56 protein-coding genes, 1 tRNA gene and 2 pseudogenes are annotated in these 49,824 nt (G+C 41.3%); 50 read left to right on the top strand and 9 right to left on the bottom strand.

Features of this window, described 5'->3' with window-relative positions; genetic code table 11:
- From TY03_RS22730 to TY03_RS18510, 29 genes are all read left to right on the top strand, one after another.
- Positions 1 to 399 (top strand): hypothetical protein (locus TY03_RS22730; protein WP_195892828.1); only part of this gene is annotated, 399 nt, incomplete at its 5' end.
- A 22-nt stretch (positions 400 to 421) separates the two neighbouring features.
- Complete coding sequence (locus tag TY03_RS18380) at positions 422 to 736, top strand: DUF551 domain-containing protein (RefSeq protein WP_052332487.1); 315 nt, start codon at positions 422 to 424, stop codon at positions 734 to 736.
- Between the two features lie 3 nt (positions 737 to 739).
- Positions 740 to 1,135 (top strand): hypothetical protein, encoded by a 396-nt coding sequence (locus TY03_RS18385; RefSeq protein ID WP_042372621.1) that lies wholly within the window; start codon positions 740 to 742, stop codon positions 1,133 to 1,135.
- Positions 1,136 to 1,194: 59 nt separating this feature from the next.
- Entirely contained in the window at positions 1,195 to 1,515 is a 321-nt protein-coding gene (locus TY03_RS18390; protein WP_042372622.1) for a hypothetical protein, read from the top strand.
- A 70-nt stretch (positions 1,516 to 1,585) separates the two neighbouring features.
- Positions 1,586 to 1,771, top strand: a complete 186-nt coding sequence (locus TY03_RS18395; RefSeq protein WP_042372624.1) for a hypothetical protein — start codon at positions 1,586 to 1,588, stop codon at positions 1,769 to 1,771.
- The gene (locus TY03_RS18400) at positions 1,746 to 2,051 is read left to right on the top strand and encodes a hypothetical protein (RefSeq protein WP_042372626.1); all 306 of its coding nucleotides are present in this window, start codon (positions 1,746 to 1,748) and stop codon (positions 2,049 to 2,051) included. Before TY03_RS18395 ends, TY03_RS18400 begins: the two co-directional genes overlap by 26 nt.
- Complete coding sequence (locus TY03_RS22075) at positions 2,026 to 2,334, top strand: HNH endonuclease signature motif containing protein (RefSeq protein ID WP_074434207.1); 309 nt, start codon at positions 2,026 to 2,028, stop codon at positions 2,332 to 2,334. The genes TY03_RS18400 and TY03_RS22075 overlap by 26 nt, the downstream gene beginning before the upstream one ends.
- Positions 2,335 to 2,548: 214 nt before the next feature.
- The gene (locus TY03_RS18405) at positions 2,549 to 2,938 is read left to right on the top strand and encodes a phage terminase small subunit P27 family (protein ID WP_042372628.1); all 390 of its coding nucleotides are present in this window, start codon (positions 2,549 to 2,551) and stop codon (positions 2,936 to 2,938) included.
- A complete protein-coding gene (locus TY03_RS18410; RefSeq protein ID WP_042372630.1) occupies positions 2,935 to 4,551 on the top strand; it encodes a terminase large subunit in 1,617 nt (538 codons plus the stop codon). The genes TY03_RS18405 and TY03_RS18410 overlap by 4 nt, the downstream gene beginning before the upstream one ends.
- Positions 4,552 to 4,650: 99 nt before the next feature.
- Positions 4,651 to 5,832, top strand: coding sequence for a phage portal protein (locus tag TY03_RS18415; protein ID WP_394330898.1), 1,182 nt, complete (start codon positions 4,651 to 4,653; stop codon positions 5,830 to 5,832).
- Positions 5,833 to 5,878: 46 nt separating this feature from the next.
- On the top strand, positions 5,879 to 6,460 hold the full coding sequence (locus TY03_RS18420; RefSeq protein WP_042372634.1) for an HK97 family phage prohead protease: 582 nt from the start codon (positions 5,879 to 5,881) through the stop codon (positions 6,458 to 6,460).
- 20 nt (positions 6,461 to 6,480) lie between these two features.
- Positions 6,481 to 7,689: a phage major capsid protein gene (locus TY03_RS18425; RefSeq protein ID WP_042372636.1), complete on the top strand. Its 1,209-nt coding sequence runs from the start codon at positions 6,481 to 6,483 to the stop codon at positions 7,687 to 7,689.
- A gap of 7 nt (positions 7,690 to 7,696) precedes the next feature.
- Complete coding sequence (locus tag TY03_RS18430) at positions 7,697 to 8,002, top strand: head-tail connector protein (protein WP_042372638.1); 306 nt, start codon at positions 7,697 to 7,699, stop codon at positions 8,000 to 8,002.
- Entirely contained in the window at positions 7,999 to 8,322 is a 324-nt protein-coding gene (locus TY03_RS18435; protein WP_042372640.1) for a phage head closure protein, read from the top strand. Before TY03_RS18430 ends, TY03_RS18435 begins: the two co-directional genes overlap by 4 nt.
- Positions 8,322 to 8,828, top strand: coding sequence for a hypothetical protein (locus TY03_RS18440; protein WP_052332556.1), 507 nt, complete (start codon positions 8,322 to 8,324; stop codon positions 8,826 to 8,828). Before TY03_RS18435 ends, TY03_RS18440 begins: the two co-directional genes overlap by 1 nt.
- A gap of 2 nt (positions 8,829 to 8,830) precedes the next feature.
- Positions 8,831 to 9,199 (top strand): hypothetical protein, encoded by a 369-nt coding sequence (locus tag TY03_RS18445; RefSeq protein WP_042372641.1) that lies wholly within the window; start codon positions 8,831 to 8,833, stop codon positions 9,197 to 9,199.
- Positions 9,200 to 9,237: 38 nt separating this feature from the next.
- The gene (locus tag TY03_RS18450; protein ID WP_042372737.1) at positions 9,238 to 9,720 is read left to right on the top strand and encodes a phage tail protein; all 483 of its coding nucleotides are present in this window, start codon (positions 9,238 to 9,240) and stop codon (positions 9,718 to 9,720) included.
- Between the two features lie 226 nt (positions 9,721 to 9,946).
- A complete protein-coding gene (locus TY03_RS18455) occupies positions 9,947 to 10,573 on the top strand; it encodes a hypothetical protein (RefSeq protein ID WP_148335715.1) in 627 nt (208 codons plus the stop codon).
- Entirely contained in the window at positions 10,563 to 13,655 is a 3,093-nt protein-coding gene (locus tag TY03_RS18460; protein WP_042372642.1) for a tape measure protein, read from the top strand. The genes TY03_RS18455 and TY03_RS18460 overlap by 11 nt, the downstream gene beginning before the upstream one ends.
- Positions 13,652 to 15,790, top strand: a complete 2,139-nt coding sequence (locus TY03_RS18465) for a hypothetical protein (protein WP_042372643.1) — start codon at positions 13,652 to 13,654, stop codon at positions 15,788 to 15,790. Before TY03_RS18460 ends, TY03_RS18465 begins: the two co-directional genes overlap by 4 nt.
- Position 15,791: 1 nt before the next feature.
- Positions 15,792 to 19,823 (top strand): pyocin knob domain-containing protein, encoded by a 4,032-nt coding sequence (locus tag TY03_RS18470; protein ID WP_042372645.1) that lies wholly within the window; start codon positions 15,792 to 15,794, stop codon positions 19,821 to 19,823.
- A gap of 2 nt (positions 19,824 to 19,825) precedes the next feature.
- Complete coding sequence (locus tag TY03_RS18475; RefSeq protein WP_042372647.1) at positions 19,826 to 21,007, top strand: hypothetical protein; 1,182 nt, start codon at positions 19,826 to 19,828, stop codon at positions 21,005 to 21,007.
- A 24-nt stretch (positions 21,008 to 21,031) separates the two neighbouring features.
- Positions 21,032 to 21,373, top strand: coding sequence for a hypothetical protein (locus TY03_RS18480; RefSeq protein WP_042372649.1), 342 nt, complete (start codon positions 21,032 to 21,034; stop codon positions 21,371 to 21,373).
- 18 nt (positions 21,374 to 21,391) lie between these two features.
- Positions 21,392 to 21,880, top strand: coding sequence for a hypothetical protein (locus TY03_RS18485; RefSeq protein ID WP_042372651.1), 489 nt, complete (start codon positions 21,392 to 21,394; stop codon positions 21,878 to 21,880).
- A 191-nt stretch (positions 21,881 to 22,071) separates the two neighbouring features.
- The gene (locus TY03_RS18490; protein WP_042371471.1) at positions 22,072 to 22,506 is read left to right on the top strand and encodes a hypothetical protein; all 435 of its coding nucleotides are present in this window, start codon (positions 22,072 to 22,074) and stop codon (positions 22,504 to 22,506) included.
- Positions 22,503 to 22,898, top strand: a complete 396-nt coding sequence (locus TY03_RS18495; RefSeq protein WP_042372653.1) for a D-Ala-D-Ala carboxypeptidase family metallohydrolase — start codon at positions 22,503 to 22,505, stop codon at positions 22,896 to 22,898. The genes TY03_RS18490 and TY03_RS18495 overlap by 4 nt, the downstream gene beginning before the upstream one ends.
- Positions 22,895 to 23,434: a hypothetical protein gene (locus TY03_RS18500; protein ID WP_042372656.1), complete on the top strand. Its 540-nt coding sequence runs from the start codon at positions 22,895 to 22,897 to the stop codon at positions 23,432 to 23,434. Before TY03_RS18495 ends, TY03_RS18500 begins: the two co-directional genes overlap by 4 nt.
- 463 nt (positions 23,435 to 23,897) lie before the next feature.
- The gene (locus TY03_RS18505; protein WP_042372657.1) at positions 23,898 to 24,587 is read left to right on the top strand and encodes a KilA-N domain-containing protein; all 690 of its coding nucleotides are present in this window, start codon (positions 23,898 to 23,900) and stop codon (positions 24,585 to 24,587) included.
- On the top strand, positions 24,588 to 25,229 hold the full coding sequence (locus TY03_RS18510; protein WP_042372659.1) for a hypothetical protein: 642 nt from the start codon (positions 24,588 to 24,590) through the stop codon (positions 25,227 to 25,229).
- 365 nt (positions 25,230 to 25,594) lie between these two features.
- Here TY03_RS18510 and TY03_RS18515 read toward each other — a convergent pair whose 3' ends face one another.
- The 4 genes and pseudogenes from TY03_RS18515 to TY03_RS18530 form a co-directional block, all read right to left on the bottom strand.
- Positions 25,595 to 26,737, bottom strand: coding sequence for a site-specific integrase (locus TY03_RS18515; RefSeq protein WP_052332558.1), 1,143 nt, complete (start codon positions 26,735 to 26,737; stop codon positions 25,595 to 25,597).
- 199 nt (positions 26,738 to 26,936) lie between these two features.
- Positions 26,937 to 27,009 (bottom strand) — tRNA-Lys (locus tag TY03_RS18520).
- Positions 27,010 to 27,121: 112 nt separating this feature from the next.
- Positions 27,122 to 27,574 (bottom strand): DUF2231 domain-containing protein, encoded by a 453-nt coding sequence (locus tag TY03_RS18525; protein ID WP_148335716.1) that lies wholly within the window; start codon positions 27,572 to 27,574, stop codon positions 27,122 to 27,124.
- 26 nt (positions 27,575 to 27,600) lie between these two features.
- Positions 27,601 to 28,578 (bottom strand): annotated as a pseudogene (locus TY03_RS18530) (potassium/proton antiporter); the annotation flags it as partial.
- Between the two features lie 120 nt (positions 28,579 to 28,698).
- On the opposite strand from TY03_RS18530, the gene TY03_RS18535 reads away from it, so the two are divergent.
- Complete coding sequence (locus tag TY03_RS18535) at positions 28,699 to 30,138, top strand: IS4 family transposase (RefSeq protein ID WP_042366734.1); 1,440 nt, start codon at positions 28,699 to 28,701, stop codon at positions 30,136 to 30,138.
- A 22-nt stretch (positions 30,139 to 30,160) separates the two neighbouring features.
- Here the strand turns inward: TY03_RS18535 and TY03_RS18540 are convergent.
- From TY03_RS18540 to TY03_RS18550, 3 genes and pseudogenes are all read right to left on the bottom strand, one after another.
- Positions 30,161 to 30,712, bottom strand: a pseudogene (locus TY03_RS18540) (cation:proton antiporter domain-containing protein); the annotation flags it as partial.
- A 549-nt stretch (positions 30,713 to 31,261) separates the two neighbouring features.
- On the bottom strand, positions 31,262 to 33,496 hold the full coding sequence (locus TY03_RS18545; protein WP_222860409.1) for a nitric-oxide reductase large subunit: 2,235 nt from the start codon (positions 33,494 to 33,496) through the stop codon (positions 31,262 to 31,264).
- A 35-nt stretch (positions 33,497 to 33,531) separates the two neighbouring features.
- Complete coding sequence (locus TY03_RS18550) at positions 33,532 to 35,121, bottom strand: PepSY domain-containing protein (protein WP_042372663.1); 1,590 nt, start codon at positions 35,119 to 35,121, stop codon at positions 33,532 to 33,534.
- 366 nt (positions 35,122 to 35,487) lie between these two features.
- Here TY03_RS18550 and TY03_RS18555 point away from each other — a divergent pair, with 366 nt between their 5' ends.
- The 3 genes from TY03_RS18555 to ric all read left to right on the top strand — a co-directional run bounded on the left by TY03_RS18555 (position 35,488) and on the right by ric (position 37,722).
- A complete protein-coding gene (locus tag TY03_RS18555; RefSeq protein ID WP_187374012.1) occupies positions 35,488 to 36,078 on the top strand; it encodes a flavin reductase in 591 nt (196 codons plus the stop codon).
- A 256-nt stretch (positions 36,079 to 36,334) separates the two neighbouring features.
- Positions 36,335 to 36,976: a Crp/Fnr family transcriptional regulator gene (locus tag TY03_RS18560; RefSeq protein ID WP_042372667.1), complete on the top strand. Its 642-nt coding sequence runs from the start codon at positions 36,335 to 36,337 to the stop codon at positions 36,974 to 36,976.
- Between the two features lie 20 nt (positions 36,977 to 36,996).
- A complete protein-coding gene (gene ric / locus TY03_RS18565; protein WP_042372669.1) occupies positions 36,997 to 37,722 on the top strand; it encodes an iron-sulfur cluster repair di-iron protein in 726 nt (241 codons plus the stop codon).
- Positions 37,723 to 38,654: 932 nt separating this feature from the next.
- On the opposite strand, the gene TY03_RS18570 is transcribed toward ric, so the two are convergent.
- Complete coding sequence (locus tag TY03_RS18570) at positions 38,655 to 39,146, bottom strand: hypothetical protein (protein WP_148335717.1); 492 nt, start codon at positions 39,144 to 39,146, stop codon at positions 38,655 to 38,657.
- Between the two features lie 64 nt (positions 39,147 to 39,210).
- Positions 39,211 to 39,726, bottom strand: coding sequence for a helix-turn-helix domain-containing protein (locus TY03_RS21630; RefSeq protein WP_052332559.1), 516 nt, complete (start codon positions 39,724 to 39,726; stop codon positions 39,211 to 39,213).
- A 118-nt stretch (positions 39,727 to 39,844) separates the two neighbouring features.
- On the opposite strand from TY03_RS21630, the gene TY03_RS18580 reads away from it, so the two are divergent.
- From TY03_RS18580 to TY03_RS18660, 17 genes are all read left to right on the top strand, one after another.
- Positions 39,845 to 40,075, top strand: coding sequence for a hypothetical protein (locus tag TY03_RS18580; protein WP_042372673.1), 231 nt, complete (start codon positions 39,845 to 39,847; stop codon positions 40,073 to 40,075).
- Between the two features lie 12 nt (positions 40,076 to 40,087).
- Positions 40,088 to 40,522: a hypothetical protein gene (locus TY03_RS18585; RefSeq protein WP_052332560.1), complete on the top strand. Its 435-nt coding sequence runs from the start codon at positions 40,088 to 40,090 to the stop codon at positions 40,520 to 40,522.
- A 4-nt stretch (positions 40,523 to 40,526) separates the two neighbouring features.
- On the top strand, positions 40,527 to 40,706 hold the full coding sequence (locus tag TY03_RS18590) for a hypothetical protein (RefSeq protein ID WP_042369758.1): 180 nt from the start codon (positions 40,527 to 40,529) through the stop codon (positions 40,704 to 40,706).
- Positions 40,706 to 41,107 (top strand): hypothetical protein, encoded by a 402-nt coding sequence (locus tag TY03_RS21635; RefSeq protein WP_052332488.1) that lies wholly within the window; start codon positions 40,706 to 40,708, stop codon positions 41,105 to 41,107. Before TY03_RS18590 ends, TY03_RS21635 begins: the two co-directional genes overlap by 1 nt.
- Positions 41,108 to 41,292: 185 nt before the next feature.
- Positions 41,293 to 43,356, top strand: coding sequence for a hypothetical protein (locus TY03_RS18600; RefSeq protein ID WP_042370597.1), 2,064 nt, complete (start codon positions 41,293 to 41,295; stop codon positions 43,354 to 43,356).
- Between the two features lie 35 nt (positions 43,357 to 43,391).
- Complete coding sequence (locus TY03_RS18605) at positions 43,392 to 44,285, top strand: AAA family ATPase (protein ID WP_042370595.1); 894 nt, start codon at positions 43,392 to 43,394, stop codon at positions 44,283 to 44,285.
- Entirely contained in the window at positions 44,285 to 44,914 is a 630-nt protein-coding gene (locus tag TY03_RS18610) for a P-loop NTPase family protein (RefSeq protein WP_042372674.1), read from the top strand. Before TY03_RS18605 ends, TY03_RS18610 begins: the two co-directional genes overlap by 1 nt.
- 4 nt (positions 44,915 to 44,918) lie before the next feature.
- The gene (locus TY03_RS18615; RefSeq protein WP_042370591.1) at positions 44,919 to 45,365 is read left to right on the top strand and encodes a hypothetical protein; all 447 of its coding nucleotides are present in this window, start codon (positions 44,919 to 44,921) and stop codon (positions 45,363 to 45,365) included.
- A 20-nt stretch (positions 45,366 to 45,385) separates the two neighbouring features.
- Positions 45,386 to 45,997 carry a hypothetical protein gene (locus tag TY03_RS18620; RefSeq protein ID WP_042370589.1) on the top strand — a complete coding sequence of 204 codons (612 nt, stop codon included), beginning with the start codon at positions 45,386 to 45,388 and terminating at the stop codon, positions 45,995 to 45,997.
- 1 nt (position 45,998) lies between these two features.
- Positions 45,999 to 46,292 carry a hypothetical protein gene (locus TY03_RS18625; RefSeq protein ID WP_042370587.1) on the top strand — a complete coding sequence of 98 codons (294 nt, stop codon included), beginning with the start codon at positions 45,999 to 46,001 and terminating at the stop codon, positions 46,290 to 46,292.
- A 13-nt stretch (positions 46,293 to 46,305) separates the two neighbouring features.
- Positions 46,306 to 46,686, top strand: coding sequence for a hypothetical protein (locus TY03_RS18630; protein ID WP_042370586.1), 381 nt, complete (start codon positions 46,306 to 46,308; stop codon positions 46,684 to 46,686).
- A gap of 13 nt (positions 46,687 to 46,699) precedes the next feature.
- Positions 46,700 to 47,116 carry a hypothetical protein gene (locus TY03_RS18635; RefSeq protein WP_042372676.1) on the top strand — a complete coding sequence of 139 codons (417 nt, stop codon included), beginning with the start codon at positions 46,700 to 46,702 and terminating at the stop codon, positions 47,114 to 47,116.
- A gap of 231 nt (positions 47,117 to 47,347) precedes the next feature.
- Positions 47,348 to 47,728, top strand: a complete 381-nt coding sequence (locus TY03_RS18640) for a hypothetical protein (protein ID WP_042372679.1) — start codon at positions 47,348 to 47,350, stop codon at positions 47,726 to 47,728.
- A 63-nt stretch (positions 47,729 to 47,791) separates the two neighbouring features.
- Entirely contained in the window at positions 47,792 to 47,977 is a 186-nt protein-coding gene (locus TY03_RS18645; protein ID WP_042372681.1) for a hypothetical protein, read from the top strand.
- Positions 47,978 to 48,309: 332 nt separating this feature from the next.
- A complete protein-coding gene (locus TY03_RS18650; RefSeq protein ID WP_042372747.1) occupies positions 48,310 to 48,960 on the top strand; it encodes a DUF3164 family protein in 651 nt (216 codons plus the stop codon).
- Positions 48,957 to 49,244, top strand: a complete 288-nt coding sequence (locus tag TY03_RS18655; RefSeq protein ID WP_042372683.1) for a hypothetical protein — start codon at positions 48,957 to 48,959, stop codon at positions 49,242 to 49,244. Before TY03_RS18650 ends, TY03_RS18655 begins: the two co-directional genes overlap by 4 nt.
- Positions 49,237 to 49,824 (top strand): DUF7168 domain-containing protein (locus TY03_RS18660; protein ID WP_042372685.1); only part of this gene is annotated, 588 nt, incomplete at its 3' end. The genes TY03_RS18655 and TY03_RS18660, both read left to right, overlap by 8 nt.

Consider the following 49,824-nt stretch of genomic DNA (forward strand, 5'->3'; position numbering starts at 1 on the left):
CGAATCACAGATAAGTACGATGTAAACTGTGGCAAAGAGTTTCCGGGATGGCTAGCATACCATGACCTTTATCACAGGGGTGGCACAAATCAACCTATTGAAGACCTCTATCTTGTAACCATTGACGGGAATGAGAGAAGATATGTAAGTTCTCAAATTGATGTAGAACACTATCGGGAGCAAATACTAAAAGAGGAAATAAAAAACCTCGGTGCCAAAGTAGGCGATAAGGTAAGGGTTCTTAAAGAAACCAGTGGTAGTTATGGGAAGCAGTATTATGATCGTAAAAGCAAAAATGGCTTTCATACTATTACAAAAATAGAATGCTATGGGCATGTGACATTTGACAACGGAGAGGCTGAAATGTTCAGACCGACAGTTGAAGTAATTAACGAATAACTAGAAGTAAAAGAGGTAAACCATGAATGAATTAGAAAAAGCAGCAGCAAGTATATGTGGCGTGCATCCCGACTGGAGTAAGTTAGAATGTTTCAGAATAGGGTTCAAAGAGGGTGCCCAGTGGCAAGCCAAGCAATCCCCGTGGATCAGCGTAGATGAACGGTTACCAGATGAAAATCAAATGGTGCTCTGCCAAATGAAGTCAAACAATGCAATTGTTAGTGCATATATCTACAAGAATGGGGAAGGCAATCCTCAAACAGCTACTTCCCCATTATTTGAGTTTGAGGATTATCAAGGCTATGAACCGATCCGATGGATGTCAATACCCGAATAGCCTATGTCTACATTAACACGTGACGAGCAGCAACTTAGAAAGATGATAAAGGATGCTACAGGAATGAAGGTTTACAAAGCATCGTTCAAGCCATTAGTATTCAATATCTATTACAGTATTGTCCAGGAGTACAAGAATCAATCCGCATCACACATTACCGTTGCGCAAGGTGGCTGGCATGCAACTGATGGTGGAGAATATAAAATCTCAATCTATACACCAACGATAATAGTAGGTCATAAACGATTGATTAACATTCAGTATGTTAGAGATATTGCAACAAAAATAACAAATGCTTTAGATGATAGATTTGCTAGCGATTGTTGGAATACTTGCAATGAAGAAAGCAGTATTTGGCTTCCACTATCTCGCACTTCTTTCTATTTACAAAATACCTAATTTTAAAGAATAATTATAATCTAGAACCTTACGGTGTATAGGTGAACCGTACAAATACGATGAGTAAAAGCAATAATTCAACAGGTGGTGGCATCGGCTTTTTAGGGATTCTCACAATCGTTTTTATAGTACTGAAGCTAACAAATTATATTGATTGGTCCTGGTGGTGGGTGTTATCACCTGTATGGGCACCCATCATTCTTGCGGTCTTGATTCTATTAATTGTATATCTTACAGGTTTTTTGTTATCAAAAACAGATAAATACAAGTCGCATGGGCAGCACGTCCAGAAAAAGAAAACTGGTTTTGCAGCTCGCTTAGAATCCATGCAGAAGCAAAATAAAGAATTACTCCAAAGGAATAACGAGGTAAGCCAATAAAAAAGGCAGTACAGTTCCCCATACCACCGATTTGTATATTATTCTTGGCGGAACAAATATACAAAAAGATATGGGAAATAAAAAAAGATCAATAAGATTTGATGAACGAACATGGATGTTGCTTAATGAATTATCTGATAAAACTGACAGTAACATATCAATCGTGGTTCGCAGCCTTGTTAAGAAAGGCCTCAACGAATTAATTGATGATTCCGGAAACATAATATTAAATGAGAGACAGGTACAAAAAGAGTAAATTCTATCCCATGGTAGCCGAAAGCATCGGGCGCAATTACAATCGCCTTCATGCTTTATGCTGCCATGGGAAACATGGATATTTCGACGCACGCAGTCCGGAAGATATATTCCAAGATACAGTTGTGTTTGTAATTCAAGACGCGAAGGCGCAGAATAAATCTAACAATGATTTTATAGAACATTTTCTGTTCCGATTCCGCATGATTGAATTTCAGGCGCAGCAAGACGCTAAACAGCTTAAATCAATGCCTTATGCCAACTATAAACAAACTACCTAGCAAACAGACCAAGACTGGTAATCAATACGACGCTGCACGAAGGAAGATATACAACTCAGAGCGTTGGCGACGATTGAGGGCATGGAAGTTCACGAACAGCCCTTTGTGTGAGATATGCCTACAAAATGGCATAGTAACTCCATCTGAGGATATACATCATATCGTATCATTCATGAGTACAGAGGATCAATCACAGCGTGTGTTCTTAGCTTATGACTATGACAATCTACAGAGTCTCTGTAAGAAGTGCCACCAATCAGTGCACAACTCAAAGGCTCTGTAGATGCTCTCTGAAATTTCTATTTTCGTGGAACAAAACGTTAAATCATTGTTCCACGAACGAGGGGGGTAGGGGGTCTTTTTTTAGAGAGACGGAGCCTGCCAACCTCACCTAACCCGACTTCACACGCACGGCACTTTTTGAAATTTTGAATTTGTTAAATCGTTAACACTCCATTTGTCGGACAACTCCGTGGTTGATAGGTAAAACTTAGATTATGGTAAAATTTAAAATGCCAATAGGCTTATCAGAGGAAACAGAGGACTTTATGAAAGATGTAGTGAAGGAGTTGAACAAGAGAAAGGCTATTCAGTCGATTGATCTGGGAGCATTACGCATGTTGGCAACGAGTTATGAAATGTATCTGCAATCGACACAAATAATGCTAAAAGAAGGGCCAATCGTGATGATAAAATATGAGAAAGCAGCTAATCCGGCACAGAATATTGCAACCAAAAACTATGCTCAAGTGATGAAAATTATGACAGAGTACGGGCTAACGGTGAAGAGTCGCTCTACTATCAGTACTATGAAATCGGTCGAAGAAGATAATTCTCCGTTAGATAAATTCATCAATAACTCTAAGAAAAAGAAGATAGGGAAATGAAAGGTTACTATCAATATGCACAGGATGTGACCGATGGTAGAGTGCTGGTCGGGAAGTATATTAAACTGGCAGTTGAAAGATTTTATTGCTTCATCGAGCGCGAAGATTTAGAGTTTCGGGAAGATGAAGTAGATAGAGTGATTGATTTTATAGCCTTGCTCAGACACTACACTGGTCGCCATGCCGGAAAGCCCTTTATTTTGCTTCCGTGGCAAGAATTCGTAATTGCAAATATCTATGGTTTCTATCGAAAGGACGATGGAGAACGGCTTACTACATCAGTTTACATCGAAATTGCGCGTAAAAATGGAAAATCGGCATTTGCGGCCGCTCTGTGTCTTTACCATTTAATTGCTGATGGTGAAGCAGGAGCTGCCGTCTATCTGGCCGCAAACAGTAAGGATCAAGTAAAAGACTCCTCTTGGCCGCTTTGTTCGAAATTTGCCAAAGGGCTTGATCCAAAGGCGAAGAGGTTAGATATTTTTAGAGATACCGTAAAGTTCGACCTCACCGACAGCACACTTAAGGTGTTGGCTGCGGATGCACGCCTATTGGATGGATCGAATCCTTCAATGTTTTTGCTTGATGAATACCATGCTGCCCGTACTTCAGAAGTAAAGGACGTTCTTCAGTCTGGACAGGGAATTCGAGATAATAAGATGGGCGTGATTATAACTACCGCAGGATTTGATAAGCTTGGTCCGTGCTATCAGATGCGCACCATGTGCACCGAAGTACTTATGGGGATGAAAAAAGACGATACGCTCTTTGCCGGTATTTATTCGCTTGATGAGTCGGACGATTGGAAAGACGAAACCATGTGGGCGAAGAGCAACCCGAATTTAGATGTGACTGTGAAGACGAAGTACCTCAGGGAACAAGTTCAGAAGGCTGTAAACTCGCCATCGGAAGAGGTGGGCATCAAAACAAAGAATATAAATATGTGGTGTGATGCTGAAACGGTATGGATTCCCGACCACTATATTTTGAGCTCATCAGAAAATATTGATTTTGATCAGTTCCGTGATATGGATTGTTATGCAGGAATTGACCTTTCATCTACCAGTGACTTAACTTGTGCTGATTTTATGTTCCCGACTGAGGATAAATACTATTTCAAAACAAAGTACTACTTACCTGAAGCGGCTTTGCGTGAGAAGCGATTCAAGGAACTTTACGGAGAATGGCGCAGACAGGGACTTATTACAATTACTCCTGGCAATGTGGTTGACTATGATTTTATTCTTAACGATATAATCGATATCGGACGTATCGTGTCTTTGCAAAAGATTGCGTACGACTCCTGGAACTCCACCCAGTTTGTAATAAATGCCACAGATGCCGGATTGCCGATGGAACCGTTCAGCCAAGCACTCGGTAATTTCAACCGGCCAACAAAGGAGATGGAACGCCTCATTCTTTCTGGCAAAGCTGTGATCGATAATAACCCGATCAATCGTCACTGCTTTCGTAACGTAGTGATGGCTCGTGATCGAAACGGAAACACCAAGCCGTCTAAGCAGTTTGAAGAAAAGAAGATCGATGGTGTGATTGCCAAGTTGGAAGCACTTGGGGTTTATCTTGTTTCACCTCGTTACAGCGCGTTAATTTAAAGTTGTCGGACAACTCTGTGGTTGTATAGAAAAACAGTTATGAAAATACTTGGAGTTGAAATAAGAAGAGCCAGTAAGAAGGAAATAGCGGGTACGTCCATGATGCGCGGAGGTGGAATTGCTTTAGCCAGCCGGAGTAAACCAATGCTTCTTAGTACGGTGTACCGTTGCGTGGATGTGATCGGCGATGCTGTTGCCCAACTTCCACTGGATACGTACTTGGTGGATGAAGAAGGTTATAAATCTAAGTTTAAAAAGCATCCGGCATACCATCTGTTGAACTGTGAGCCGAACGAGGATATGACCCGTTTCACGTTCTTTAAAACACTTGTTACCTCTGTACTGTTGGACGGTAACGGATATGCCTATATTGAACGTGATAGCGTTGGAAATGCCGTACAGTTAGTTTACCTGCCTTCGTACATGGTGAGTATTGTCTATGTACCCGATCGAGGTACCGGTATACAGCGAAAGCGATATCAGGTAACTGGGTTTACCGAATTGGTGGAACCGCATGATATGATTCACATTCTAAATTTTTCATATGACGGCATTATAGGTGTTTCTACGCTAACACACGCTCGGCAGACGATTGGTATTGCCACAAGCAGCGAACAACACGCTGCTGGATTTTTTGAGGGTGGCGGAAGTATGGCAGGCACATTAACTATTGAGGGTACTCGCTTGAATGCGGAACAAAAGAAACAGAATTACGAAGAGTGGGAAAAGCGAACTAATCCAGCAACCGGTCACCCTAACGGGATTGTGATTTTAGAGGGGAATATGAAATACCAACCGATAACGGTCAACCCCAAAGATGCCCAGTTACTCGAAAGCCGTCTGTTTAATGGGATTGACATCTGTCGATTTTTCTCCGTTTCACCGGTAAAGGCCTTCGATTTGAGTAAGTCTAGTTATTCGACAGTGGAAGCCACACAACTTGCTTTCCTAACTGATACGGTAGCGCCAATGCTTGAAAAAATAGAGTTAGAAATTAAGCGCAAGGTGTTCAAACCCTCTGAATGCGAATCAATCTCAGTACAATTTGATACTTCAGCGCTTCTTCGTGCGGATATGACCTCTTTAGCTGCTTACAATAACATGTTATTCCAGAATGGCGGTATCTCTCCTAACGAGATACGTAGGGCAAATAATCTGCCAAGACTCCCGGATGGTGATGAAACTTTCGTCCAAGTGAATACGCAACCGTTAAAATTTGCTGTAATGCGTCCAGTTGACCCCGAAAAAGACAAAAATAAGCTCGAAAACCCGAAAAAATAGAAAAGTTGTCGGACAACTCTGTGGTTGTACTATAAATACTTGAATTATGGATGAAAAAAGGGAAATAAGAAATACTTCGTATGAAGTGACGGTGGATTCCGAAAGTAGGACTGTAGAGGGTTATGCTCTACTGTTTGATACCCCATCTACAGGGCTTCCATTTACAGAAGTCATTGAGAGGGGCGCATTAGAAGGTGTGCTTCCAAAGAGTGATGTATTCGCATTATTGAATCACAATCAAAGCCGAGGAGTTTTGGCGAGATCAAACAAAGGAAAAGGCTCCTTATTGCTATCTATTGATACCAAGGGGTTAAAATACCGTTTTGAGGCGCCTAATACACCGCTTGGTGATGAGTTATTGGAGAATTTAAATCGTGGAGAGATCGATAGCTCTTCCTTTGCCTTTACGGTTGAAAAAGATACATGGGAGCGCTGCAAGGATGGAAAGGTAAAACGAACCATACAAAAGGTTTCAGAGCTTTATGATGTATCACCGGTATATAATGCGGCTTACTCGCAAACATCCGTATACAAGCGGGGCATGGACGATTTAGAGGCAGAAGAAAGAAGGGCAGGGGAAGAGTCTTTAAAGACTTATTATGCTGCAATAGAGAAAAAATTCATTTAATAATTTTTAATTATCAGATTATGGCTAAAGAAAAAAGCACAGTCGAGCTGAAAGACGAAAAACAACAGCTTATTACTCGTTCCAAGGCAATTACCGAAGCTGCAAAAGGTGAGAAGCGAATGCTTAATGATACAGAAAATACCGAACTGGGAAGCATCCAGTGCCGGTTGGCTGATATTAACATTGAACTCTCTGAATTGGCAGAGACAAACAAAGGTAAGGGTACTCCTTACGGCACGCAAAAACGATTCTCATTGCTCCGTGCCATTGGAGAATCAATTAGCGGAACCTATTCAGACGAAAGTCTAGCGGTAATTGAGAGAGGACGTGCGCAGATGTCCGGTATGGAGACAGTAGGCAGTCTATTGCTGCCTGTCGAGGATAGAGCCGCCGTAGTGGCCGGAACTCCTGCTAATGGTGGTAATGTGATCGACACTGACCTATTGGATATCATGACACCGCTTAGTGCCAATCTCATTTTGGCTCAGGTTGGTGCGAACATCGTAACCGGATTGACGAACAATGTTTCCATTCCGAAGTACACAGGTACCACTGCCAACTGGGCAGGTGAAACAGCTTCTGCTGAAGACGGGACAGGCACCTTCAGTAAGCAGGGGTTCACCCCGAAACGTTTGACGGCCGTAACGTATATTTCTAAGCAGATGTTGGCACAGGATTCTTTGGGCGTTGAAAGAATGTTGCGCGACCAGATTGTCCGTGCGATTGCTGCCAAATTGGAATCTACCATCTTCGGGGCTGCCACTACGTCTACATTAAAACCGGATGGCTTCTTCACTACCGTTCCGGCTGCAGGCGGTGTTGTTGACTGGAAGAAGATTGTTGAACTCGAAACAAAAATAAACTCTTCCAACGCTTTGCAGGGCAACTTGGCGTATGTGATTCATCCGTCTATCCTTGGTAAGCTGAAAACTACTGTGAAAGACGCTTCCGGTGCAGGTGGTTTCCTGATTGGAGACAATGGACTACTGAATGGATTCAAGTGTCTTGTTACCACTAATGTTGCAAGTGGACTGCAAACAGCTAAAGATGAATACGGAGCAATCTTCGCTAACTGGGCCGATTATTTCATTGGTCAGTGGGGTGCACTTGATTTGACTGTTGATCCTTATACAATGGCCGGAGAAGGACAAATCAAGCTGATTGTAAATGCCTACTTTGATGCCGGCATACGTCGCGAGGAAAGCTTCGCTAAAACAACTTGGAAATAAAACAACCATGGCATATATAACTTTAGAACTGGCAAAGAAACATCTAAACGTAGAAGAAAGCTACACAGATGATGATAGCTATATCGAGCTTTTGATCGGTGCGTCTGAGAATGCCGTTTCAAAAGATATATGTGAGAACCTAAAAGACATAGAGAGCGAACCGGGAAAACTCCCGGACTCTCTTGTTTTTGCAATCCTCTTACAGATCGGAGATTATTACAGCAATCGTGAAACTATGGCTTTTGGCTGCACCGTAAAGGCTCTCCCTACTTATGACAAACTAATCGGACATTATCGGAATTATTCAAAATGAGAGCAGGTCTTTTACGTGAACTATTAGTTTTTAAGGAGTTGAAACAGGTGCAATCTAATAGTGGAGCTGCTAAGAAAGAGTATGTACCCATACTGACTTGTAAGGCTTATCGCAAAAAGCAGGCTACGGTAGTAGACCGTGATGGCGTTAATGCTATGGAGCAGTTCACCGGGTGTATTATTGTTTTTCAGACACGCTATTACCCAGTTATCAAAGAAAATCAAAGAGTCGAATACCAAGGAAGGGATTACTCTATTTCTCTGCTTGACAAACAGGGGGATAATACATACCTAATCACTCTAACTAAAATTGACAAGTAATGAATGGTCTTAGGCAATATGCAATAAGAAGAGGTCGGGAAAGCCCATTGCTCAATAGGGGAATGTCTTTTCAGATAACAACGATTGGGGCTGCACAGGTCGAATCGGCTGTTAGTGAATTGCTGGATATTGATAAGGACAAGGCCATACGAGCTGGTCTTAGAAGTATGGGTAATACGCTTGTATCTGGAGGAAAAAGGCGGTTGAAATCGCGATTAAAAGACTCTAGCGGATTACAGGGAAAACTTTTTAAAGCTTTTAAGATTCGCGTGAAATTGCGCAAACCGGGTGCGTTAGTAGGATTTAATAAGGATGGGCACCATTCACACTTGGTTGATATGGGAACTGAAAAAAGAAAGCATCCAATCACGGGAACTTCCGGTATCATGCCAGCTAATAGCTTTTGGACAGATACAGCTCGAGAGGACTGGGATAATGCTTCTAAAAAGCTTTTTGAAGGGATAGAACGCGCCAAAAATAGAATTATAGAACGTAACTCTTACTAGGCATGAATAAACTTAAAATTACCACAGAAGTACGAAGTATTCTTCTCAATTCTCCCGAGATTTTCGAATTGATAGGAGAACGAGTTTTTCCACTTGTGGCTCCTGCGGATACTGATGGGGATTTTATTGTATATCAGCGCGATGGATATAAGATCGAATCCACCAAAATGGGTAGATGCATTGATAAACCAATGGTGTATATCAATACTGTAAGTGACGATTATGACCGATCTCAGGATTTGGCGTCAATAGTCTACGAATTACTGGAGGGGGATTTTGAAAGTCCAAATATGCGAATACGCCTAGAGGACTCAACAGAGGACTATGCGGACGGGAAATACATTCAGGTACTCCTGTTTTCAATTCAATAATTATGGCAAGAAGTAGAACAATTAACAATTTAAGTAAAATGGCAGCAATTAAACATGATTCGAATACTGACATCGTAAGGGGTGAGTTATTCTTGTTTATCGGTGAAAGTCCGATTGCATTTGCATCAAGCTGTGGGCTTGATATCTCTACCGAAGAGATCGATATCTCAAACAAGATGTGTGGAGACTGGGCGGCAGCGCTACCCGGAAAGAAGAGTTATACACTATCGAGTGAATCTCTATTGACTCGGTTAACCGGTGCGGTCAGCTTTGATACGCTGTTGGCCAAACAAGTGGCCGGTGAGACTTTGGAGTTTTTCTTTGGTGCGGCAAAGGTAACTGAGCCAACTAATGTAGGCGGAAAGTTCGCTTTAGACACCGCTCAGGTAAACTACAAAGGCACCGTCATGATTACATCGCTATCGCTTAAGAGTGATAACGGTCAGATTGCATCGTGTAGTGCATCATTTAAAGGTATCGGCGCATTAGAACCGGTTGCTCCGGTCGTGATCGGAGGTTAGAAACTTTATTTTAAACATTGAAAGGGCGGTCCATTGATGGCCGCTCTTTCTTTATAAATAAGAAAACATGGAATCATTTCTAATATATGCACTTGCGGCTTTTATCATCTATTTGGTGGCTTGCGTTATCGATTTTGTTTTTTCCAGATCAGGAAGGCCTTCTCCTAATCTAATTCCACCACCGCCCGCGCGGAAACCTGAATCTAACGCGATAAAGGGGTTTGTTGTGAGTATGAAGCTAACGATGAAGGTAGTTATCCGTTGGGAACAATTAATCGGCCGGTCTTTCTCATGCATGGACTATAAAAATCAATCGGATGTCGAGGCGTTGATTTACTGCTTGATGTTGTGTAATAATCCTAATATGACTTATACGCTCGAAGAGTTTACTCATACACTGAAGAACGATAAAATATCACGGGATATCTATAAGGCATTCGCACGCGAATCTTCTGTAATAAACCAATTTCAGGCAGCTACAGAGTCGGTCAAATCTAGTGAATCGGGAGCCACTCCCGGGTATATTAAAGATATCGTATCGATGCTTATCATGCATGGATTGGATGCCAACTTCGCCATGAATATGGAACTGTGCGATATGCCTCTGTTTATAGCAGCTTATCAAACCAATCGGAAGGAGCTAATGGAGAGCGACAGACTATGGACATACCTCACTATACTACCTCATGTGGATGGTAAGAAATTGCCTTCTGCACGTGATCTTTATCCTTTCCCATGGGAAGAAGAAGAGATGATGGAAGAGGCTACGAAATCCATTCAGGAGGATTCGGATAAGCTAGATGCATTTTTTGAACAAGGTAAAAATTTAATAGCAAAGAATTATGGCGGGTAGATTAAGTTTCTCGATAGCGATAAATCTCCTCACGGAGAACTTCAAGAAGGGAACGAATAACGTTAAGAACGGATTCCGTTCGATGCAAATGCAGGTATTAACCTTTGCTGCTGCCTTAGGTGTCGGTGGGCTTGGGTTAAGTGACTTTGTGTCTCGACTAATAACAGTGGCCCGGGAGACGAGCCGAGTTACAACGGCACTGAAAAACGTATCGGGAAGTTTAGGGCAGTTTGCCGACAATCAACGGTTCCTGCTTGATATGGCGAAGAAATACGGATTAGAGATAAACGCTTTGACCGGCAATTTTGCAAAATTTACGGCCGCCTCTCAAGTGTCGGGTATGTCGATGATGAATCAGCGAAAAATATTTGAGTCTGTTTCCCGGGCGGCTACAGCATTTGGCATGAGTGCCGAGGATTCAAACGGCGTATTTCTTGCGTTGTCGCAAATGATGTCTAAAGGAAAGATCAGTTCGGAAGAGCTTCGTTTGCAGATGGGAGAGAGGCTGCCAATAGCATTACAGGCGATGGCTAAGGCTGCCGGGGTTTCTGTTGCCGGTCTTGACAAATTATTAAAGCAAGGTAAGTTAATGAGTGCTGACGTACTCCCTAGGTTTGCTGATGCTCTTAATGAAATGATCCCGAACGTTGATACGGACAATCTCGAAACGTCTATAAATCGGCTTAAAAACGCTTTCACGAAGTTTACAAAAGAGACGGGCATACAAAATGCATACAAAGGTATCATCGATTGGCTTACCGGAAAGGTAACGATAGCAGGAGAAGATATAAAAAAGGTGTTTTCCAGTGTAGCGGCTTTTGTTGTAGGTGTTTCTCTTGGAAAGATGTTTAAATGGATCGTTGCCCAATTGGCTGCTTCACAAAGAGCCGCCATGATTGCAGCATCTCGATCTGCCAAAGCTGCCGGTGTTGCATTCGATGCAGTCGCTTGGAAAGCTCAAAGCGCTGGGGCTACGGTGAGCACGATGTTTACACGCTTAGGTGCATCTATGAAGTCGGCTTTTATTTCCGCATTACCTACTGCAATTCTTGTATTCTTATCTATGGCTGCTGCAAAATTGATAAGCATGCGACAAGAGGCAGCCCGAATTAAAAATCTATTCTCTGATTACAAGGCAGAGGCAAATCAATCTACACAAACGGCTGAAATAATAGCTCTCAACACTCAATTGAAGCTGATGAATGAGAAAGGGGCCAGTCAGGAGCAGATTAATAATGCACAAGCAGAACTACAAAAGCAACTCGGGAAAGAATATAAAAGCCAGGAAGAGCTTAACAAAGCGGTTGCAAAAAGAGTTGAGCTATTGAAGGCAGGAGCCGAGGTTGATTTTTACACTCGTAAGAAATTAGAGACTGAAGATCAAATAAGCAATCTACAGCGCAAGAAAGGTAAAGCTGCAGCATCTGTCGTGCAAACTGGTGGAATGTATAATCCATGGAATGGTCCCGTTGGAATAAAAACACTATGGAGTGCGTTTAATCCATTTAATGGCGCTAAAGTTGAAACCGATGCCGCATCGGCTGGGCTAACAGAGCTACAGCGAATATTGTCTGATGTGAACAGTAAACTGGAGACATCTACATCTTCGGCAAATGCTCTTGGCTCAACAAATACTAACCTTGGCGGTGGAGATAGTGATGCCAAGAAAACCGACCTACAGAAAGCAGAGGAAAAGTACGCTCAATCGCTTCGTGAACTTGATGCAAAGGTCGAAATAGAGAAGATATCGAAGAATGAGTATAACAAAGCATTAGATGAACTCAACGCAAGTATGTTCATTGAGGCTAAAGGATCGGGAGATAAAGCTATACTCGAGAGCAAGTACTTCAAGAATCTGCAGGAGGCTGTTAAACATCCTCTTTATAACAAGAATATAGCTGAATTAGAGGATGTACAGAAAAAGCACAAAGAAGAAGAGAGTAAGCTTCTGAACCTGTATCAAAACAAGCGGTTGACAGAGCAAGAATATAACGACGAACTCCGTAAACTGACGCAGGAAACGATTAAAGCAGCAGGCTCTATATCCGGACTTGAAAGCCAAGCTTATGTATCAGCGATGCAATTCCGAGCCAACTCAATGAAGCCGAATATGCCAGTAATGAAGCAGCGAGATACCACCTACGATTATAAAAAGTCAAAATCTGATATAGCTGGCGAAGAACTTGACATTGCGAAGGATTATGCCAAAAAATTACAAGAGCAAGCAAAAGAAGCCGGTAGGGCTCTTTCCGAGGAGTTAGCAAACGCAATGGCCAATGTGCCTACGTTGGAAAAAGCGTTGAAGATTGCTGTGGTCATGGAAGACGTGAAGCAGTTAAAAGAAGAGCTTAATGATGGACTCTATAGTGGCGTAAAAGATATTGCATCCAGTGCGGATCGCCTTGTTTCTTCTTTCCAAGCACTCAAAGAAGCTTTTGACCCCGATTCAGAAGCGAGCGGATGGGAGCGGTTGATGGCTGTATGGAGTGCAATGACAAACGTCGTAGACTCATTCCTTTCTGTTGCCAAAATGATGGAAAACTTAACTGAGCTTACTAATAAGCTGATACTCGCAAAACAAACTGAGGCGACTATAGATACTGCATTGACGGGCACTAAGGTAGCTAATGCAGCAACGCAAACAACGGCTACTACTAGCGCATTAGCAACGCAAACAACTGCTGAAGTAGCTGCTTCAGCAACAAAATCGACTGCCGCATCTGTTGAGATGGCAGCGAAGAGTACGGCAGCATACGCCGCTATTCCATTTGTTGGGGTCGGGTTAGCTGCCGCTCAAATAGCTGCAATGGAGGCTATGATTATGGCTGCCGGGCTTCCTAAGTTTGCCAATGGTGGTATTGTTTCAGGCGGTCCAACATCCGGAGATAAAATCTTAGCTCGCGTAAATGCGGGTGAAATGATCCTTAATGCCGGGCAGCAGTACCGGTTGTTTGAAGCGATTAACTCCGGAAGGCTAGGAAGCTCCCGAAACATCAATATCGGATTTGACAGAGTGCGTGGAGGTGATATTCTGCTCTCTCTTAATAACACATTAAAAAAACAAGGGAAGAAACCATTATGAGTTACAAACTAATATACACTATACCATACGCAAGCCTTAACAATGAGGCTTGCGTTGTTGAGATTGAAAAAGAGGACTACACAGGTTTACCAACCGAGTTGACCGGTTCAGAGTCTCCTTTTGAAGTAGAAATCGATGATAACGATTTTCTTTATGCTCCAACAAGATTTAGCACTGCACGAATTCGTGTTGTCGGTAGCGACTACCTGCAAGAGTTGTACTCTACATCTTATCAACAATACAGAGTTACCTTTAAGCGTGATGGAGTTGTTACCTGGTGCGGATTTGTTAAGCCAGAGGTTTACACACAAGATTACAGCTCAGACAAGTTCGAGCTTGAAATAGAGTGTATGAGTGCAATGTCAGTATTAGAGTTTATTAAATACAAGCAGACTGGCGCCGATGGTAAGGTTTTTACTTCACTTTGGGATTTGCTTAAAAAGTGCGTAGTGGCTTCACGTGGGCAGTATTCTGCTGTTTATATCCCACATGTATATGCTAAGGATATGGAAAGTTATGCGGCTTGGGAAGATGTCTTAATCCAGATGCTTGTTAGTGAACAGGATTTTTTCGACGAGGACGACAAACCAATGAAATTGAAAGAGGTGTTGGAAGAGATGTGCAAGTTCCTTAACTGGACATGCGTAGATTATTTGGGTGAGCTGTATTTCGTTGATATGGATCATGATGGAGAATATTACCGGTATAATCTTGATATGACAGTTTTTAGCAAAGCAACTAGAGGCCCGGTTCTTAATGTTCAAAAAGTTGGCTTTTTAGGAAACAATCACGCACTTGATTTTTTACCTGGTTATAACAAATGCATTGTTCGAACGAGCAACTACCCAGTTGGGAGTGTTTTTATTGAAGAAGATTTCAATACGGCAAAAGTTATAGATAGATATAAGAAAATAAATTCATCCAATCCATCTGCTCCACAAAGGACTGAAACTACATACGTGTTCCTTAAACCAAATACTTACAAGGATTATCATTATGTGTATAATGAATATAATATCCCTGATTTTGGTATCGAGAAAGGCTGGAATATTGTTTCTCAAGATCGTTTTGAGGAGACTTCACCTGATATTAAACTATCGATGTTTGGTGCTACTATAATGAAAAGATGTGAGATTCAATTCAAAGATGGTGTTTCTAGCGCATTTAATTATGACTTTGAGAATTTAATTAAGCTGTGTGTGAGTCAAACTAATTTTGTTTTTCCTAATACGGAGATAACTACTTTATTGCCAATTGGGAAGGTGTTGCTTAATCTAGGCGAATACCTTCCATGCGCATCATATATAGACGGTGCTATTTCTATTAATATGTCAATACTTACAGATGGAATGGCTAGACAAACACCTGGTATAGATGCCGAGTTTAACTTTCAGCCAATCAAAATGTATTTTAAATTAAAAATAGGCGAATATTATTACAATGGTACAAATTGGGTGAAAAATGAATCAACATTCGGTGTTGAGTTTGAAAATACAAATAGAGCGTACGAGCAGTACAACTTTATAAATGTAAAAAACACAAAGACAATAGACATGCCTTATAATGGCATGAGTGGATATATTATACCGATAAAGGGAATAGCATTAACTGGGTCTCCTAGCCTGCAGATTGTTGGATTTTTCGCAAGGGGATCAGGTGTGTATGATTATGATAATAGGCAATTCGGTTGCTTTGTTAAAGATATCAAGGTGCAATATCAAAAAGAAGATATAGACGGATTAAATGTTTCAGAGAATTCTGATCGATATTATGAAAATATTGTTAATGAAGATTATATTAATGAACTCGACGAAATCGAGTTTAAAATATCTTCATATAACAACGATGGAGCGTGCTATAGTAAAGTGCTTATTGATGGTAAATACTTGACTGACAATCTATATTCATCCGTTATGGGAGAGCCTACTAGACCCGAGGAACAGCTAATACATCGCATCATAAATCGCTATAGTGCCACCCACGTAAAACTTACACAGGTAATAAAAGAGACACCGAAATTGACTCCTTTAACAAAGTTGTCGGACAACTTCATGGTTGATAAGAAATTCATGCCTATTGGAGGTTCGATTGATTATAAAACCGGGCAGTATAGGTGCATAATGGTAGACGTGTAAAATGAAGAAAGTATTTATCAGCGAAAAAGCAATTCCATCTAATCCGAGGTCGAAAAATTATTCGACAGGATCGACTATTATTCGTACTAGTAGCGGTACGAATAATAGTTTATTGCCAGCACAAGAACAACTTTTCATTAAGAAGCTAGATCCTTTTGGCAATCCATATGCATATACCGACCTACCGATCGTAACCCGCAGCGGCCTGATAACCTACAATGACGATGGCAGCATTAACCTGCCCGATCTGTACGCCGGACTTCCCCTCGATGGCACCACCATCGGCCGCGATTCCTCCGGGGCACTTACCGTATTGGGTGGTGTAGGCTCCGACTTCGATGCAACTCAGATGTGGGCTTCCTTATCTGGATCAGGTGCAGAGCAGATCAACAAGTCTCATCTCACCGATGCTTTTGCTGGTTATGCTACCGAGTCTTGGGTAAATGATAAAGGTTATGTCACCACCACCCGTCTGAACGAGTTGATAGGCGGTGCATCGTCTGCCTTCGACACACTGAAGGAGATAGAGGACTACATCAACTCGCACGAAAGCGTAACAGCCGGTCTGATCGCATCTCTTGGTAACAAGGTCGATAAGGTTACAGGTATGGGGCTATCGGAGCACAGCTTTACAACCGCCTTGCGAGACAAGCTCAACAGCATTGCCGACGGTGCCAACAAGTATATTCTTCCCGTGGCCAAAGCAGCCGTATTAGGCGGTGTAATGATCGGTAGCAATATCAACGTCAATGCTCAGGGAGTAATCAGCGTAGAAGCTCCTTACAGCCATCCTACGCAAAAAGCTATAACGGCCGGAGCTGCACGTCACTTCTTAACCGGTCTTGCCGTTAACGAGTATGGTCACGTCACCAGTGCTACAAGTGCAGCTCTAACGAAAGATGATCTCCTGTCCGTACTGAAGGACGAAGACGGAGTGATCCGACTTGACGCGCAATTAGCACTAACCGGCAGCTTGATTAACTTCGCCAACTTGGGTACAGTCAATATCCCATCCTTGTATGATGGAATCCCGGTCGATGGGAAGAGTATCTATTGGGAGAATGGCACACTGAAGAGTTCCTCGACTGGCGGTGGTGGGCTTGCTAAGGTTATCGTTAAGGTAGGTCTAGCGGCCTACGAATCTGTTGACGGAGTGGTTACTCTGCCGGCTTATCCGACAATGCCCGATCTGACCAACTATGTAACAACCAACACTGAGCAAACAATATTAGGACAAAAGACATTTACATCTCCAGTTTTTTTAAATCATAGCGTGATCGGTGATGCTCCTGATAACATTAGTTTCTATACTAAACAATTCGGAGGGCAGGGAATTAATATGAGAAGCTTATTGGTATCTGCTGATTACTCTTTGAGAAATTTAGTACCAGACCAAGGTGCATATTTTGTTGGTGATATAAAAGCTAGCTCTTTTGTTAAACACGGTGGAACTGCTAACCAAGTTCTCCGGGCTGATGGTGGAGTTTCTTCATTTAATTGGATTGCACAACAAGGTCAACCCGAATGGATATGGGGAGGAAATTCACCACACGATTATTTCGTTTGGAACCCTGCTAATTTTAGGGTAGCAAATGCTAATGCCGTCGGGGATGTAGGATTAAATAGAATCTTAGCATATAAAGGAACTCTTGTAAGCAATGTGAATTTTGATAATCTTTGGGAACCCGCTTGTTATTTTAATCAAATTGGAAACGGAGCCAATAATTCTAATTATCAATTAACATATAGTGTTGACTTAGTCTTTGGCGGTGATGCTTATATTTCACAATTACAACACGGAGCCAATAATAGTAGCTTAGCTATTCGCCAAAGATGGGATGGTGTTTGGTCTCCTTGGAAAACTATACCTTTTGAAAGTGGTAATATAGAATCTGCTAACCGACTCCGGCATGCTCGTTCTATCTGGGGACAACCTTATGATGGTACAAGTAACATAGAGGGTGCTATGTTTGGAGTTAGAAGCATTGGAGGATTAACTAATACTTCGATTGATTATATTACTAATCACGGTCATCACTTTTACACTAACGCTGGAACTGTACACAGAATGGCTATATTAGGGAATGGTGATGTTGGGATTGGTACAGCTGATCCTGTATATAAGTTAGATGTTCGTGGCGACATACGATCTACTGCAACAATTACAGCTAGTCGTGTTGTTGCAGGATTTGATTCTGGTGTTGCAGGGTCTGTGTCTTGCAGTAATTGGTTTAGAAGTAGTGGCCCGACAGGATGGTTTCACAATGAGTATGGCGGTGGTATTTATATGACCGATCCAAACTACGTTAGAGTTTATAATTCCAAACCTTTTTGGGTCGACAATCATATTAGACTCAATCAAAACTCAAACTCATCACAATTACTCGATTTAAGAAATACGGGAGATGGATGGACGTGGATGAGTATGGGTAATGATAGGCAAGGTGATGGATGTGTTCATTTAGCTTGGAATACAATTGCAGATACTAATTCAGGACTTACTTTTCCAGCTAATAGTTATCATATTAGACCTGGTGGAGTTAATACTATTGCAGCTTTTAATCAGGGTGGTAGCTATTTTGCAAATAAGGTTGGAATAAATACAACTGCTCCTGTTTATCATTTAGATGTTAGAGGTACTTTTAGAGTTACTGACGAATTACGCGCTAGTACAGGTATTTTATTGGATGGATTAACTGCTAACACAAACTCACATATTAGACTTGTAAATGGAGTAAGCCACAAACAATGGGGTATTAAGGCTGGTAATTACCAAGTAAATGAGGACGATTTTACGATTACTGACGACTATACTGGTACTTTGCCAAGCATTAGGATTAGGTCTGGGTTAGAAAGAGATTTTCTTGTTGCTAATCGGCTTTTTGTAAATGCCAACAAAGCAAATGATAGACTGGCTGCAAATGCGACAATCTCTCTCGCTATTGGAGACTCTGATACCGGGTTTGATTGGGCTAGTGATGGCGTATATAAGATAAAATCAGACGGCATTGATATAGCACAAGTAAGCCAAGACCGCTTCCATCTCTATAAAAAAATGGTGATTGAATCGAACGAGGGAAATTACTGCGAAGGCATACGAATCAAGGCCTCTTCCTCCAACTGGGTAACTATCGCTTTGGGTGCAGATGGAGAGTTCGGTACTTCTGAAAATATGTGGAGCATACATAGAACTGATACGAATAACTTTACTATATCCCGTAATACCTCTACTGGTGAGAATGGTATGATCATTACTAAAACAGGAAACGTTGGTTTTGGTACAGTAAATCCAACAGAAAAGCTTACCGTTAATGGATGGCTTGGTTCCATTGGGGCTACAGGATGGTATAACACTACATTTAGCGGCGGTATGTACATGGCCGACTCAGATCAGGTGCGCGTATATGGAAACAAAGTGCTATACAATGACGGCTTTCGTACATGGGGTATTGCTGGTTATCGCGTTGGATTGAAACTCTACAATCCTCTTCACACAGGAATCAACTTATCTAATGATTCTTACACTTGGGGTATCTATTCTCATTGGAATGGCAATATGTACATTGGTCGTCGATCGGGCAATGTTAACGATGAAAGTGGTGAGTATTACCTAATCATCGGTGCCGGCACCATGACTTATAACGGTAGCATTGTCCTGAATGGCGGTGGGCTTATTACCTACAGCTCAGATATGAGACTCAAAGAGATACAGGAGTACTTTAAACCATCGCTGAACGAATTGGCAGCTCTGCCTATATTCGCCCACTCCTGGCGCAATGGCACACCCGGCGTTCAGCTCTCAACATCCGCACAAGCAGTACAAAAAATCATGCCTTGGAATGTATTCGAGGGAGACGATGGATATCTCAAGATGGACGGTACCCGTACCGCTCTGGCCGTATCTATCCGACTGGCACAGTTGGCCAACGAATACATCACTAACAACGAACGATGGAAGTCCGATAAAGACAGACAGATCGAAGCATTACAGAGAGAAGTAAGAGAATTGAAACAACAATTAAATGTAGCATAACGATGGCAGTATATGATATCTTACCGTTTACAGTACTGACGGATTCGGACATAAGAGACACTCTTAGAGCCTCAGGTGGAGTGGTTGACTTCGACTCGCGCAATTGGTTTAAGCCCGAAGCCAGAATCAATATGTGGAGCCGCTACAAACCTGTTGAGTATGATGCCCCGTTTCTTGAAGAGCCTTTGCGCAGCACGATTACCGGGTTCTCATACGAAGACATCAAGGATGGTATCTTTACCATTCGCCTGTACACCTATAAGAACCCAACTTTACCTACGCGAAGTGCTGATTTCCGAGGCTACAACCGGCACGCCAAGGCTTTTCATCCTTATATCCCGGAAGCGGCATACGTCGGAGCACCTCCCAATACGAACATCTATATCAGCTCTAATGGGGACACTGCTGCTTTTCTTGTGAATGTTGTTCTTCCGGAGATCAATCTGAGAAACTTCCACTCCGATCTAGGTGACGCCCCGGCAGATGGAGTGATCGATATCGTATTCTTCTACGATAATAAGGTTAACGTGCTTGGCTCATTAGACCTGAGCGGAGTGAGCGAAGAAGACTACCGGCTTAACTATGCCAACAAGGAAGTATCAATTGCCTGTTCTCACTCTCTCGGAATACCGGCATCAGGCGATACAGCTTACCATACCTATTATGCGAGAGTATCGGGATGTATGTTGGTCTCTATGAGCTTCTGCTCCATACAGGGAGTATTATATAAACGATTCATGCAAGACCCGAACGATGTAAATCAATGGATAAGAGCTACTGTAAGCATTGATAGCACGCAGTGGGTTGACAGCATGGGTGATGTCAACAACTACATCAAGTGGGGATTGATCAAGTACTTGAGAAGAAACGAAGCGTCCGATAAAGTCGGAATCAAATTATACAACCTATGGCATGGTATATCCGGTTTAGGTGGATTAGAAATCGCCTATAAGAACGAATCGGGGCAATGGATCGTAATTGTAACCATGGGAGCCGTCACCAACTTCGAGAGTTGGAGACTGTCCAACGGAGCTTATTACTTCGGTGGCAACCCATATACGGAAAATTACGACTTCGACGGTATCGGTAATGTGCTTACATCAAATGCTACCATACTATTACCTGGCACTAATTCCTCATTCCAAGTTTCAGAGTTCAGAATCAAATATTTAAAGAGAGTATAATCATCATTTTTAATAAAAACAATTATGGCAATCAAGATTTCAAACATTACTACCCGTGTGAAGGTAGAAGAGACAATTAACGGCTATAAGTTCGAAGGAACCGCCGAAGTGTATAATGCTCAGAAGGCAATTAAATCGCTCACTGCAACGATTACCAAGGAGTCTGACCAATCCGCACCCAATACCGCCATGACCGGCACAACAGGTCGGCAGTACATGTACTCTGTGCAGAGAGGTATATCCGAAGGAGCTACCACAGCAGGCGGCATGTACCTCCCTGATGGCGAAGATGGCGAAGCAATCCTAACAGCCGGTATCGCGTTCGAAAGAGCGGTTGAAGCGTATGTAAAAACAGCAGAATTATAATCTAAAAACATTGAAACAATGAAAGTTACTAAAGAGGGAATGACAAAAAGTGATATCGAGAAGCTGAGTAATATCCTGTCTCGACAAGATTTTAAATTCGGTAAATGTAGCAATAAGACACGCATCAAGATCGTACGTATGCAGATACTTCTTGACCCGATCGCCGAGACAGTCAAGAAAGCCAGGGAGACGGCCGACAAACAATTCATGAGTGAACGTCTTAGAGGTATGCTTGAAAAGGTTCAGCAGCAGAAAATGATGGCAGACGATCCGGATGTGTACGAGTTCGACAAGCTATTCAAGGCATACAATGAGAACATTAAAGAGGCAATGACACCTGTTCTGGATGCAACGGTAGATGTGAAGCTGGAGAAGCTCTCATTATCGGAGTATGACAGTGTACTTGACAGTAATGCGGATTGGATTTCTGGTGGAACGCCTAAATTCCTGTTCCTCATGATCGTGGACGATAAGCCTGAAGAAAAGACGGAAGAGGCGACAAAGTAAACGAAAAACCGCCCGACCTTCAACAGGCTGGGCGGTACTAACCACTAACTTAAATATAGCTACGTAATGAATTTATGACTAATTAATTCTTTGCAAATATAGGGCATTGATTATCTGTACACAATCGCTTTATATAGGTATAGTTTAAGTTAGGGTAATGATAACAAGGTATAAACGTAAATAAAGAGTAAATGGATGAAAGGAATGTGATTGGAGGTATTACTACCGCTGCATTAAGCGGTTGTATTGAGTTCTTGGAGCCGCTTCGGTGGTTCTTCTTATTGGGGTTAATTCTCATACTTGCCGACTTACGGTTTGGGATTAGTGCGGCCAAGATTCGCAAGGAGCAGGTCCGCACGTCACGGGCTATCAGAAGAACTATAAACAAGATTATTGATTATCTGTGTTGGATTTTCACGGCCGGAGCATTGGGGGCAACGTTCGGTGTCTCTTTTGGCATCACCACATTGCCGGCACTGGTGATGCTCGTTGTGTACGGCATAGAGATCAACTCTTGCTTCGCTAATTACTTTGAGGCGAAGGGAAAAAAGATCAAGGTTAATATATTCAAGTTCTTCGCTAAGAAGAGCGATATCATTGAAGTAGAAGAGGAGGAGACAAAATGAAGTACTTTACTATTGAAGAGCTTACACGCAGCAGTGTTGCTCAGACAAGGAGAATTGAGAATAAGCCGGATGCCGGTCAGCAATCGGCATTAGTTGACTTGATCGAGAATGTTCTTGACCCACTTCGGGAGAAGTTCGGCAAACCAATCTTGGTTAGCTCCGGTTTCCGTTCAAAAGACTTAAACCGCGCTGTCGGTGGTGCCGCTACTTCACAACACATGAAAGGAGAGGCAGCCGATATCTATACCGGCACAAAGGAAGGTAACAAGGCATTATTTGATATTATACGTAAGGAGCTACCTTTTGACCAGGTAATTGACGAGAAAGACTTTAGCTGGGTACACGTGAGTTATAAGAAGAGTGGTAACAGGAAACAGACGCTGAAATTATGAAACGGGAAGAGTTGAAAGTAAGTGCAGGCTTTATGCTTGCGCTTATTGTTGCGTTACTTATGTGTTGCGGTTCTTTGATTTCATCGTGCGGTAGTAGTAAATCTTCATCTAAGCAAGAAACATCAATCGAATCCGGGAGCCAAACCAATCGGAAAGATACTGCTTCACTCAACGAGCAGAACAAAAAGGTCGAGACCGAAGACGTTACTGAGGAAACGGAAGAGGTTACTACTGTCTATGATACAAGTAAGCCGGCTGACCCATCAACCGGTAAGTCTCCTGTTCTCTCTGAGACGAAAAAGAATACGAAGAAGGGTACCAATAAGAAAAAGGAAGAAAGTAGCAATACGACGCTTAATCAGTCCAGCATGGAGCACTCAAATGATAGTACTAAGATTAAGGATGCCAGAGAAGAGGATAAGCAGAAGCAAGAAACGACGGTACCAAGGCAGATTGGTGGAATGTTTTGGGCGTTGGCGGCATTGGTTGCCATGGTTGTTTTGGGATGGTTGGTGTATAGGTGGAGGAGAAAGTAGGAAATATTATTCGTTTACACAAAAAATGAATAAAATTATGCGCAATTCTTTAAATACGTGACTTACGCTGAGATGTCACATATCGGGAATAACAAAAAGTGATTTATATATTAGTATATAACATCTTTGTAAAAGAAATAAAACGACTGAGTGGTATCGGTCTTATCACAATATTAAATCTCTGTTCGTGTAATTGCCCGCATACCACTTTAAGGCAATGAAAGGATAGAGATTTTTCTTTTGCGCTACCAAATTAATGGGTAGAAAGAATATTGATTGAATGACGACGATAGTTGTCGGACAACTCTATGGTTAGTATATATCAGCAATCCGATAAGGGGTGAAGGGGCTCGAATCCCTACTTGCTACAAAGCATCACAAAAATAAACCCCTACAAAAGACGCGAGTAGTGATGCACTTCGTCCGATGTAGGGATAATATCAACGTTTAATACTGCAAATGTATGAAAACAAATCAAGAAATGGTTCGTCAAATGGGTAATTTTAATGTTATTCAACGGACAAGTGATGGGTATTTTAATGCCACTGGACTTTTGAGAATGTGGAACTCTGCTAATCCCAACGAGCAAAGGAGGCTAGATAACTTCTGGGAAGTGACACATCTTGATAAACTAATGTCGGAAATAGCTGAAAATGAGCTTCATTTTAAATCACTGAATTTCGGGGATTTAAAAAATGCGCTTTCTATGGCTTGTAGAGGTAAGAAAAATGGTGGTACATGGATGCATCCTATTTTGTTTGTTAAGTTCGCCATGTATTTAAGCCCTAGATTTGAGTACCATGTTTTGAAATTCGTTTCTGACGAAATGATACGCTATCGTAACGATGCTGGAGATGCTTACAAGGAGTTGAGCTCTGCCATCATGCGTATTGTTCCAAAAGACTTCATGCCGAAGGCAATGTGTAGGGTTGGCGAGGCGTTGAATTGGGTTGTGTTTGGCAATCACGAGAAAGATTTACGCAACAAACATGGTGAAGAACATAAGCAGCGTGAGCTTTATCAGCTCGAAAAGAAAGTGGCTGATTTGATAAATGAAGGATTTATAACTAACTTTGACAACGTTATTAACTATCTAAGAAATCAGTACCAGAAGCGGAATTCCCCGCAAGTATTTAATCAAAGTGTAGCTTAAATGAATGCATTATCCAAGTTGAAAGTGAGTTATATAGAGGGGTTGATAGCCAACCCTTTTTATGTTCGTAAGTTGATAAATCGCAGGAGTAATGTTATCTTGTCTTGTCTTTTGACCCAAGCGTATAGCCATTTTACTACGATGATGTTGCATCGTAGTTTGGCCGTACTTGATAACAACTCTTATGAGGAGGCAGAGAAGTCGGCTATCTTGTTCGATTCTCTATTCGCTTTAGATGTTAAGCCAGAAGATATGCTGCATAAAACTGATGAAGAGACGAATAAATCCTTGGATGACTATGAGAAGCTATGTCATAATCTTAATGCTTTAGAAAAGTTAGGCATAGAGAGGGAGGTGGTTATTGCTTTTTGCAAACAAGTTGAGTACGGGTGTGGAAATAAGCTTGCCAGGTATCGAGTTCAATGTAACTTTCATTATACATATTATGCAGAAGCGACTTTTCTCTATCTGTTGGACCTGTGTTCCTACGAAGAAATGATGGAGCAATTCTTTGAGTATAGCTTATTCACAAAGAAGCGCTCTCCGGCTAAAGTTAGAAGATTTATAACGGATCTAAGGAAAGCTTTGGATTTATTCAATGAAATAACTCAGAAAAGGGACATCCGGGCAAAACGTAAATGATAATAGACCAGAGTGTAATTAACTCTTTATCCAACAAAAGAAAGCCCCGTCTACCAACGGGGCTTTCTTTTGCCCAATATCAGAAATAAGATACACCAATTCTCTGCGTTTTCAAGCGTTGTAACCACTATGTTTCCAAAAGTTGGGATGATTTTCCGCATAATTTAGAAAATTAACAATTTTGCCCTGCTCCTTCTGGAGTGGGGCTTTCCCATAAAATTGTGGAAAACTACCATCATTTTAAATCACTGGATTTCGGGGATTTAAAAAATGTATAACGCTCGATAATCAGCAATGGTCATTTTTGACCTATGGCTTTCTGTAAGATAGTAATGGCTACTGTATAGTGCAGTAGCCTTCTTTTGTTAAATTATCTTTGACAGCGTTTCCACATGCCTTTCAACGGTTGTTTTCAATATTTTCGCATAGATTTGCGTTGTCTTTATATCTTTATGCCCCAACATCCTGCAAACAGTTTCAATAGGAACATCATTAGCAAGCGTTACAGTGGTGGCAAATGTATGCCGGGCAATATGTGATGTAAGCGGTTTCTTCAACCCTAAGCGCAACTCTATTACATGTAGAAAATCATTATATTTCTGTATGCTTATCGTTGGAAGTCTTTCATTATACTTTAGCAAGATATCAAGTGCGGGTTTTAATACCGGCGTATAAAATTTAGTTCCGGTCTTTAGCCGTTCACCATCTATGTAATACATACCGTTGCTCTGAACCACATCCTTATCGTATCGAAATAGGCATATATCAGAATAGGAGAGGCCCGTGTAGCATCCAAACACAAAAACATCTCTAACGCGCGCTAATTTATCAGGAAGCTCTGCATCACGCAGTAGGTTTAATTCATATTGATTTAATGGCTCACGCTCTTTGCTGGTGCCTCGTGAAACGTCAAAAACATCATAAGGGCTATAGTCGATATATCGTAACTTATGAGCTTCAAGAATGTACGGTTTAACCCTCTTGTGATACCCATGTATGGTTACTTGACATCTTTTTGGATCTTCTGCACGGAGAAAGTCATCGAATCGCTTGAGTGTTTCAGGTGTAAGGTCGGAAAATGTACGCATCTTGCCGAATCTTCTTACGGTTTCCCATGCCGCTATATGGGCGCGTCGCGTTGAATCACGAATCTGCCTTTTGCAAATACAGTCATACATAAAATCAATAAATGATGTCGGTTTCACGGCTCCTTCATATCGAGCATTAAATGATTGCATGCTTATAGGCTCCTTATCAACATCCATTGCAATAAGTATACGCTCTACTTTCTTTTTAATCCCAAGTAAAGTATTGTTTAGCTGATCGGCATCGTTGTGTTTAACAACGATTGATTCATTCCATTGTTCCGGTAATATCTGAATACCGGTATTCACAAATTTCCTTTGTTGCCTGCTGAAGTAAATTTCAATTTCGACAGTAGCCGGCTTTACGTCTGTGGCTGTACGACGTCGGTCATATATATACCGAACTGATGGCATTGTACTCATTGTATCACATTTTTTGTGATATGTTCCGCAAAATGTATCGCAATACGTCTGATTGTGTCTACTTATATCGGTTCATATCGGGGTTATTGATTTGGTTCAAATCCCGCACAAAAAACTGATTATAAGAGTGATAGTGATAAGTGATTGATTCTAAATGAATAAGGGAAACCTTTTCAGATTCCCCTTATAGTAAAAAAAGTACACCCTCAGGGACTCGAACCCTGGACCCATTGATTAAGAGTCAATTGCTCTACCAGCTGAGCTAAGAGTGCATAAGCATGACGCTTTCTTTATTTCGGGTGCAAAGGTACAATATTATTTCAGAACTACAAATCATACGACTCTTTTTTTCTAAAAATATTGTAGATTTATTCAACTAGCATTTTACATTCTCAATAAATCATTGTAAACCAACACGCCACCCAAATATCCGGTTACTCCTACGGCAATAGCTCCAAGAAGATAAAAAATAAAGCCAATACGACGCAACGACAAAGCATGTGTTTTCCAGATATACCTCATCAAATAGAATGAGGTAGCGATGCACAACATGGTAACTGTTACTCCTGCCATTGTGCTATGAATATTTTTAGCTTGGGCTAGTTCAGCAATTGTAAAATGAGGAGTAAAATAGCTTCCAGCCGTAGCCGCTAAAATAGCCGCTATAGTGGCGAAATAAAGAATTATTTCACCGCAAGCAGAAGAACATTTTCTATACAGTGAAATTGATTCTAAAAGACATCCCAGTAAAGCTAAAGCAATAGGGAAATGTACCAACATCGGATGAATATGAGCTGTATCAAACATAATATAAGGAGTTTTAAATTGAATCTCCATACAAACACTTGATAAAGGCAGATTGTTTAATTTTTCTTGATGGTATAACTAGTTATACCCAACAAGTCATAAGCTTGCAATAGGGCTTCATCGTCATCCGAAATAATCAATAACTTATCATTTTCTTTTAGTTCTGTATGTCCTTTGGGAATAAAGTAACGCTCTTTCCGTTTTATCATTACGGCGAGTGTGTGGTCGGGAAGGCTTAGCTCCATTAATTTATTACCATGTACCAATACCTCGGGGGTAATATCAATCTCACTCACTGCACTTTTTATCTCGTCAGGAAGTTCAATGGCTATTTCATTTTTCCGCTCCGGCTCATCAATCTGATCGAGCCATTTAGCAACCTGCGTTACGGTGGTTCCTTGAATCAGAAGAGAAAGAATTGTAATAAAGAAAACAACATTAAAAATTATTCCAGCATGGTCAATACCTGCGATCAAGGGGTAAGTGGCAAAAATAATAGGCACTGCACCTCGTAATCCAACCCACGAAATATAAAGTTTTCCTTTGAAAGTAAATTTTTTGAATGGTAGCAAACAAAGAAATACACTGACCGGACGTGCCACGATAATCATAAAAAAACCAACCAATAATCCAATCGGAGCAATAGGTAACAACTCGTGTGGGTTTACCAATAACCCCAAAGTGATAAACATCACAATTTGCCACAGCCAAGCAAATCCATCAAAGAAAGTGCTTATATTTTTCTTATGAACAATCTCCGCATTACCAACCAGAAGACCGGCAATATAAACTGCCAAATATCCATTTCCCTGACACAGGGTAGTGATCGAGAAAGTAAAGAATGCGGTAGTCAGCAACAAAATGGGGTATAATGAGTCGTTCGCTATATTGATGTGATTGATTAAATAAATTGCCAGTTTACCTAACAGATACCCTGCCAAAGCACCTACAATCAATTGAATAGCTAATGTGAAAATAGCCTCTTTCACATCCATACCTCCCATTTGAATATAGGCAATGATTAATAACTCAAGTTTCGGATTTAGGCTGACATCCTAATTCTAGACATAAAAAAAGCTTTGAGACTTTCCGTAAATCTCGGAAATTTAGTAAATTAGCAGTGACCAAACAACTAATTAACCATTCTCAAAGCCATGAGCAAAATTACTAAAATTCCGTCAGAAATCCGCAATATTTTGAGTGAAAAACGCCGTTGCTCTGTGATGGACTCATTTTCAGGACTGTTAGAGTCTCTTCATCTTGACAGCCGTTGTCTTGGAGGGAACAAACGTGAAAACTGTCAGTTGACCAATCTTCAGCTGTTTCAGATTCTTGTCCTGATGCCGTTTTTCGCCATAAAAGGTTTTTCCCATTATCCTGATTCGGCTTTAAGTCGAATGTTCGGCGGCAAGAAGGATGTCTTGTATTCGTTTATGTCACATGATAATATCAACTGGCGCAATCTGATATACCGCATTGTTGTCAAGCTGATAGCCAAAGTGACTAACCGTCAGGATTTCAAGAAGAGTCATCTTCCTGTAGTACTCATCGCTGATGACTCTGACTTGCCTAAAACCGGAATGCGTATGGAGTCTATCGGCAAGATATTCTCACATGTTCATCAGAAATGTATTCTTGGGTATAAAGCGCTTATGCTGTGCTGGAGTGACGGGCGCACCCAGTTTATGCTTGACTCATCTCTGCATGGAGAGAAAGGCAAGGTAGAGGGTAAGGAACAGGGGTTAAGCGCAAAGCAACGACAGAACCGTTATAATAGGAAACGAGATGAGAACTCCCATGTGGCCAAACGTAAAGAGGAATATTTCATGAGTAAGGGAAAGAAACTCATTGAAATGGTCAGACGCGCCATCAAAGCAAAGATTCCTTTTGAATATCTGCTTGTTGACAGTTGGTTCACTTGTTCCGGGCTTGTCGATTTCGTATACAACAGTCATAAGAAGTTTCACTTGTTAGGGATGGCAAAGATGGGTAATACCAAATATCTCACCAAAAAGTGGGGTGAACTGACGGCAAAAGCCATAATCAGTAAGCTGCTGGGCTCTAAATCTGTGATATACAGTAGACGGTACCGTTGCCACTATGCGTCGGTGGACGTGATGCTCGGTGGGCGCAAGGTGCGGCTGTTCTTCTGTCGCAGAGGAAAGAGAGAGGGATGGAAAATATTGCTGACAACCAATGTAAAACTTGATTTCTTGCGGGCATATGAAATCTATGCAATGCGTTGGGCTATTGAGGTTTTCTTTGCCGATAGCAAGCGATTGCTTAATCTTGCAGGATGCTCGGCAAGAGACTTTTCCTCGCAGATAGCGCACGTATCACTGGTTATGATACGCTACAATTTGCTTGCCTCGGTAAAAAGGAGTCTGGACTACGAAACAATCGGTGGGTTGTTCAACGATATTTTTGCCGGAGTACACGAACTGACTGTTATGGAGAAGATATGGGCAATCATATTAGAAGTAGTGGCAGTCGTGGCTGAACTCACAGGGGCTGATGAAGAGCAACTGATGATACAGATCATAGAAAATGACAGACGACTTGCAGCACTCCGAGCGTACGCTCAAACGGCTTGATTTCTAAATCCGAAACTTGAGTTAATAATGTAAGCATATACGCCATGGGGTCATTGCTACCGCTTTCCAATTCAAGGGTAGGGCGTAAACGTTGTTTTAAGTAAACCCCTTTACTTCGAAGAATAGAAAATACCGAAGCCGAATCGGTCGAAGACATAACAGCTGCCAACAACATGGATTCGGGGAGATCGAGTACCTCACGGTGCATGATAAATAACGATAGATAATAAATAAAGCCACCCGTGATAAATGTAGTAGCTAATACACCGACTGTAGCTAACATTACTCCCTGAACTGCGATCGGCTTCACCTCACTCATCTTTGTATCCATACCACCTGAAAATAAGATAATACTCAATGCAAGCATACCGATGAACTGAGCTGTATCCGGATTACTAAATTGAATACCAAGTCCGTCACTGCCAAACAACATGCCAACTCCTAAAAAAAGCAATAAAGCCGGAAGGCCAAAACGATAACCGGCCTTGCCTGCAAAAACACTGAAGAAGAGAATGGCAGAGCCAATTAGCAGAATACCTTCCGCACTATGTAAAATTTCTAAGTCATGAAACATGGGCTATAGAATTATGAATGAATAAAGTTAAAATCTAGTTTCCACAAAGATAATCAATGAAGTAAAAAGAAACTGTATAGAAATCGATATTTTTTCATTCGAAGGCTTATTCTATTGATTTAATCTATGAGTTGCTTTAATAAAAGAGGTGAGTGAAATTATAGACTACTATGTTACAATAAAAAAGGAGATCTGCCTGTTTTGACACATCTCCTTAACTTAAATATTGAAATAAAAAAAGTATATGTAAATTATAGATTTACCTTGTTTACTATCAATAGCTGTTGTTCATTTTTTAGTATTATGGATATATATTCGCACTAAAGATACTTATTAATACAATAATCTTCAACTGTAGAGGATATAATTTACGTAAATTATTTATCGCAATTAATTCAATGAAAGATCGTCCATTTAGCCTATAATAAATGGTAGTGAATTTACAAATTATCTCTATTGGTCACATTGTTGTTCCAATAGACGGCACTTTCATCCGAAGTAACCAATACCTCCATCTGTTAAGCCGTATGCTAATATTCTATAGTCCTGTCACTCTTTATATTTCGTCAGTGTGAGTTTGAAGATAAAGAAGAACAATGCCAAACCGCCAAGACTGAAGATCGTATCACCAATCGACCGTAGCCACTTCAGCGTAGTTACTGTCGGCTGGTAGAGAAAATCAGCAGAGCGAGCGTGCCACATGCCATGATCAATGCTAGCTACTGTTTGCATAATACCAATAGGTAGGAGACTGAGCAGTAGCATCAACAGTAAACCGATATTGAAAGCCCAAAAACTGAAACCAAGCAAACGGTCGTTCCACTGCGCCTTACGATACATTAGGCGGAGGACAAATAGGATAAGGGCGATGCCTAGCATACCATAAACACCAAACATAGCAGCATGACCATGAAGTGGTGTCGTATTAAGGCCTTGCATGTAGTATAGAGCAATGGGTGGATTGATAAGGAAGCCGAAAACTCCAGCACCCAGAAAGTTCCAGAAGGCTACGGAAAGTAGGAAATAAATTGGCCATTTATAGTCGTGTAGCCACGGTGTAGATTTACTCATCCGATAATTCTGCCAAGCCTCGAAACCGATCAATATGAGTGGAATGATCTCAAGTGCACTGAACGTGGCACCTAATGCCATCACTGCTGTTGGTGTTCCAGTAAAGTAAAGGTGGTGGAATGTACCCAGAATACCTCCACCTAGAAAAATAGAGGTAGCGAAGAGCACATTGTTTGTAGCCGACTTGATATGTAATAGCCCCATACGCGTAAAGAGAAAGGCAGTAACTACCGTAGCAAATACTTCAAAAAAGCCTTCTACCCAGAGATGTACCACCCACCAACGCCAGTATTCGGCAATGGCCAGATTCGTAGTACGTCCCCACATTAGCCCGGCAGCATAGAACAGAGCAATAGCAGCGCAAGAGATGAGGAACATAATCAATAGGCCCTTCTCTTGAGTTCCCTTCTTAATGACTGGCAAGATAGGGCGCACCATCAATGCCAGCCACAACACCAGCCCAACAAAGAGTAGAATCTGCCAGAAACGTCCCAAATCGACATATTCGTAGCCTTGATGGCCAAACCAGAAATTATTGATCAATTCAAGTTTCTGCATCACACCAAACCATTGACCAGCCAATGAACCTGCGACCACAATGAGCAAAGCGATGAAAAGAACGTTAACCCCAAGTAATTGGAACTTCGGATCTCGTCCTGTTAATGAAGGAGCTATATATAGCCCCGTGGCAAGCCATGCCGTAGCTATCCAAAAGATAGCAAGTTGTACGTGCCAGGTACGGGTAATGGAGTAAGGCAAAATACTGTCTAACGGGATGCCGAAGAAGCCTCCACCTTCCACGCCATAGTGGGCGGTAATAACACCTAGCCCGATTTGCACGAGAATGAGCAGACTGACAATCCAGAAATACTTTTTTACAGCACGCATAGAAGGCGTTACGCCCAAACTACGTAGTGGATCGTCTGTTGGGCTCAGCAATTTTTCTTTGCCTACGGTGCGTACATGCACATAGACGAGGATTCCTACACCGAGGAGTAACAATATAACACTTACCATCGTCCAAAGAAGAAGATCACTGGTAGGTGTATTACCGATAAGCGACTCATTGGGCCAGTTATGCGTATAAGTGATATCTTTTCCAGGACGTTCGGTGGAACAAGCCCACGAAGCCCAAAAGAAAAACTGTACCATCTTATCCATTCTCTCAACTGTTTGCACGCTACCAACAGGAATAGCATACTTCTCGCGCAAGTCTGCCAGTGAGGGACTATCCATAAAAAGGGCAGTATAGTACTCCTTATTATGTTCGAAAGCGTACACGCGGTCAGCCTGAATGGTTAATGTACCTGTCTGAGGATCGTAAGTGTTAGGACGAATAAATTCCTGCAAACGAACCTGAAGCGAAGCCTGTTCAGTGGAAGTAAGTTGCTCGTAAGACTTGTTGTAGATTTCATCTGCCCACTTGTCAAGTAAAAAGAGAGCTTCGCGGTGCAGATAGTCAGCTGTCCAGTCAGGAGCCACATAAGCACCATGCCCCCAGACAGTTCCCACCTCTTGTCCGCCGATGCTCTGCCACACATTCTGCCCGTCAGTAATATCAGTAGATGTGAACAGTGTGTTGCCGACTTCGTCCACCACCCGTTCAGGAATGGGTGGAGCTTGTTGATAAATTTCTTTCCCGTAATAGATCAATACGGAAAATGAAGCAACGATTACAAGAATTAACGCAATCCATAGTTTTCTCTGTTTCATAAGCATGAGATAATTTAAAGTGAGTAATAGAGTTATTATTTCGGGGCGACATGCTGTTTTCTCCTCCTGTAGAGCCTATAGCCAGACATCAGCAAGAAGATAATCGTCAATCCCAGAAGTGTAATATAAATATCCGCCATAGGGTTTAATATACCGAATAAGATACGTCCAGTGTGAACTTCGAGTGCCGTATGCCAAAGAGAGATATGGGTATTTGCTATCTCATCGGGCATTGGAGGAAAAACGAAATCGCTCACGAAGATAGATTCTTCATCAGGCACTTTTTCTACTCTTGTCGTTGCTCCTGCTACATATTCAAAGATAATCGGATTTACGAAATCGTCACTGTATCCGCTTACAGGATGTTCTGAAACGGGGCGACTAGGCGGCGGTGCTATTGCAGGGAGATTCGTATAAAGATTGGTAATAACTCTCGTACGTGTGTTCCAAAGATAAAGCCCATTGAAAGAGCCTACGATCCAACCATTATCTACAGCTTCGAGCACATTAGCTCCCATTACACTGACGGGTGGTGCGTCTGCTATTTTGATGGGTGTATTCTTCAACATGGAAAGACGGTAAAACCCTTTTGAGGTGTAGAGCAACCACTCGTTTGTGATCCTGTCAAATCGGATAGTGCGAAGCTTATCGTTCCATGCATTATCATCTGCCAACATAGTTCCCGGCGGTGTCGGCAAACTTACTCGCACGATAGTAATGAGTAACGGTGGTCGTAGAAAAATACCCGTAAGTGCCATCAGCAGGAAGAATATCCAAAGCCAAGCACCGCTTCTGTTATGTAGACGCAAAACATACTTTAGCCAAGTGAGAGATTGCTTTACTGGTCTACCGAACTTTCGTCGACGGCGAATGAGATGTGGTAGAAAATAGAAAGCCACACCTGTAATGACAAGTACAGCTAAAAGTAATCCAAGTACATCTACAGTCCAAATACCTACGCGACCAAATAGTTCACCACTATGTAGCACCCACAATAGACTAAAAAGATTGGTGCGCTCCTTATAGTCCGGCGGCGGAGCAAGAGTGATTCGAACAAAGTGTTCGTAAGGGGGTAGCGAGATAAATAAATGTGAACGGGAGAGAACGACAAGTGTATCACTCCGCGTCTCGACATCTGTCAGTCGTTCACCATCAAAGTGTCCTGGTAAATCGATTTCATTCCACGAAGTGGCACCAGAGAGGCATCGGTAAAGATGAAAAGTAGTAGCTGCAAAAAGACTATTATCTGCACAAACTATACGACTAACAATCCGATTGTCAGCTCCATGACGCATCCCTGCCATAAACGGCGTGAAATGTGAAGCAAGCGTATCAGTAAGCCAAATACCAGCTGTGCCATACGTTAGGACAGCGGTTGAGGTCTCGACAAAGGTACCCGTTTTGGTAGAGATATCGGTGATCAGCACCGGTGCACGCAGCGTGCCTCTCACTGAAGCATTATTCCAGTTCGTATATTGGTAAGCAGGTGGCAAAATGCTACGTGGCAAATCAATTTCAGCCAATGCAGCTCGATGTCCCAGCGCCCAACCCGAAATAATTGCAAACAAGGTAAAAAGGGCAACTCCTAGCCCGAGGTAGCGGTGCCATTTTTTTAATTTATTCATAAGAAGTTAATGTTTAACATCCCACTATACATCTATTTTATTGTATAGATGAGAATACAAATATGCATCGTTTCATTAAAAGAAACTGTAACATCTGTGACCAAGTGGAAAGAAAGATTATTATTTATCTTGCAGTTCGCAGAAGATTCCATACCATATCTCTATATAGAATGCATTGAACAATATTAAATAATGGTACTATTGCTTCATGTAGTACTAATTCTATAATTTCAAGCCGATTGCTAATGGTCATAGCTACACAAAAAAATGCCTCTAATTACCACTTAGTAACAAGTGTGACGCTTTATGCAAATATAAACCACTATTTTTGTTTCAAATAGATTATTCTTATAAAACCTCATGAATATGAAAATCAAATTAGAAACAGGGAAGTTTTATCCCTGCTATCCTGTTTATGTATTCTCTTATTATGCAGAGAATGGAAAAGAATTAATTACCACGATGTCATCCTCTTTCACTTTAGGTAATTTACTCGTATTGGGTGTAGGTAAGTCTTCAAAATTTGCGACCATATTACAAAGAAATCCCGATTTTTGTATAAACTTTCTAAGTCGAACGTATCTTCGACAAATAGAGTTAGCAGGTACCATTCTGAACCGTAATTACTCAGATAAAACTGAACTTGTAGGATTTCACTTTGATAAGAGTAAAGCATCCAATGCACCTTATATTAAAGAAGCATCATTGATATGGGAGTGTAGGATGAAAAATTGCGATCAGAATGGTGATGTAGGCTTTCTTACCGTAACAGCCGAAATTCTAGGTAGGCTCTGTGACTCTAATTTGTTCAAAAATAATGAATTCCAATACAATCAATTAGACATTCCTTTATTCGAAGCAGATAGCCGACAAAAAGTATATCGATTTATGACCGATGAAGCTCGTCCGGCAGGTCTTTATTATAAAGATTTTATAGCGAGAAAAAAAAGTATGTGATTATGGTAATTATAGAAATATGAAGTCCATTTTGGAAATACATCATCGAATGTAAATACGCGAAAAGAGTTTTTGTTTATGAAAACAAAGTGACTTCAACTGCATATTCATATCACTCTTAAATATCAATTTTTTATATAACGAAATGATAGTATATATGATCAAAAAGTTTTTCTACCTTAATTTTCGGTTTATGTACCATTAGTGACACTATTGGTCATATCCATAGTCTATTTTTGCTGAAAACAGTTAATATATGGATGTAAAGATATTAATGTCAACTCCCGTTTTTCTTCATCTGAATCAAGAAAAACTACAAGGTTTCATTGAAAACGCAGCACACAGGCTACGTACTTATGGCGTTCATGACTTCATCGCTATGCAGGGCGATCCTTGCCGCTCGCTCTTTCTTCTCTATAGTGGACAAGTGCGTACCGTAATGTCTGGACCCGATGGTAAGCAAATCATTATGTCCGACCTAAAAGCTCCTATATTATTGGCTCCTGCTTTTATTTTTGCTACTAACAATCACTTTCCAGTAAGTGTCGTAGCTGTTGCTCCCTGCGAAGTGCTCATCATTAATAAGGAAAATTTTATTGAGCTAATGCGTCGTGAGCCCATCATAATGCAAAATTTCATGCGTATCATCTCAGACCGTAGTTGCCAACTCACTCGGAAAATAAGTGACTTTGCTTTGTATAGCCTGAAAGGTCGCGTGGCTACCTACCTGTGTCGGTTTGGTAGTATTCGTAATCAAAATGAAGTGGCTGCTCGTATGGGAGTAGCCCGCCCCTCTCTCTCTCGTGTATTGGCAGAATTGGCAACCGAAGGGTGTATTGCATTCGAAAAACGGAGAGTTGTGATTGTGAATCGTAGTTATTTGGAAAAATATTTATAAACATCTAACAAATAAAAGTTATGAAAAATTTTAGTGAAATGACAGTTGGCGAAATTGTAGCCGAGAATTTTAAGTATGCATGGGTGTTCAATCGTTACAAGGTTGATTTCTGTTGTAATGGTTCCATACCTCTATCCGAAGCCTGCAAGCAAGCCAATATCAATATGAAAAGAATTATTGAGGAGCTGGAAGAGAGCGTATCTACTCTTTCACCTGGAGTTCCCGACTATAAGAGTTGGCCTACCGTTCTGTTGGTCGATTACGTTATAAAGTACCACCATCGCAATATTCGTATACAAGGGCCCGAAATCACTGAACTATTGGATAAAATTTGTCAAGTGCATGGTGACAGCCACCCTGAACTATATGAAGTACAAGAGTCTTTCGCCCAATCACTTGTTGACTTGAACAATCATCTCCAAAAAGAAGAAATGGTGCTTTATCCTTATATTTACGAACTATGCGACACTTATTCCAATAGTGCACCCAGTCCGTGCTTCCACTGCGGAAGTATCGAAAGTCCCATTGCTGTAATGATGGCCGAACACGACACAGAGGGTGAACGTTATCGCCATATTGCCTATCTTACTAAAGGCTATGTTACTCCCAACGACGGTTGTAATACCTATCGTCTCGCCCTTGATAAACTAAAGGCTTTTGAAGAGGCACTGCATGAGCATATCCATCTGGAGAATAATATAATCTTCCCACGTGCCATTGATATGGAAGAAACCTCTATAAGATAACAGCTATAGGTTCATCTCTTAAGCATATTTTATTTACTGGTATAGAACAATATATTTTTTTGCTTGATAAATCTGCAGTTTTTTCTATCTTTAGATAGAAAAAACTGCAGATTTATTTTATGATATGATATTGAAAAAAAATAACATATATTTCAACCCTTGTATTGCCCTAATAATGGTCATCTCTGCAAGTCTTATGGGGGTCAGAACGAAATGTGATATTTGGAGATGTCGATAAAATGAGCGAAATGCCTATAAATAGGACGTTTACGACGATATAGAAGTTTAACCGGCACAAAACGAGATGTTATCATTGCTTTGCATTGGGTTTGCATTGAGGATGATTTGAACGGCTAAAACGAACGCAAAGTTTGCATTGTCTCTTTTGCGTAGGGCAATTGCTGATGTTTTGATTGATATATGGGGCATATTTTGCTAATAAACCTCTCAGAAAGCTTTAAAACGGCTCTCTGAGAGGTTTATTCTTTTGATGATATTATAAAGGAAAGCTTATTAAATACTGTTTAAGTATTTGTTTAAACAGTATTCAATAAATGATTCTACCAAGGAATTTCATTTCCACTAACATTTGTTTTTAATGTGTTAAAAATAGAGTTGGGTATACAGTTGGGTATACAGTTGGGTATACTATTATTTGTGTGTGATAAATCAACAAAAGAGAGTTGGGGATACCTTTTTAACTATTAACGTTATTAGTATTTTATATGTTAGTGCTGTTTTATTGGTAAAATTAGGATGATTTAGATACATTTACATAGGGTAAATACTTTATGTAATATGCGTAAATTTGCTCTTATAATTAATTAAATCACTGATTTATAGAGAATAACAAGGTAGGGTGTTGTGTGTTAGCGCTAAAATAGCGTGTGTGCGACATTTTATGCTTTAAAGCTTAATTATTAATATGATTTTTATCTATAGGGCTGCACCGCTATTATTTCTTTAGAAATTATTTCGTTAGACGAGTTAAATATGTATATGCTGTAATATGTTGAATCCTCGAAATCCGTTTGACATTTATAATAATGAAGTATCCTCTTCCCTAAATAACGAGGTTTGTATTTCTTCTCTAAATCATTAAGTTTTTCATATAATTCTTTTTTTCTTTCTATCAAATAATTGTTTTCGTATTTATAGCCACCTTCTGCATATATAATAGAATCGGCTATAAGTGTAGAATCAATAGGGAGAATTTCATTCATAATCTCTTTATATTGAGGGGTGTCCAGGAATGAAGACATTGCACTGTCTGCTGGTAAGAATTTTACTGGTATATAAGTCCAGTGTGTTGGTATTGTTTTTTTTATATCATTTTCAATTATCTTTTTTAATTCTCCTTCATTGTGTCTAGAACATCCTGTGCATAGCATTAAGAAAAATAATATAAAATAAGTATTTCTCATTTTGGGTATTTTTATAGTTGTTGTTTTTATCACATATTGTAGCTTATATTAATACAAAGCAATATTATATTGTCCCAGTAGACGGTTGATCTGATAATTTTGTAGGTTTTCTCATATGTGCATAGTCTTTGGTAGAGTCTCCAGATGACTCCTCGGTAAAAGCATCAGTGACTTCGTTACTATTAGAAGTATTTTGATGGCGAATACGCTCTTCTAAACAGCCGATTTGCTTGATTAAACTTTTATTCTCCTCATCTTTCTCCTTATACAATTTATATAAATAAGTAGTGACTTCATTTTGTGAATCATCCTGAGTTAATATAGGTTGATCTGTTGATGTTATTATAGGGTTATCTTGAGTATCACGAAGCATAGACCCATTACCCGTGAAAAGCCAATTAAAGTCAATATCAACACATTTTGTGTATAGTATATCTAGATCAAAAGTGTTTCTTCCATACCAATTACTAATTGTATTTGGTGCAACACCAAGAAAACGAGCAAGTTCTGCATTTCCCTTTAGGTTGTAACACTGCTTAATTCTATCTAAAACAGAGCTTTTATTTAAAATAATTCCCATATTGTGTGATATTTCTTTGTTTTTCTTTTGTTATTCCCAAATTGTGTATATCTTTGCAAGGTCTTCAAGATGAGGAACGCTTCAAAGTTAGATAATATCAATTAAACGACAACGAAATATGGAAGAAAAAAAAGAAGTAATTGAAATTAGCTTGGAACTCCAAAAGGAGATAGCCAAGACATTTAAGGTATCGGAAAGGACTGTATGGGCGGCCATGCGATTTGAAACCAATAGTCCTTCTGCGCGTATGCTACGTTCTTATGCGCTAAATCATGGCGGTGAGCAGTATGAAGTTACTACCATCAGAAAGAGAGTTGAAAACCCTTATCGGGAAGCAATAACCCTTTAAATAATACCTATTATGATATACTGGAAAGAAGAGTGCAAGAAATTGGCATCGGCCAATGCCAAGGTGGTAGTGGTAGATGGTTACGATCAAGAGGGTGTTCCTCAATTTGTGATTTTTGACGTGTGGTCTGCCATTGGCAGCAAGAGTGGCCGTAACTCGTACTGGAATGTGTTGATCGGTGCTGAAATGAGCGATGGATGCTGCTGTGTGACATATCCCCACATCCTTGCCTACAATGACGGCAAAAAGGTAGAGGTCGAAAAGTTGGAACAGTATCATCCGGCATGGAAACTCAGTGAGGAATGTGAGCGAAAACTTGAACTGGCACGCAGTATAACACTGACGGTAATCAAAAGTGAATTCACCAAAATTCCGTCCGTAGATATTTTCCCGATGAGCGATCAGGAACGCGAGGTATTAAAGAATCGGTTTTTAAATAAAATGTAAAATCATGAAAACATTACGTTGGATTCAGAATGTAGCAGCCGTAGTAGCGATGTTTATGGCATTGTATCTGGCTGATGGTATTGAGGTAAGTCGTAAGGATGCGTTATCCGCATCGGTAATCGTATTGTTGGCAGTACTAATGCTGCTTAGCAGGGCTTGGGATGAAGAAAGGAGGGCCGAGTAATGAATAGAGATTATTTGGAAGAGCTAAGAACACATCTGCTGTCATACCACGAAGCCGAACAGGGTCTTATTTCCACCAGTCCGAAGTCAATTGCGTTAGAAATGGAAAATTATGAAGATTCCTATATATGGTTACGTCTCCCAATTCCGGATGAGCATCCTGAAAGGGTTTTAAATATGATTCACTCAGGAGTCGAAGAGCTTCCCAACACGTGTCTTGCTGGTATTCTGGTGGCAATATTAAAAAATCGAGTTCCCAAGGACGTGAATCTGACCGGGATGAGCATTGATAACCGTCAAAATCATTTACGCTTCTGTATTTCAGGTTCAATTTCCTTAGAAGACCTCCGAACTCTTTGCGAGCAATATCCATCGAATCCTGATTTGGGAGATGGAATGTGAATCGAATCATAAAGTAATTCATAATAATGGTTTTTTAACGATGCTACAAAGGTAGCAAAACACTCATGGTTCGTGAGAATAGTGAGTGTGTTTTACAGCAGCAAGTTAAGAGCTTTACAGAGCAGCTTACTTTTTCGGGGCGGAGCCGGAATTTGTACTAAATATAAAATAAAAATATACGTGATATGGAAATGTTTGGAAATATACGATGCGTAACATACGGAGAACTCGTTGGAAGTGGAATACTTAGCGAACCAACTTATAAGAAGTATGTGCGATGTGGTAAAATTCGTATTGTTCAGCGTGGTGGAAACGGTAGGAAGGCACTTATCGATTATGATTCTCTATATGATCCAGTCCGCGAGGTGTATGATTCACACAACCCTGATGCCGTTCAAAAAATCAAAGAGCAATATATGAGTAACATTCTAATACCCGATCCTAAAGCGGTGGAGTATTACCGCGACAAATACCGCTTACCCGACGGAAGCGGATTGACCGACAAGAAGCAAGCCGAATATGTGCTGAATGCCGAGGTGATGAATGAGATGATACGTGTAGAGAGCAATACACGAGCACTACACAGCAAGTGTGGATTCATACGCAAAGCACAAGTCTGGGAAGCTGTAGAGGGTACTTGTGATAAGTTGCGCGAAGCCTACGGGCACACCTTACGCAACAGCCGTCTGCGCGAAAAGTTTAACCAATACAAGAAAGAGGGTTACGCTGCACTCGTCAGTCGCAAGGTTGGTAATCAGAACACCCGAAAGATCGGAACCGAAGAGGCGCGATTGCTATTGAAGCTACGCCGCAGCCGCGTTCCCGTTTACACCGAGATGCAGATATTCGAAGAGTTCAACCACCAGGCAACACTCCGTGGCCTCGAACAGCTTAAAAGCCCTACAAGCGTTCGGAATTTCCTATTCAGCCCGGCCATACAGCCGCTTTGGTTTGCCATTGTTCACGGTGAACTCGAATGGCGCAAGAAGTACAGTGCATTACTCAAAACAGAACAACCCAGCTTGCGCGACTCTGTTTGGTACTCAGATGGTACGAAGCTAAATCTCTACTACCGCAATGAAAGCGGTAAGATATGCACTACCAGTGTGTACGAAGTGATGGATGCTTACAGCGAAGTATTATTGGGTTACGATATCGCTCCGGGCGAGAAGTTCGACAGCCAGTTCCGCGCATTCCGCATGGCTGTGGAGACAGCCAAGGTGAAACCTTACGAGATCGTAAACGACAACCAGGGCGGACACAAAAAGTTGAGTGCACAAGACTTCTTTAAAAAGATTTGTCGCCTGCACCGTTTTACCGCCCCATATAGCGGACAAAGTAAAACCATTGAATCGGTATTCGGCCGGTTTCAGACACAGATATTGCATAAGTACTGGAACTTCACGGGACAGAATATAACGGCCACTAAGCAGAACAGCCACCCCAATATGGAGTTGATACTTGCCAACGTAGACAAGTTGCCTACACTCAAAGAAATGAAGCAGTTGTATGCCGAATGTCGAAACGAATGGAACGAAAGCGCCCATCCGGCTACCGGTATCAGCCGTCAGGATATGTACACCATGAGCGAAAATCCCTTGACGGTTCCGGTGACAGAGTTGGATATGATTCAGATGTTCTGGCTTAAAAGCAAAAAGCCGATTACTTATACCAACAGCGGCCTTTGCATCGAGATCGGCAAACGGAAATACGAATACGAGGTGTATGGCGCCAATGGTTTGCGTGATGAATCGTTTGCCATGAAACACACCGGACAGAAATTCCATGTACTGTATGATCCGCGCGATATGACTCTGGTAGAATTGTGGTATGAAACAGCAGACGGATTAAAGTTTGCCTCAGGCGCCACTCCGAAAGTCAGTGTTCACAGAGCGATACAGGATCAGGAACACGAAGAAACAGTTCAGATGCGCGCCCAGATAGAAGCCAGCAAAGCCAACCGTGCCGCCATGTTGCTCCTGATGGAAAACTTCGATAAAGAAGAAGGTATTGCGCTTGAATACTTCGGACTCAACACCCCCAAGACCAAAGGACTGTCCGATAAAAAGATGAGAGGATACCGCGAAGAGTATGAAGATGGCACATTGATCCCTCCGGTGCAGTTGCCCCCAAAGAGCGAACAGCCGGAAGAATCAGATCAGGTATTGGAGTTCTCCGATGTGGGCGAATACACGAAAGAGCTATCCAACTTCACCTTTGACGATGTAGATCGCTATAACCGCTATTAAACCGTATTTAATAACCATTCAAACATCATTTAAATATGAAAAATTTAACTATCGCAGATAAAGATGCCATTCGCAATGCCCTGAGTGCTTATTGCGATAATTACCCTACCCGCAACCGTGCCAGCGAGAGCTTGAACGGCGTCAGTTCTGCTACCGTATCGCAAATCATCAATTCGAAGTATGCCAACATCTCAGACGATATGTTTACCAAGATCGCTTCGCAGATTGGTTTCAGCTTTGAGAAGTGGCAGATACACGAGAGCAATGCTTTCAACGATCTGACTTTCACTTTCACCGATGCACAACTCTATAAGAACGTCACCTGGATAGTGGGCGATGCCGGATGTGGAAAAACAACAGCCGCCATCAACTACCGTAAGAACCACCGCAATGTATACTACATCCTTTGTTCCGAAGATATGCGCAAAAGCGACTTCGTGCGTGAGATAGCCCGTCAGGTAGGTGCACCGACCGATGGTACCAATTTGAGGGATATGCTCGAATATGCGCTTACCATGATTGCATTTCTAAACAATCCGCTACTTATTTTTGATGAAGGTGACAAACTGACCGACTCCGTTCTGTACTACTTTATCTCTATATATAACCGATTGGAAAACCGGGCGGGTATTATCTTTTTGAGTACCGACTACATGAAGCGTCGCATCGAAAATGGTTTGCGGTACAATAAGAAAGGTTATAAAGAGATCAACAGCCGGATCGGTCGCCGCTTCTTTGAAATATGCACCACAACGCAAAACGATATCTATGCCATCTGCCGAGCCAACGGACTGACCGATGAAGCCGAAATAAAGAAAGTGCTCAAAGACGCCGAAGCATCCGAGAATGACTTACGTCGAGTACGCAAGGTGGTGCATGCCCGCAAGCGTATCATTGAATCAAAACGCAAGAAAGGAGAAGAAGAGTAATGGGAAGAGCCAAGTCAGTAAGTGAGATACTAACGACCAAGATTCCTTCTTTTCCTTTCGAGGGCAAATTTTATGATGCTTTCGGATGCCCGGAGCGTCGGGGTGTATGGATCGTATGGGGAAACTCGGGTAACGGAAAAACCTCTTTTGTGATGCAGCTTTGCAAATACCTCTGTCGCTTTGGTCGCGTAGCCTATAACAGTCTCGAAGAGGGCGCCAGTTTAACGATGAAGAACACGCTTATCGAGTTTGGGATGGCAGAGGTCAACCGTCGATTCCTATTGCTCGACAACGAGCCGATTGATGAGTTGTCAGCTAGGCTTAAGAAGCAGAAAGCCCCTGATATGGTAGTGATAGACAGTTTTCAGTATGCACAGATGAATTATAAGCAGTACATCCTCTTCAAGGAAGAGCATCGCAACAAGCTGATTATCTTTATCAGTCATGCCGACGGAACACTGCCCAATGGTCGCTCTGCCCGTAGCGTAATGTATGATGCCTCGCTGAAAGTTTATGTAGAAGGTTTTCGGGCATTCAACAAAGGACGCTCCAAAGGGCCTACCATGCAGTTTGATATCTGGCCGGAAAAGGCAGAAGAGTACTGGTACCGTAAATTATCAAAAAAATAATCACATGAAACCAATCGTCAACAAAACCATCACTCCGCAACAACTTCGCGCGTTACAGTCTTGCTTCTCGAAATTGGGCTTTGATGATGAAGAACGGCACGGGTTCGTTGCACAGTTCACCGATGGAAGAACAAGCAGCAGCAAGGAACTTAGCTTCGACGAAGCTCGGCGTATACTCTCAGGGTTGAAGGAAGACAATAGTAAGAAACTCGGTGTTGCCGCCAAGAAACTCGTAGGTGAAATCTATGGGCTGTCGCTCAAAATCTCTTTCCTGAATAAAGATTACTGTGATACTGACACCCCGGAAGACTTCGAGATGAACAAAGCGAAGCTCAATGTATTCGCCCGCACTCGTAGCGCCTGCAGAAAGAATATTACGAAGATGAGCCTCGATGAGCTAAAATCTTTTAAGAAGCAGCTCGAAGCCATCTTACATAAAGAGAACAAATAACTTAAAAATAATAATTAGTTATGAAAACAAAGAGAGAAATAGACCACGCAGTGGCTCTTTTGAAAAAGAAAGGCGATCCGGGTAGTTTGGTACAGGCTGAGGTGTTAACCGGTCGGCACGATGAGAAATGGGTATTCAACCGTTACGTCAATGTACCGGAGTCTGAAAAAGACGAAGCGATGTTCTTTGCTGCCAGAGATGCAGCACAATATCTGGCGGGTAAGATCGGACTTGACGCACTAATACCCGGAGCGGTAGAGCCCGATGTGAAATCGAATCCCAAACGCATTCTCCCGGAAGATGAAGAACAGATCGTTGTATCACGACGTACGTTGACTAATTTACTGCAACGCATCAACCGGTTAGAGCGATTGGTAGGCGTTCGTAAGGTTGCCATGAAACTAAAACATAAACCATTAACAGAGAGCGTGCCTGCCGATCTGATTAGTCAGGCCGATGCACTTAGAAAGCTTGGTTGCGGTAAGAGCACTATTAAGCGCTGGGCATCGAAGGGGCTTATTAAGGGATATGTTCAGAATGATCGTGTATCCTACAGTCTTTCAGAGCTGTATGCCAGCGAAGTGGTCAAGGAGTATTTGGAAACCAAAGAGTTTACGGATAATATAAAGTAGTATGGCAATAAGCAATAACAATTTATCCTTGCGAAAGCAAGAGACAAAGCGTATTAGCGAACGTATGTCAGAGACAGCCAAGCGAATTGATACGATTACCGACCGCCTGTACAACGGTTCCGGCCATATCCCCGCTTCCGAGTACGACGATCTGCTCGCTGAATACCATACCGCTCTTCGTCGCTATGAGTTGGACGAGATTTATCTGGAGCAACTCAACTCGAAAGCAAAGCTCACTGATGAAGAGCGTGAGCGAACCAATAAAAAGTATTACAAAGGAAATTATAAGTATTAAAAACAAAATAGTAATGAGCAAAGAATCAATAGCAATGTATTTCGGTACAACAGGAGTCCCCGGACATCACATCACGATGCTAAGCGGTAGTATGTCAGTAAAAGACCAGTGCCGAATAGGTGGTGAAATAGATTCAGACGATGCCTTGTACTCTGCCATGAAAAAATGCAAGGGTATTGGGTATGTCTACTATCGTGGAGTTACAATGCTGTGTATTCCTTACAGCGCGCATGATTCCCGCGGTGGGAGTAAGTCAATATTCATCATGGAAGGGAAAATTGCAAAGGATGAAATAATAAAGGAGCTGCAAAAATACTCGTGGGTTTACAGCTTATTCACTAGGCTACAAATAGATCATCATCTTGGTGATGTGGAAGAATTTGAATTAACGTAAAACGTATTGAAATATGAGTGAAAGAACAGTTCGAATCACAGATAAGTACGATGTAAACTGTGGCAAAGAGTTTCCGGGATGGCTAGCATACCATGACCTTTATCACAGGGGTGGCACAAATCAACCTATTGAAGACCTCTATCTTGTAACCATTGACGGGAATGAGAGAAGATATGTAAGTTCTCAAATTGATGTAGAACACTATCGGGAGCAAATACTAAAAGAGGAAATAAAAAACCTCGGTGCCAAAGTAGGCGATAAGGTAAGGGTTCTTAAAGAAACCAGTGGTAGTTATGGGAAGCAGTATTATGATCGTAAAAGCAAAAATGGCTTTCATACTATTACAAAAATAGAATGCTATGGGCATGTGACATTTGACAACGGAGAGGCTGAAATGTTCAGACCGACAGTTGAAGTAATTAACGAATAACCAATTAGAAAGGAGCTAATATGACAGACAGAGAATTGGAATTCATGCAGGACTTGGAAATTCTACTTAAAAAACATCGTGTTGAAATTTGTGCGACAGAAATAAACTGTTCAGTCGACGGCAGTTTATCTATCAATATATTCGGTGACAGTATAGATATTAATCTCTACGGAACATTATCTTATAAAGATATTAACAATATAATTAACGATAATAACTAAATGAAATAATATGGAACTAACAGTATATACTTTTGACCATTTTAAAAGTGGCCAGGAAATTCAAGAGTATTTGGGATATAAGCCACTTGCATCTGTAAATATAGGACTTAATCATGTGTTAAATGGGGACGATTGGTCAACAGCTAAATCACAACATCACTCATCTGAATGGAATAGTTATGCTATGTATTATTTGCAGGCTGAACAATGGGTAAGTGAAGGAAAACTTTACTTTAAGCGGGACGGGCATATTTTAAAAGTCATACCTGATGGAAATACTTATTGTTGCGTTGGGGAGGGTTTCGTTAATCTACAAGAAAGTGATAATTACGCCTTTGGAGACACATTTGAGGAAGCCATAGAGAATTTCAAGAAGAAAATAATAGCCTGAAAAGGCTCAATACAGTAAAGAAATGAGCTTTGGGCGGCTTTGTAAAACCCATAAATACAATATATGGAAACTGATATTCAAGAAAACAAAAGGAAGTTGGAAGAACTGAAAGAGGCGGCAAAGCCATTGATAAAGTTTCTTTGCGAAAACTATCATCCTCATGTAACTGCACTTGTCACCCCTACAAGTGTAGAGGTAATGGAAGGCCTTCAAGCAGTTCCAAATATAACCGAATTTATAGTTGATTAAAATTCTGCCATGCGGTAGGAAATTCAACTGTCGCATGGCTCAAATAAACAAAAATGAATGATAAGGACCTTTATTTTCAATATTTGGTAGCTATATTGAATCAAAATACAATGCTGAAAGAGCAAATAGATAAAATGGAGAGAAGACTAAGCAATACTATCTTATATTGCTCTATCTGTTTATCTATTCTGATTACCTTTTCTTTATACTGCATAAAAGCCCTATAGTTCCTCCTACGATATAAAGAAAAAATTAAAAAGAAACTATTGCTTTGCAATAGAAGTCAAGAATTCAAAAAAATAAGTATGAACCATTTTAAAAATCAAAATTGTATGGATGTAAGTAATTTAACTAAAGCTCAACGTCTTGAGCTAAAAGCACAACTCGAAGCAGAAGAACGTGCCGAAGAGGCGAACCTGCAACGTGAGAGACAATCGTATAACGCTATGCGTGATGAGTTTGTAACACGTACTTTTCAATCTCTCAAACAGCTAAGTGGTTGTATGCAAGAGCAGAAACAAACCATCTTTGAAGAAAGTGAAGAACTCGACACAATGCAACAGCGCCTTTTCAAGGTGAAACTTGACCGTAAAAGCCGTACATTGACACATAGCGATGGACACATCTCCATCAAAGTGGGTAATCGGCTGAACGACGGATGGGATGACAGTGTCGAAATTGGTATTGAAAAAGTACGTGAGTATCTGGCCACCTTGGCTACTGACGAAAAATCCGCCCGCCTGGTCAATGCTATTACCAGCTTGCTGGCCAAGGATCAGAAGGGAACATTGAAAGCCAACAAGGTATTGGAACTGGAAAAGATGGCCAATGAATCGAAAGACGACACGTTCCTTGAGGGACTTCGCATTATCAAAGAAGCCTATCGGCCGGTGCCTACTTGCCAGTTTGTCGAAGTGAAATACAAAGATGAGAACGATGTGGAGCGTTCACTACCATTATCCATGAGTGCGATGGATATATGAAGCAGCTCATTTACAAAAGTAATCTCAAGCCGGACAAAATGCCGGCTTGGCTTACCTGCCTACTGAATATAACTCTGGACGATATAAATAATAATCATGTATTTGGTGACTCCATCGAAGACTACGAGTGGATACAGTGGATTCTTAATACAGACCTCAAGGAGCTGCAAGTAAAAAGCGATGTTACAACGGAGCTGACAACGGATGAAGGTAAAACAGCCCTGTTCATTAAACGCTCTGGACGAATACTGGTATCAATCTATATAAAAGAAAGCAATGGATAAACAAACCATCATTAACAAGATTCAGAAGCTGATCCGCTTACGCGATGGAGCTCGGGCGGTAGGTTCCGAAGGTGAAGCCAATGCAGCGGCTGCGGCCATTCAACGGCTTATCACCGAATATAACATGAGCTTGTCCGAAATCGAAGGCACACCGGAAGCCGAGGAAGAAAGCTGTATTGGTCGGTCAAACAACTATCATACCGCAGATAACTACCGTAGCGGTTGGAAGCGTCATCTGCTTTACGCCATCTGTGAATATTATTATTGCAAAGCGTATATGCTGAGTGGAACACCCCGATGTGTGGTATATGGCACAGAGATGAATCGCATGGCAGTAGAGTATGCCTTTAACTTTCTTGAAGCTGCATTCACTCACCTGTCGGTTATTCGCTTTAAGGAGGCACACGGAACTTGTCGCATTCCTACCCGCCACCGTGATGTATGGTTAGCCTCTTATCTACTTGGTTGTTCATCCGGTATCCGTGAGAAGCTAATGAGTGAGAAAACCGAGCAGGTAACAGGGCTGATGATAAGCCACGGGGCAATGATTGACAAGTATATGGCACAGGAGCAGGGAAGC

It is taken from the genome of Bacteroides neonati, from assembly GCF_000499785.1.
In the GTDB taxonomy this organism is placed as follows: Bacteria; Bacteroidota; Bacteroidia; order Bacteroidales; family Bacteroidaceae; genus Bacteroides; species Bacteroides neonati.

What these genes read in the sequence shown, in the direction of transcription:
- TY03_RS18380 (WP_052332487.1), top strand. Translation starts at nt 422, where the DNA reads ATGAATGAATTAGAAAAAGCAGCAGCAAGTATATGTGGCGTGCATCCC.
- TY03_RS18385 (WP_042372621.1), top strand. Translation starts at nt 740, where the DNA reads ATGTCTACATTAACACGTGACGAGCAGCAACTTAGAAAGATGATAAAG.
- TY03_RS18390 (WP_042372622.1), top strand. Translation starts at nt 1,195, where the DNA reads ATGAGTAAAAGCAATAATTCAACAGGTGGTGGCATCGGCTTTTTAGGG.
- TY03_RS18395 (WP_042372624.1), top strand. Translation starts at nt 1,586, where the DNA reads ATGGGAAATAAAAAAAGATCAATAAGATTTGATGAACGAACATGGATG.
- TY03_RS18400 (WP_042372626.1), top strand. Translation starts at nt 1,746, where the DNA reads ATGAGAGACAGGTACAAAAAGAGTAAATTCTATCCCATGGTAGCCGAA.
- TY03_RS22075 (WP_074434207.1), top strand. Translation starts at nt 2,026, where the DNA reads ATGCCAACTATAAACAAACTACCTAGCAAACAGACCAAGACTGGTAAT.
- TY03_RS18405 (WP_042372628.1), top strand. Translation starts at nt 2,549, where the DNA reads ATGGTAAAATTTAAAATGCCAATAGGCTTATCAGAGGAAACAGAGGAC.
- TY03_RS18410 (WP_042372630.1), top strand. Translation starts at nt 2,935, where the DNA reads ATGAAAGGTTACTATCAATATGCACAGGATGTGACCGATGGTAGAGTG.
- TY03_RS18415 (WP_394330898.1), top strand. Translation starts at nt 4,651, where the DNA reads ATGATGCGCGGAGGTGGAATTGCTTTAGCCAGCCGGAGTAAACCAATG.
- TY03_RS18420 (WP_042372634.1), top strand. Translation starts at nt 5,879, where the DNA reads ATGGATGAAAAAAGGGAAATAAGAAATACTTCGTATGAAGTGACGGTG.
- TY03_RS18425 (WP_042372636.1), top strand. Translation starts at nt 6,481, where the DNA reads ATGGCTAAAGAAAAAAGCACAGTCGAGCTGAAAGACGAAAAACAACAG.
- TY03_RS18430 (WP_042372638.1), top strand. Translation starts at nt 7,697, where the DNA reads ATGGCATATATAACTTTAGAACTGGCAAAGAAACATCTAAACGTAGAA.
- TY03_RS18435 (WP_042372640.1), top strand. Translation starts at nt 7,999, where the DNA reads ATGAGAGCAGGTCTTTTACGTGAACTATTAGTTTTTAAGGAGTTGAAA.
- TY03_RS18440 (WP_052332556.1), top strand. Translation starts at nt 8,322, where the DNA reads ATGAATGGTCTTAGGCAATATGCAATAAGAAGAGGTCGGGAAAGCCCA.
- TY03_RS18445 (WP_042372641.1), top strand. Translation starts at nt 8,831, where the DNA reads ATGAATAAACTTAAAATTACCACAGAAGTACGAAGTATTCTTCTCAAT.
- TY03_RS18450 (WP_042372737.1), top strand. Translation starts at nt 9,238, where the DNA reads ATGGCAGCAATTAAACATGATTCGAATACTGACATCGTAAGGGGTGAG.
- TY03_RS18460 (WP_042372642.1), top strand. Translation starts at nt 10,563, where the DNA reads ATGGCGGGTAGATTAAGTTTCTCGATAGCGATAAATCTCCTCACGGAG.
- TY03_RS18465 (WP_042372643.1), top strand. Translation starts at nt 13,652, where the DNA reads ATGAGTTACAAACTAATATACACTATACCATACGCAAGCCTTAACAAT.
- TY03_RS18470 (WP_042372645.1), top strand. Translation starts at nt 15,792, where the DNA reads ATGAAGAAAGTATTTATCAGCGAAAAAGCAATTCCATCTAATCCGAGG.
- TY03_RS18475 (WP_042372647.1), top strand. Translation starts at nt 19,826, where the DNA reads ATGGCAGTATATGATATCTTACCGTTTACAGTACTGACGGATTCGGAC.
- TY03_RS18480 (WP_042372649.1), top strand. Translation starts at nt 21,032, where the DNA reads ATGGCAATCAAGATTTCAAACATTACTACCCGTGTGAAGGTAGAAGAG.
- TY03_RS18485 (WP_042372651.1), top strand. Translation starts at nt 21,392, where the DNA reads ATGAAAGTTACTAAAGAGGGAATGACAAAAAGTGATATCGAGAAGCTG.
- TY03_RS18490 (WP_042371471.1), top strand. Translation starts at nt 22,072, where the DNA reads ATGGATGAAAGGAATGTGATTGGAGGTATTACTACCGCTGCATTAAGC.
- TY03_RS18495 (WP_042372653.1), top strand. Translation starts at nt 22,503, where the DNA reads ATGAAGTACTTTACTATTGAAGAGCTTACACGCAGCAGTGTTGCTCAG.
- TY03_RS18500 (WP_042372656.1), top strand. Translation starts at nt 22,895, where the DNA reads ATGAAACGGGAAGAGTTGAAAGTAAGTGCAGGCTTTATGCTTGCGCTT.
- TY03_RS18505 (WP_042372657.1), top strand. Translation starts at nt 23,898, where the DNA reads ATGAAAACAAATCAAGAAATGGTTCGTCAAATGGGTAATTTTAATGTT.
- TY03_RS18510 (WP_042372659.1), top strand. Translation starts at nt 24,588, where the DNA reads ATGAATGCATTATCCAAGTTGAAAGTGAGTTATATAGAGGGGTTGATA.
- TY03_RS18515 (WP_052332558.1), bottom strand. Translation starts at nt 26,737, where the DNA reads ATGAGTACAATGCCATCAGTTCGGTATATATATGACCGACGTCGTACA.
- TY03_RS18525 (WP_148335716.1), bottom strand. Translation starts at nt 27,574, where the DNA reads ATGGAGATTCAATTTAAAACTCCTTATATTATGTTTGATACAGCTCAT.
- TY03_RS18535 (WP_042366734.1), top strand. Translation starts at nt 28,699, where the DNA reads ATGAGCAAAATTACTAAAATTCCGTCAGAAATCCGCAATATTTTGAGT.
- TY03_RS18545 (WP_222860409.1), bottom strand. Translation starts at nt 33,496, where the DNA reads ATGAAACAGAGAAAACTATGGATTGCGTTAATTCTTGTAATCGTTGCT.
- TY03_RS18550 (WP_042372663.1), bottom strand. Translation starts at nt 35,121, where the DNA reads ATGAATAAATTAAAAAAATGGCACCGCTACCTCGGGCTAGGAGTTGCC.
- TY03_RS18555 (WP_187374012.1), top strand. Translation starts at nt 35,488, where the DNA reads ATGAAAATCAAATTAGAAACAGGGAAGTTTTATCCCTGCTATCCTGTT.
- TY03_RS18560 (WP_042372667.1), top strand. Translation starts at nt 36,335, where the DNA reads ATGGATGTAAAGATATTAATGTCAACTCCCGTTTTTCTTCATCTGAAT.
- ric (WP_042372669.1), top strand. Translation starts at nt 36,997, where the DNA reads ATGAAAAATTTTAGTGAAATGACAGTTGGCGAAATTGTAGCCGAGAAT.
- TY03_RS18570 (WP_148335717.1), bottom strand. Translation starts at nt 39,146, where the DNA reads ATGAGAAATACTTATTTTATATTATTTTTCTTAATGCTATGCACAGGA.
- TY03_RS21630 (WP_052332559.1), bottom strand. Translation starts at nt 39,726, where the DNA reads ATGGGAATTATTTTAAATAAAAGCTCTGTTTTAGATAGAATTAAGCAG.
- TY03_RS18580 (WP_042372673.1), top strand. Translation starts at nt 39,845, where the DNA reads ATGGAAGAAAAAAAAGAAGTAATTGAAATTAGCTTGGAACTCCAAAAG.
- TY03_RS18585 (WP_052332560.1), top strand. Translation starts at nt 40,088, where the DNA reads ATGATATACTGGAAAGAAGAGTGCAAGAAATTGGCATCGGCCAATGCC.
- TY03_RS18590 (WP_042369758.1), top strand. Translation starts at nt 40,527, where the DNA reads ATGAAAACATTACGTTGGATTCAGAATGTAGCAGCCGTAGTAGCGATG.
- TY03_RS21635 (WP_052332488.1), top strand. Translation starts at nt 40,706, where the DNA reads ATGAATAGAGATTATTTGGAAGAGCTAAGAACACATCTGCTGTCATAC.
- TY03_RS18600 (WP_042370597.1), top strand. Translation starts at nt 41,293, where the DNA reads ATGGAAATGTTTGGAAATATACGATGCGTAACATACGGAGAACTCGTT.
- TY03_RS18605 (WP_042370595.1), top strand. Translation starts at nt 43,392, where the DNA reads ATGAAAAATTTAACTATCGCAGATAAAGATGCCATTCGCAATGCCCTG.
- TY03_RS18610 (WP_042372674.1), top strand. Translation starts at nt 44,285, where the DNA reads ATGGGAAGAGCCAAGTCAGTAAGTGAGATACTAACGACCAAGATTCCT.
- TY03_RS18615 (WP_042370591.1), top strand. Translation starts at nt 44,919, where the DNA reads ATGAAACCAATCGTCAACAAAACCATCACTCCGCAACAACTTCGCGCG.
- TY03_RS18620 (WP_042370589.1), top strand. Translation starts at nt 45,386, where the DNA reads ATGAAAACAAAGAGAGAAATAGACCACGCAGTGGCTCTTTTGAAAAAG.
- TY03_RS18625 (WP_042370587.1), top strand. Translation starts at nt 45,999, where the DNA reads ATGGCAATAAGCAATAACAATTTATCCTTGCGAAAGCAAGAGACAAAG.
- TY03_RS18630 (WP_042370586.1), top strand. Translation starts at nt 46,306, where the DNA reads ATGAGCAAAGAATCAATAGCAATGTATTTCGGTACAACAGGAGTCCCC.
- TY03_RS18635 (WP_042372676.1), top strand. Translation starts at nt 46,700, where the DNA reads ATGAGTGAAAGAACAGTTCGAATCACAGATAAGTACGATGTAAACTGT.
- TY03_RS18640 (WP_042372679.1), top strand. Translation starts at nt 47,348, where the DNA reads ATGGAACTAACAGTATATACTTTTGACCATTTTAAAAGTGGCCAGGAA.
- TY03_RS18645 (WP_042372681.1), top strand. Translation starts at nt 47,792, where the DNA reads ATGGAAACTGATATTCAAGAAAACAAAAGGAAGTTGGAAGAACTGAAA.
- TY03_RS18650 (WP_042372747.1), top strand. Translation starts at nt 48,310, where the DNA reads ATGGATGTAAGTAATTTAACTAAAGCTCAACGTCTTGAGCTAAAAGCA.
- TY03_RS18655 (WP_042372683.1), top strand. Translation starts at nt 48,957, where the DNA reads ATGAAGCAGCTCATTTACAAAAGTAATCTCAAGCCGGACAAAATGCCG.